The organism is Streptomyces sp. NPDC026417 (genome assembly GCF_055567695.1).
Map to the genome: position 1 here is coordinate 75947 of NZ_JBVHPY010000010.1, position 57671 is coordinate 133617.

The 57671-nt window shown below is 72.1% G+C and carries 51 protein-coding genes and 1 riboswitch (2 of these 52 running past the window's edge); of the genes, 32 read left to right on the forward strand and 19 right to left on the reverse strand.

What is annotated here, in order from left to right:
- The 5 genes from ACZ4NT_RS17750 to thiO all read right to left on the reverse strand — a co-directional run.
- A protein-coding gene (locus ACZ4NT_RS17750; protein ID WP_467726191.1) for a deoxyribonuclease IV crosses the window boundary here: on the reverse strand, positions 1-488 show its 5' portion. 397 nt of this gene lie to the left of the window's left edge; 488 of the gene's 885 nt are visible here — the first part of the coding sequence; it begins with the start codon at positions 486-488; the stop codon falls past the left edge of the window.
- 90 nt (positions 489-578) lie between these two features.
- A complete protein-coding gene (pknB, locus tag ACZ4NT_RS17755) occupies positions 579-2504 on the reverse strand; it encodes a Stk1 family PASTA domain-containing Ser/Thr kinase (protein WP_467726193.1) in 1926 nt (641 codons plus the stop codon).
- Between the two features lie 136 nt (positions 2505-2640).
- Complete coding sequence (locus tag ACZ4NT_RS17760) at positions 2641-3435, reverse strand: thiazole synthase (RefSeq protein WP_467726195.1); 795 nt, start codon at positions 3433-3435, stop codon at positions 2641-2643.
- A gap of 3 nt (positions 3436-3438) precedes the next feature.
- The gene (gene thiS, locus ACZ4NT_RS17765; RefSeq protein ID WP_121403499.1) at positions 3439-3639 is read right to left on the reverse strand and encodes a sulfur carrier protein ThiS; all 201 of its coding nucleotides are present in this window, start codon (positions 3637-3639) and stop codon (positions 3439-3441) included.
- Positions 3636-4832 (reverse strand): glycine oxidase ThiO, encoded by a 1197-nt coding sequence (gene thiO, locus ACZ4NT_RS17770; protein ID WP_121404772.1) that lies wholly within the window; start codon positions 4830-4832, stop codon positions 3636-3638. Before thiO ends, thiS begins: the two co-directional genes overlap by 4 nt.
- Positions 4830-4942: riboswitch (TPP riboswitch) on the reverse strand. (Overlaps the previous gene by 3 nt.)
- Before the next feature lie 51 nt (positions 4943-4993).
- On the opposite strand from thiO, the gene ACZ4NT_RS17775 reads away from it, so the two are divergent.
- The 6 genes from ACZ4NT_RS17775 to ACZ4NT_RS17800 all read left to right on the forward strand — a co-directional run bounded on the left by ACZ4NT_RS17775 (position 4994) and on the right by ACZ4NT_RS17800 (position 9828).
- Positions 4994-5344 (forward strand): avidin-fold protein, encoded by a 351-nt coding sequence (locus tag ACZ4NT_RS17775; protein ID WP_121403500.1) that lies wholly within the window; start codon positions 4994-4996, stop codon positions 5342-5344.
- A 95-nt stretch (positions 5345-5439) separates the two neighbouring features.
- Complete coding sequence (locus tag ACZ4NT_RS17780) at positions 5440-6603, forward strand: NAD(P)/FAD-dependent oxidoreductase (RefSeq protein ID WP_467726359.1); 1164 nt, start codon at positions 5440-5442, stop codon at positions 6601-6603.
- Between the two features lie 89 nt (positions 6604-6692).
- Positions 6693-7064 carry an Rv2175c family DNA-binding protein gene (locus tag ACZ4NT_RS17785; RefSeq protein WP_121403502.1) on the forward strand — a complete coding sequence of 124 codons (372 nt, stop codon included), beginning with the start codon at positions 6693-6695 and terminating at the stop codon, positions 7062-7064.
- A gap of 89 nt (positions 7065-7153) precedes the next feature.
- Positions 7154-7828, forward strand: a complete 675-nt coding sequence (thiE, locus tag ACZ4NT_RS17790; protein WP_121403503.1) for a thiamine phosphate synthase — start codon at positions 7154-7156, stop codon at positions 7826-7828.
- Between the two features lie 108 nt (positions 7829-7936).
- Positions 7937-8860, forward strand: coding sequence for a methylenetetrahydrofolate reductase [NAD(P)H] (gene metF / locus ACZ4NT_RS17795; RefSeq protein WP_121403504.1), 924 nt, complete (start codon positions 7937-7939; stop codon positions 8858-8860).
- A 56-nt stretch (positions 8861-8916) separates the two neighbouring features.
- Positions 8917-9828 carry an SCO2102 family sporulation regulator gene (locus tag ACZ4NT_RS17800; protein ID WP_467726199.1) on the forward strand — a complete coding sequence of 304 codons (912 nt, stop codon included), beginning with the start codon at positions 8917-8919 and terminating at the stop codon, positions 9826-9828.
- A 36-nt stretch (positions 9829-9864) separates the two neighbouring features.
- Here ACZ4NT_RS17800 and ACZ4NT_RS17805 read toward each other — a convergent pair whose 3' ends face one another.
- The 5 genes from ACZ4NT_RS17805 to ACZ4NT_RS17825 all read right to left on the reverse strand — a co-directional run bounded on the left by ACZ4NT_RS17805 (position 9865) and on the right by ACZ4NT_RS17825 (position 15998).
- The gene (locus ACZ4NT_RS17805; protein WP_467726201.1) at positions 9865-11379 is read right to left on the reverse strand and encodes a phytoene desaturase family protein; all 1515 of its coding nucleotides are present in this window, start codon (positions 11377-11379) and stop codon (positions 9865-9867) included.
- A gap of 44 nt (positions 11380-11423) precedes the next feature.
- Positions 11424-12038: a DUF4126 domain-containing protein gene (locus ACZ4NT_RS17810; protein WP_467726202.1), complete on the reverse strand. Its 615-nt coding sequence runs from the start codon at positions 12036-12038 to the stop codon at positions 11424-11426.
- A gap of 351 nt (positions 12039-12389) precedes the next feature.
- Complete coding sequence (locus ACZ4NT_RS17815) at positions 12390-13028, reverse strand: TetR/AcrR family transcriptional regulator (protein WP_121404773.1); 639 nt, start codon at positions 13026-13028, stop codon at positions 12390-12392.
- 23 nt (positions 13029-13051) lie between these two features.
- On the reverse strand, positions 13052-15136 hold the full coding sequence (locus ACZ4NT_RS17820) for a YhgE/Pip domain-containing protein (RefSeq protein ID WP_121403508.1): 2085 nt from the start codon (positions 15134-15136) through the stop codon (positions 13052-13054).
- On the reverse strand, positions 15108-15998 hold the full coding sequence (locus tag ACZ4NT_RS17825; RefSeq protein WP_467726205.1) for an ATP-binding cassette domain-containing protein: 891 nt from the start codon (positions 15996-15998) through the stop codon (positions 15108-15110). Before ACZ4NT_RS17825 ends, ACZ4NT_RS17820 begins: the two co-directional genes overlap by 29 nt.
- Positions 15999-16183: 185 nt before the next feature.
- Between ACZ4NT_RS17825 and ACZ4NT_RS17830 the strand changes: the two genes are divergently transcribed.
- From ACZ4NT_RS17830 to ACZ4NT_RS17840, 3 genes are all read left to right on the forward strand, one after another.
- On the forward strand, positions 16184-16723 hold the full coding sequence (locus ACZ4NT_RS17830; protein ID WP_121403510.1) for an SAV_6107 family HEPN domain-containing protein: 540 nt from the start codon (positions 16184-16186) through the stop codon (positions 16721-16723).
- A gap of 243 nt (positions 16724-16966) precedes the next feature.
- Positions 16967-17737 (forward strand): methyltransferase, encoded by a 771-nt coding sequence (locus ACZ4NT_RS17835; RefSeq protein ID WP_121403511.1) that lies wholly within the window; start codon positions 16967-16969, stop codon positions 17735-17737.
- Positions 17738-18012: 275 nt separating this feature from the next.
- Complete coding sequence (locus tag ACZ4NT_RS17840) at positions 18013-18405, forward strand: DUF3040 domain-containing protein (RefSeq protein ID WP_121403512.1); 393 nt, start codon at positions 18013-18015, stop codon at positions 18403-18405.
- 322 nt (positions 18406-18727) lie between these two features.
- Here the strand turns inward: ACZ4NT_RS17840 and ACZ4NT_RS17845 are convergent, their stop codons facing one another.
- From ACZ4NT_RS17845 to ACZ4NT_RS17860, 4 genes are all read right to left on the reverse strand, one after another.
- Positions 18728-21118 (reverse strand): transglutaminase TgpA family protein, encoded by a 2391-nt coding sequence (locus ACZ4NT_RS17845; protein WP_467726208.1) that lies wholly within the window; start codon positions 21116-21118, stop codon positions 18728-18730.
- On the reverse strand, positions 21115-22473 hold the full coding sequence (locus ACZ4NT_RS17850; protein WP_121403514.1) for a DUF58 domain-containing protein: 1359 nt from the start codon (positions 22471-22473) through the stop codon (positions 21115-21117). Before ACZ4NT_RS17850 ends, ACZ4NT_RS17845 begins: the two co-directional genes overlap by 4 nt.
- Complete coding sequence (locus ACZ4NT_RS17855) at positions 22473-23510, reverse strand: AAA family ATPase (protein ID WP_121403515.1); 1038 nt, start codon at positions 23508-23510, stop codon at positions 22473-22475. Before ACZ4NT_RS17855 ends, ACZ4NT_RS17850 begins: the two co-directional genes overlap by 1 nt.
- Before the next feature lie 239 nt (positions 23511-23749).
- The gene (locus ACZ4NT_RS17860; RefSeq protein ID WP_121403516.1) at positions 23750-24298 is read right to left on the reverse strand and encodes a beta-class carbonic anhydrase; all 549 of its coding nucleotides are present in this window, start codon (positions 24296-24298) and stop codon (positions 23750-23752) included.
- Between the two features lie 423 nt (positions 24299-24721).
- Here ACZ4NT_RS17860 and rsmH point away from each other — a divergent pair, with 423 nt between their 5' ends.
- The 16 genes from rsmH to ACZ4NT_RS17940 all read left to right on the forward strand — a co-directional run bounded on the left by rsmH (position 24722) and on the right by ACZ4NT_RS17940 (position 42421).
- Positions 24722-25678, forward strand: a complete 957-nt coding sequence (gene rsmH, locus ACZ4NT_RS17865) for a 16S rRNA (cytosine(1402)-N(4))-methyltransferase RsmH (RefSeq protein ID WP_121403517.1) — start codon at positions 24722-24724, stop codon at positions 25676-25678.
- Between the two features lie 79 nt (positions 25679-25757).
- Complete coding sequence (ftsL, locus tag ACZ4NT_RS17870) at positions 25758-26285, forward strand: cell division protein FtsL (protein ID WP_121403518.1); 528 nt, start codon at positions 25758-25760, stop codon at positions 26283-26285.
- A 5-nt stretch (positions 26286-26290) separates the two neighbouring features.
- Positions 26291-28243, forward strand: a complete 1953-nt coding sequence (locus ACZ4NT_RS17875) for a peptidoglycan D,D-transpeptidase FtsI family protein (RefSeq protein ID WP_467726212.1) — start codon at positions 26291-26293, stop codon at positions 28241-28243.
- Positions 28244-28442: 199 nt separating this feature from the next.
- Complete coding sequence (locus tag ACZ4NT_RS17880; RefSeq protein WP_121403520.1) at positions 28443-29963, forward strand: UDP-N-acetylmuramoyl-L-alanyl-D-glutamate--2,6-diaminopimelate ligase; 1521 nt, start codon at positions 28443-28445, stop codon at positions 29961-29963.
- Between the two features lie 4 nt (positions 29964-29967).
- On the forward strand, positions 29968-31374 hold the full coding sequence (locus tag ACZ4NT_RS17885; RefSeq protein WP_467726215.1) for a UDP-N-acetylmuramoyl-tripeptide--D-alanyl-D-alanine ligase: 1407 nt from the start codon (positions 29968-29970) through the stop codon (positions 31372-31374).
- Positions 31371-32444, forward strand: coding sequence for a phospho-N-acetylmuramoyl-pentapeptide-transferase (mraY, locus tag ACZ4NT_RS17890; RefSeq protein ID WP_121403522.1), 1074 nt, complete (start codon positions 31371-31373; stop codon positions 32442-32444). The genes ACZ4NT_RS17885 and mraY overlap by 4 nt, the downstream gene beginning before the upstream one ends.
- A complete protein-coding gene (murD, locus tag ACZ4NT_RS17895; RefSeq protein WP_467726218.1) occupies positions 32426-33844 on the forward strand; it encodes a UDP-N-acetylmuramoyl-L-alanine--D-glutamate ligase in 1419 nt (472 codons plus the stop codon). Before mraY ends, murD begins: the two co-directional genes overlap by 19 nt.
- Before the next feature lie 67 nt (positions 33845-33911).
- Positions 33912-35264, forward strand: coding sequence for a putative lipid II flippase FtsW (ftsW, locus tag ACZ4NT_RS17900; RefSeq protein WP_121403524.1), 1353 nt, complete (start codon positions 33912-33914; stop codon positions 35262-35264).
- Positions 35265-35270: 6 nt separating this feature from the next.
- Positions 35271-36365, forward strand: a complete 1095-nt coding sequence (gene murG, locus ACZ4NT_RS17905) for an undecaprenyldiphospho-muramoylpentapeptide beta-N-acetylglucosaminyltransferase (protein ID WP_121403525.1) — start codon at positions 35271-35273, stop codon at positions 36363-36365.
- A gap of 16 nt (positions 36366-36381) precedes the next feature.
- Positions 36382-37176, forward strand: a complete 795-nt coding sequence (locus tag ACZ4NT_RS17910; protein WP_467726221.1) for a cell division protein FtsQ/DivIB — start codon at positions 36382-36384, stop codon at positions 37174-37176.
- 275 nt (positions 37177-37451) lie between these two features.
- Positions 37452-38645 (forward strand): cell division protein FtsZ, encoded by a 1194-nt coding sequence (ftsZ, locus tag ACZ4NT_RS17915; protein WP_121403527.1) that lies wholly within the window; start codon positions 37452-37454, stop codon positions 38643-38645.
- Positions 38646-38671: 26 nt separating this feature from the next.
- Positions 38672-39379, forward strand: a complete 708-nt coding sequence (pgeF, locus tag ACZ4NT_RS17920) for a peptidoglycan editing factor PgeF (RefSeq protein ID WP_467726361.1) — start codon at positions 38672-38674, stop codon at positions 39377-39379.
- Between the two features lie 6 nt (positions 39380-39385).
- Positions 39386-40105 carry a YggS family pyridoxal phosphate-dependent enzyme gene (locus ACZ4NT_RS17925; protein ID WP_121403528.1) on the forward strand — a complete coding sequence of 240 codons (720 nt, stop codon included), beginning with the start codon at positions 39386-39388 and terminating at the stop codon, positions 40103-40105.
- A gap of 130 nt (positions 40106-40235) precedes the next feature.
- Positions 40236-40877 (forward strand): cell division protein SepF, encoded by a 642-nt coding sequence (locus tag ACZ4NT_RS17930; protein WP_467726224.1) that lies wholly within the window; start codon positions 40236-40238, stop codon positions 40875-40877.
- A gap of 49 nt (positions 40878-40926) precedes the next feature.
- Positions 40927-41217: a YggT family protein gene (locus tag ACZ4NT_RS17935; RefSeq protein ID WP_121403530.1), complete on the forward strand. Its 291-nt coding sequence runs from the start codon at positions 40927-40929 to the stop codon at positions 41215-41217.
- Positions 41218-41269: 52 nt separating this feature from the next.
- Positions 41270-42421, forward strand: a complete 1152-nt coding sequence (locus ACZ4NT_RS17940; RefSeq protein WP_121403531.1) for a DivIVA domain-containing protein — start codon at positions 41270-41272, stop codon at positions 42419-42421.
- Between the two features lie 338 nt (positions 42422-42759).
- Here ACZ4NT_RS17940 and ileS read toward each other — a convergent pair whose 3' ends face one another.
- Positions 42760-45906 carry an isoleucine--tRNA ligase gene (gene ileS / locus ACZ4NT_RS17945; RefSeq protein ID WP_467726226.1) on the reverse strand — a complete coding sequence of 1049 codons (3147 nt, stop codon included), beginning with the start codon at positions 45904-45906 and terminating at the stop codon, positions 42760-42762.
- Positions 45907-46516: 610 nt separating this feature from the next.
- Between ileS and ACZ4NT_RS17950 the strand changes: the two genes are divergently transcribed.
- The 6 genes from ACZ4NT_RS17950 to ACZ4NT_RS17975 all read left to right on the forward strand — a co-directional run bounded on the left by ACZ4NT_RS17950 (position 46517) and on the right by ACZ4NT_RS17975 (position 52660).
- On the forward strand, positions 46517-47590 hold the full coding sequence (locus tag ACZ4NT_RS17950) for a TraR/DksA C4-type zinc finger protein (protein WP_121403533.1): 1074 nt from the start codon (positions 46517-46519) through the stop codon (positions 47588-47590).
- A 387-nt stretch (positions 47591-47977) separates the two neighbouring features.
- On the forward strand, positions 47978-48604 hold the full coding sequence (gene lspA / locus ACZ4NT_RS17955; RefSeq protein WP_121403534.1) for a signal peptidase II: 627 nt from the start codon (positions 47978-47980) through the stop codon (positions 48602-48604).
- 95 nt (positions 48605-48699) lie between these two features.
- Complete coding sequence (locus tag ACZ4NT_RS17960; RefSeq protein WP_121403535.1) at positions 48700-49644, forward strand: RluA family pseudouridine synthase; 945 nt, start codon at positions 48700-48702, stop codon at positions 49642-49644.
- Positions 49641-50108 carry a GNAT family N-acetyltransferase gene (locus ACZ4NT_RS17965; RefSeq protein ID WP_467726229.1) on the forward strand — a complete coding sequence of 156 codons (468 nt, stop codon included), beginning with the start codon at positions 49641-49643 and terminating at the stop codon, positions 50106-50108. The genes ACZ4NT_RS17960 and ACZ4NT_RS17965 overlap by 4 nt, the downstream gene beginning before the upstream one ends.
- 157 nt (positions 50109-50265) lie before the next feature.
- On the forward strand, positions 50266-51852 hold the full coding sequence (locus ACZ4NT_RS17970) for a Na+/H+ antiporter (protein WP_121403537.1): 1587 nt from the start codon (positions 50266-50268) through the stop codon (positions 51850-51852).
- Positions 51853-51922: 70 nt separating this feature from the next.
- Positions 51923-52660, forward strand: a complete 738-nt coding sequence (locus ACZ4NT_RS17975) for an SDR family oxidoreductase (protein ID WP_121403538.1) — start codon at positions 51923-51925, stop codon at positions 52658-52660.
- A gap of 92 nt (positions 52661-52752) precedes the next feature.
- On the opposite strand, the gene ACZ4NT_RS17980 is transcribed toward ACZ4NT_RS17975, so the two are convergent.
- Positions 52753-53865, reverse strand: coding sequence for a mechanosensitive ion channel domain-containing protein (locus ACZ4NT_RS17980; protein WP_121403539.1), 1113 nt, complete (start codon positions 53863-53865; stop codon positions 52753-52755).
- 105 nt (positions 53866-53970) lie between these two features.
- On the opposite strand from ACZ4NT_RS17980, the gene ACZ4NT_RS17985 reads away from it, so the two are divergent.
- Complete coding sequence (locus tag ACZ4NT_RS17985) at positions 53971-54540, forward strand: dienelactone hydrolase family protein (protein WP_121403540.1); 570 nt, start codon at positions 53971-53973, stop codon at positions 54538-54540.
- Between the two features lie 13 nt (positions 54541-54553).
- Here ACZ4NT_RS17985 and ACZ4NT_RS17990 read toward each other — a convergent pair whose 3' ends face one another.
- From ACZ4NT_RS17990 to ACZ4NT_RS18000, 3 genes are all read right to left on the reverse strand, one after another.
- Positions 54554-55540 carry a zinc metalloprotease gene (locus ACZ4NT_RS17990; RefSeq protein WP_121403541.1) on the reverse strand — a complete coding sequence of 329 codons (987 nt, stop codon included), beginning with the start codon at positions 55538-55540 and terminating at the stop codon, positions 54554-54556.
- Positions 55541-55856: 316 nt separating this feature from the next.
- Positions 55857-57539 carry an alkaline phosphatase D family protein gene (locus tag ACZ4NT_RS17995; protein ID WP_467726232.1) on the reverse strand — a complete coding sequence of 561 codons (1683 nt, stop codon included), beginning with the start codon at positions 57537-57539 and terminating at the stop codon, positions 55857-55859.
- Positions 57540-57619: 80 nt separating this feature from the next.
- On the reverse strand, positions 57620-57671 hold the end of the coding sequence (locus tag ACZ4NT_RS18000) for a thioredoxin domain-containing protein (protein WP_121403543.1). It continues 785 nt past the right edge of the window; the window shows 52 of its 837 coding nt (coding positions 786-837); the start codon falls outside the window, past its right edge; the stop codon is at positions 57620-57622.

Consider the following 57671-nt stretch of genomic DNA (forward strand, 5'->3'; position numbering starts at 1 on the left):
GAGCAGAGGGAGAAGCCCTGGCCCGCCGTCGACTCCAGGAGCAGGTAGGGGTCGTCGTCGTGGGTCAGCTCGTCGAGCAGCGGCAGCATCCGCTCGCGCACCTGGGCCAGGGCCGTGGCGCGCTCCCGTCCGCCGGTGGCGCTCCCGGTGTGCACGACCACGCCGAGCGCGCCGATCTCCCGGGCCCTGCGGAGCGAGTGACGCAGCGACAGCACCGACTTCTCGACGGTCGCCTCGGTGTGCGAACCGAAGTTGATCAGGTACGGGGCGTGCACATAGGCGGGAATCGACTCGGCGGCGCACGCGGTGCGGAAGGCCTCGTCCTGCTTCGGGTTGCCGACGGGCGTCGCCCAGCCACGCGGGTTGGCGACGAAGACCTGGACGGCCTCGGCGCCGATCTCGCGGGCGTAGGTCAGACCGACGGTGTCGAGGCCCCCGGCCACCGGGACATGGCCGCCGACGGGGTTGCGGAGCTGCTTGCTGGTCACGCCCTTCAGGGTGTCATGCGCTGCCGGATGCTCCGGAGGCGGATGTCCCCCTGCCGGGCCGGCCGCCCCCGCGGAGGCCGCCGGCACCGCTCAGCGGATCTCGATGGTGATCGTCGACCCCTTCGGGGCCTTGTCCCCGCCGTCCACCGACTGGCTCTTGACCGTGTCCCCGAAGAGCCCGAGCAGCCCCCGGTCCTTGTCGACCTCGAACCCGGCGTCCTCCAGCTCCTGCGTCGCGTCGTCCACGTCGTCCCCCACGACGTCCGGGACCTCGATCATCTCCGGGCCCTTGGAGAGGGTCAGCGTCACGGTGTCGCCCTCGGCGAGCTGCTTCTCGTCGCCGGCCGGCTTCTGCTCGACGACCTCGCCCTTGTCGTAGTCCGACGACGTCACCCGCTCCGGGGCGACCTTGACCTTCAGGCCCGCGTCCTCCAGCTCCTCGGTGGCGTCCTCGACCGACGAACCCGTGACGTCGGGCACGTCGATCGCGCGGCCCCTGCTCACCGTGATCGCGATGGCCGACCCGGCGTGCCGCTCGGTCCCTGCCTCCGGGTCCGTCCCGATCACGGAGCCCCGGTCGACGTCCTCGCTGAAGTCGCGGGTGACCATCCCGGCCGCCAGGCCCGCCGACTTCAGCCGGTCCCTGGCGCTCTGCAGCGTCTCGCCCTCCAGATCGGGCACCTTCACCATCTCGGGGCCCTTGGAGAGGGTGAGCGTCACCGAATCGTTCTCCCGGATGCGCTCGCCGACCCCGGGGTCGACCGCGCTGACCGTGCCGCGCTTGACGGTGTCGCTGAAGTCCCGCCTGACCTCCTTGACGTCGAGGCCGGCCGCTTCGAGCCGGTCCCTCGCCTGGGCCTCGGTCTTCTCCAGCACCGGCGGGACCTTGGTGAACTGGCCGGAGTTGATGTACCAGACGCCGGCGCCGACGCCGAACACCAGCAGCACGGCCGCGACGATCGCGAGCATTCCGCGCCGGGGCCGCGCCCCGGCGGGCCGCGGCGGGACCGGCGGGCTCTCGAAGCGGCTGGTCCGGTTCAGCCGGGCGTCGTCCTCGTTCACCGGCAGCGGCCGCTGCCCGGACAGGGAGCGCGGGATCACGCTCGTGCGGTCCTCGGCGCCGTCGTGCCCCGTGGCCACGGCCTTCGGCGGTACGGCGTCCAGCTGTTCGGCGCTCAGGCCGCCCCGCGCCTCCAGCACCTCCGCGAGGAGCGCCACCGCGTCGTACGGCCGCACCTCGGGATTGCGGGCGGTCGCCGAGGCGACCAGGCCGTCGAGCGCGAAGGGCAGCCCCGGCACGGCGGCCGACGGCGGCGGCACATCCGCGTGCAGATGCTGGTAGAGCACCTGCGCGGGGGAGTCGCCGGAGTGCGGCTTGTCACCGCAGAGCATCTCGTACAGGACGACACCGCACGCGTACACGTCGACGCGGGGGTCGGCCGTGCCGTGCTCTATCTGCTCCGGGGCGAGGTACGAGACGGTGCCGAGGACCGATCCGGTGGTGTTCGTCACCGTGTCCACGGCCCGGACGAGACCGAAGTCCGCCACCTTGACCCGGCCGTCGTCCCCTATGAGGACGTTCTCCGGCTTCATGTCGCGGTGCACGAACCCCGCGCGGTGCGCGGCGCCGAGCGCGGCGAGCACCGGCTCCAGGATGTCGAGCGCGGCCCGCGGCTGCAGCGCCCAGCGCTCGCGCAGCACGTCGCGCAGGGTGCAGCCGGCCACGTACTCCATGGCCAGGTAGACGTACGACCCGTCGGTCCCCTGGTCGAAGACCTGCACCACGTTCGGGTGGGCGAGCCGGGCCACCGACTTGGCCTCCCGGATGAACCGCTCGACGAACGAGGCGTCGGCGGCCAGCGTCGGGTGCATCACCTTGAGCGCGAGCACACGGTCCAGGCGGGTGTCCAGGGCCCGGTAGACCGTGGCCATCCCGCCGACCGCGATCCGCGCGTCGACGCGGTAGCGGCCGTCGAGCACCTGCCCGACAAGCGGGTCCTGAAGGGTCGTATCCACGCAGGTGAGTCTACGAGCCGCCACTGTCACGCCCACCCGGTCCGCTGGTTCCGGGGGCGGAATGCAGCAGACCTGTGACTGTTGTGTGCCTTTGCGGACGCCGCCGCCGTACCGGGGTACGGCCTGCGGGCCCGTCCTAGAAAGCGGGGCGCTCGGGGTCCAGACGCGCCAGCCCCTCGGCGGGCGAGGAGGCCTCCGCGAAGTGCCGGCGCGGGATGCGGCCCGCCCGGTACGCCAGGCGTCCCGCCTCCACCGCGTGCCGCATGGCGTCGGCCATCAGCACCGGCTCCCGGGCCCGGGTCACGGCCGAGGCGAGCATCACCCCCGCGCAGCCCAGCTCCATGGCGAGCGCGGCGTCCGAGGCCGTGCCGGCGCCGGCGTCCAGGATGACCGGCACGTGCGCGTGTTCCACGATCAGCTGGAAGTTGTGCGGGTTGCGGATCCCGAGGCCGGAACCGATGGGCGAGCCCAGCGGCATGATCGCGGCGCAGCCGGCGTCCTGGAGCCTGCGCGCCAGGACCGGGTCGTCGTTCGTGTACGGCAGCACGGTGAAGCCGTCGTCCACGAGCGTCTCCGCGGCGTCGAGCAGCTCGATCGGATCGGGCAGCAGGGTGCGCTCGTCGGCGATGACCTCCAGTTTGACCAGGTCGGTGCCGAGGGCCTCGCGGGCGAGACGGGCGGTCAGGACGGCCTCGCCCGCCGTGAAGCAGCCCGCCGTGTTCGGCAGGACGCGGATGCCGAGCCGGCCGAGCACGGACAGCACCGAACCGTGCGCCTCGGGGCTCACCCGGCGCATCGCGACCGTCGTCAGCTCCGTGCCGGAGGCCACCAGCGAACGCTCCAGCACGTCCAGGCTGGGCGCGCCGCCGGTGCCCATGATCAGGCGGGACGAGTAGGTCGTACCGCCGAGGACGAAGGGATCGTCGGCCATGGGTCAGCCTCCTTGGACGGCGGTGAGGACTTCGACGCGGTCGCCCTCGGCGAGGTCCGTGCCGGACCACTGCGCGCGCGGGACGACGGTCTCGTTCAGGGCTGCGGCGACCCCCGAGGGGGCCGCGGTGAGGGTGGCGACGAGCGCGTCGAGCGCGGTGCCCGCGGCGATCCGCCGCGGCTCGCCGTTGACGTAGATGTTCATGCGGGCTGCTCCGTGCGGGCCGGGCTGAAGCGCTTGGGGGTGAAGGGGCGTGCCTCGTCCGGGAGTTCACCGGTGGCGAGGACGTGCGCCATCGCGTCGCCGGTGACCGGCGTGAGCAGGACGCCGTTGCGGTAGTGGCCGGTGGCCAGCAGGAGGCCGTCCAGTCCGGTCGGGCCGAGCAGCGGCGCGTTGTCCGGTGAGCCCGGACGCAGTCCCGCGCGCGTCTCGGTCAGCGGCAGCTCGGTGATGCCGGGGACCAGCTCGTGGGCGTCGCGCAGCAGCTCGTACACGCCGCCCGCGGTGACCGTGGTGTCCCAGCCCAGCTCCTCGCTGGTGGCGCCCACCACCAGCTCCCCGTTCTCGCGCGGCACCAGGTAGACCTGGCTGCCGCGCACGACGGCGCGCACGGTCCGGCTCAGGAACGGCGCGTACCGCTTCGGCACGGTCAGCCGCAGCACCTGCCCCTTCACGGGGCGCACCGGCGGCAGCAGGTCGTCGGGCACCCCCGCCAGCCGTCCGCTGAGGCTGCCCGCGGCGAGCACCACCTGGCCGGCCGCGAGTCCGGTGCCGTCGGCGGTGCGCACACCGGCGGCCCGGCCCCGTTCGACGGTCAGGCGCTCGGCCCAGGTGCGGTGCAGGACCACTCCGGCGCGCTCGCAGGCCACGACCAGGGCGGCGGCGAGCCGGCGCGGATCGATCTGGTGGTCGCCGTCCACCCGCAGCCCGCCGCGCACACCGGGTGCGAGCATCGGCTCCAGACGGCGGCAGTCACGGCCGCTGAGCCACTCCGACTCCAGGCCCGACTGCTGTTGCAGGGCGTGCAGTTCGCGCAGATGGGCGCGGTCGTCGGAGTCGAGCGCGACGGCGAGCGTGCCGCACCGGCGGTAGCCGAGGCCGAGGCCGGACGCCTCGGTCAGCTCGGCCACGAAGTCCGGATAGCGGCGCGCGGAGGCCAGATTGAGGCCCAGCAGGGTCTGCTCGCCGTAGTGCAGCTCGGTGACGGCGGCCAGCATGCCGGCGGCCACCTGCGCGGCGCCGCCGCCCGGCTCGGGGTCCACGACCGCGGCCGTCAGCCCCCGCTGCGCCGCCCGCCAGGCGGTCACCAGACCGATGATGCCGCCGCCCACGACCAGGACGTCCGACGGGCCCGTGGATCCCCGCGCGGTGGGCGCGGCGTGCGATGTACGCGACATGGGCGTCCAGCCCCTCCCTTCGCCGGCATGACCCGGATCAGGTTCGTACGGTCGGAGGCCGTCCAGCCTCCCTCTCAGCCCGGTGCGTCCGGGCTCCCGCGTGTGCTTTACGTTGGCCACCCTAGCCCGTCGTCCCGCACCCCAGTAGAGGAGCTCCCCGCATGGCCCGCTCGCTCGACGGCCTCGTCCTCGCCCCGGTCGCCGACCAGGCGCCGGGCCAGGTCGGCACCCGCACCCGCTTCGCCTACCACGAGCGGAACGGCGAGATCTGGGCCGAGTACGCGGGCGGCGATGTCGTACGAGGTCATCTGGTGGGTAGGCGTGAAGGTGACCGCCTCGACTTCCGGTACGTGCAGCTGAAGCACGACGGGACGACCTCCTCGGGGCACTGCGTGTCCTCGGTCGTCGAGCTGGCCGACGGACGGGTACGGCTGGAGGAGAGCTGGCAGTGGGAGTCTCAGGAGGGCAGTGGGACGAGCGTGGTGGAGGAGATCACCCAGCACGCCCCCTGACTGACGAGCCGTCAGGTGTCTATGGTGATCAGGTGAACGAGCGGACGCGGGCTGAGGAGCGCACGGCGGGGCGGGTCGTCGTCGTGGGCGCGGGCATGGCCGGGGTGCAGACCGCGGTCGCCCTGCGGGAACAGGGCTTCACCGGCACGGTGACCCTGATCGGCGCGGAGCAGCACCAGCCGTACGACAGGCCGCCGCTGTCCAAGGCGGTGCTGCTCGGCAAGGCCGAGGGCTCCGCCTTCGACCTCGACTTCGAGGCGCTCGGCATCGGACTGCGCCTCGGCTGCGAGGTGTTCGGCGTGCGCCCCGAGGACCACGAGCTGGACACCGCCGACGGTCCCGTGCCGTACGACGTCCTGGTCCTCGCGACCGGGGCGGAACCGATCCGCCTGCCGGGCACCGAGGGCGTGCCCGGAGTCCATCTGCTGCGCACCCTGGACGACGCCGAGCGGCTGCGCCCGGTGCTCGCGGAGCAGCACGACATCGTGGTGGTCGGAGCCGGCTGGATCGGCGCCGAGTTCGCGACCGCCGCCCGCGAGGCCGGCTGCGCGGTGACCGTGGTCGAGGCCGCCGACCGGCCGCTGGCCGGGGCCCTGCCGCCCGAGGTGGCCGCCCCCATGGCGTCCTGGTACGCCGACAGCGGCGCCGCGCTGCGCACCCACGCGCGCGTCGAGCGCGTCGAGCCCGGCGCCGTGGTCCTGGACGACGGCTCGCGGGTGCCCGCGGGCGCGGTCGTCGTGGGCATCGGGGCCCGCCCCGCGACCGGCTGGCTCGGCGGCTCCGGCATCGAGCTCGGCGCCCACGGCGAGATCGTGGCCGACGCGCACCTGCGCACCTCCGCGCCCGACGTCTACGCGGTCGGCGACTGCGCCTCCTTCCCGTCCGGGCGGTACGAGGGCCGCCTGCTGGTCCACCACTGGGACAACGCCCTCCAGGGCCCGCGCACGGTGGCGGCGAACATCATCGGCGAGGCCCCCGCGGCCTACGACCCGGTGCCCTACTTCTGGTCCGAGCAGTTCGGCCGCTTCGTCCAGTACGTCGGCCACCACGCGTCCGCCGACACGACCCTGTGGCGCGGCGACCCCTCGGGTGCCGCCTGGACGGTCTGCTGGCTGCGCGAGGGCCGCCTGGTCGCCCTGCTCGCGGTGGGCCGTCCCCGGGACCTGGCCCAGGGGCGCAAGCTCATCGAGGCGGGTACGCCGATGGACGCGGACGCGCTGACCGACCCCTCAAGACCGCTGAAGGCGGCGGCCGCGTAGGCGGTCCGGGCCCGGTTCACCCCGGTCCGGCTCCCCGGGTCGGGCGGGCTCGGCTTCCGACTGTCGGTCCCAGATGGCAGGCTTGTCCCGTGACCGAGATTGACGCAAAGATCGATGCTCTCGTCCCCGCCTGGCTCACCCTCCCCGACATCGCCGAAATGCTCGGCGTCGAGGTGACCCGCGTCCGGCAGCTGGTCAAGGACGGCCAGCTCATCGCCGTACGCCGTGGTGAGAACCGCGCGCTGCACGTCCCCGCCGCTTTCATCGACGGGGCCGAGCAGAAGGTCGTCAAGGGCCTGTCCGGCACCCTGACGCTCCTGCGGGACGACGGCTTCACCGACGAAGAGATGCTGGAGTGGCTCTTCACCCCCGACTCGACCCTGCCCGGGACCCCCGCGCAGGCTCTGAGCGAGAATCGCGGCACGGAGGTGAAGCGCCGCGCCCAGGCGCTCGCCGTCTGATCCGATCGATTTCCGGTGTACGGACCACGGCGCGCCGGCCCGCCGGCCGCCGTGGTCCGTGCGCCACCGACCACGGGGGGACCTGAACGATGCCCGAGACCGGTGCCGGCGCCCGCGCCCGGCTCGCCGACGCGCGCCTCTACCTGTGCACGGACGCCCGCAAGCGCCAGGGCGACCTCGCCGAGTTCCTCGACGCGGTCCTGGCGGGCGGTGTCGACCTCGTGCAGCTGCGCGACAAGAGCCTGGAGGCGGCGGAGGAGCTCGCGTACCTGGAGGTGTTCGCCGAGGCGTGCCTGCGGCACGGCGCGCTGCTCTCGGTGAACGACCGGGCGGACGTGGCCCACGCGATCCGCGCCGCGCACCCGGCCGCCGCCGCGATCCTCCACCTCGGCCAGGGCGACCTGCCGGTCCCCGCGGCCCGCGCGATCCTCGGCGACGACGTCCTGATCGGACGCTCCACGCACTCGGCGGCCGAGGCCGAGGCCGCGGCCGTCCAGGAGGGCGTCGACTACTTCTGTACGGGCCCCTGCTGGCCCACCCCCACCAAGCCCGGCCGTCACGCGCCCGGCCTGGACCTGGTCCGGCACACCGCCTCGCTCGGCACCGACCGCCCCTGGTTCGCCATCGGCGGCATCGACCGGGGCAACGTGGACCAGGTCCTGGAGGCGGGCGCCCGCAGGATCGTCGTGGTCCGGGCGATCACCGAGGCCGACGACCCCGGAGCGGCCGCGGGCGACTTCGCGAAGCGGCTGCGCGGCGTGTAGGAGCCGCGCGTGACGCTCGGTGTCCGAGGGGTGGACAAGAAGTCGACAAATCGGTCAAATCTCATCGGTTCGGTTGGGGGAGAGGCCTCCCCTGGCTAACCTGCGAACATGGCCCTCGGATCTGCTTCCACCAGGACTGATCGCGCACGCACCGTGCGCGACATGCTCGCGACCGGCAAGAAGACGTACTCGTTCGAGTTCTCCGCGCCGAAGACCCCCAAGGGCGAGCGGAACCTGTGGAACGCACTCCGCCGGGTCGAGGCCGTCGCGCCCGACTTCGTCTCCGTGACGTACGGCGCCGGCGGTTCCACCCGCGCGGGCACGGTCAGGGAGACCGAGCAGATCGTCGCCGACACCACCCTCACCCCGGTCGCCCACCTCACCGCCGTGAACCACTCCGTCGCGGAGCTGCGGAACATCATCGGGCAGTACGCGGACGCCGGGATCCGGAACATGCTCGCGGTCCGCGGCGACCCGCCCGGCGACCCGATGGGCGACTGGGTGCAGCACCCCCAGGGTCTGGCCTACGCGGCCGATCTGGTCCGGCTGATCAAGGAGTCCGGCGACTTCTGCGTGGGCGTCGCGGCCTTCCCCGAGATGCACCCGCGGTCCACCGAGTGGGACCAGGACGTCGCGCACTTCGTCGACAAGTGCCGGGCCGGCGCCGACTACGCGATCACGCAGATGTTCTTCCGGCCCGAGTCGTACCTGCGGCTGCGCGACCTGGTCTCGGCGGCCGGCTGCGGCACCCCGGTGATCCCCGAGGTGATGCCGGTGACGAGTGTGAAGATGCTGGAAAGGCTGCCGAAGCTCAGCAACGCCGCGATCCCGGCCGAGCTGAAAGAGCGGATCCTCACAGCCAAAGACGATCCGGCGGCTGTACGCTCCATTGGAATCGAGTTCGCCACCGAGTTCTGCGCGCGACTGCTGGCCGAGGGAGTTCCCGGGCTGCACTTCATCACGCTCAACAACTCCACGGCGACACTGGAGATCTACGAGAATCTGGGCCTGCACCACCCACAGCGGGCCTAGACCGGCCGCGCCGGTTTACGACACACTGCGTAGCGGTTACTGGGAGAGGGGCGTACATGGGCTGGACGGTCCTCTACATCGCGTTCGGGATGGTCGCGCTGTGGCTGCTCGGCGAGGTGCTGCTGCAGTACAAGGCGCGGCTGCGCTGGCGGTTGCTCGCCTTCGGCGGCTTCCTCTGCGTCGTCCTCGGCGTTCTGATCCCCTCCGTGGTGGTCATCGGTCTCGGCGCCGCCGCCTTCGCGGTCGGCCAGACGTACGTCACGCTGTCCTTCCGCCGCGGCTTCTCCACCGGCTGGGCCATAGGCGGCCGCCCGGGCGCGAGCAAGCGGCGCCGCGGTGAGCCGGACCGCCAGGACCCGATGCCGGAGGTCGCCGACCTCGAAGCGTCCGAGGGAAGGGCGTACGCGCCCGACGACGACTATGACCCCGACGACGTGTTCGCGCCCGGCCGGCCCGCCGACGCCCCCGCCCGGGCCGCCGAGGCCACCGCGGTCTACGAGCCGCAGCCGCTGCCCGACGACACGGGCTCCTACGGCGTCTACGACGAGAACGCGTACGCCGCCGCGGCCAACCCGTCCTACGGCACCACCGACCAGTCCCAGAACCAGCAGGCCTACGCCTACGACGGCTACGCGGGATACGACCAGCAGCAGTACGGCTACGACAACGGCCAGCAGCAGTACGCGGCCTACTCCGACCCGTACATCGGCACGCAGACCTACGGCAGCGCCTCGTACGACACCGCCTACAACGGCCAGCAGTCGTACGGGCAGCAGGGTTACGACCAGTCCCAGTACGCCGGGAACCACGGCGGCGAGACCCCGGGCGGCGGTGTCTGGGTGCCGCAGCAGCGCAACGTCGACGACCCCTACGGCGGCGAGCTCCCGCCCGAGCAGTCCTACCCCTACCAGGGCGACGGCAACGGGAACGGCACCGGCACCGGCTACGGCGAGCAGTACCGGTACTGATCCCGGACGGGACGGCGGCCCGCGTCCCACGTCACCTCACTGCGAACCCCGGAAGTCCGGCCCCTCCACGACCAGACCCGCCACCAGGGCACCGGACATCCCCGCGTGCGGCAGCCCGCCGCCGGGATGCGCCCAGCCACCCACCGCGAACAGGCCCGGCAGCGCCGTGCCGTTCGACGGGTGCAGCAGCCGGCCGTCCGCCGCCGCGAGCGCCGGGCCCGGCACCGCCCCACCGGCCGCGCCCGTCGCCTCCGCGATGTCCACCGGGGCGTACGCCTCGTACCGGAGGAGACGTCCGCGGAGTCCCGGCACAGCACGCTCCGCGACGGCGAGCAGGCGCTCCACGTCCGCCTCGGACACCTCCAGGCCGGGCGGCACGGTCGCGGTCAGGGTCACCGCCTCGTGCTCCGCATCAGGCACCGCCGCCGGATCGTCCGGGCGCAGCACCGTCACGGTGGGGGCCGCCGCGAGCCCCGGGCGCTCGCCGAAGAGGCGGTTCAGCTCGCCGTCGCGGTCCGCCGCGTGCACCACCGTCCGGTGGGCCGCGCCCTCGGGCCGTCCGCCCCGCAGGGACAGCAGCACGCTCAGCCGGCTCGGCGCACTCCGCTGCGGCGGGACGACGCCGTCGCCGCCCCGCGGTGCCGTCCCCGGGGTGAGGGCGTCCAGCACGCCGGGTGCGACGCCCGCCACCACGAGGTCGGCCTCCGCGACCGTCCCCGCCCCCCGTGACGCGTCGCCCGCGAGCTCCACGCCCGCGGCCCGCCCGTCCTTCTCGACGATCCGCACCACCTCGGCACCGAAGACGAACTCCACCCTGCGCGCCAGGCACCGCTCGTACACCGCGCGGGCCAGTTCCCGGATGCCGCCCCGCACGTACCAGGTGCCGAAGGCGTGCTCCATGTACGGCAGCACGGCCGCGCTCGCCGGCGCGGTGCGGGGGTCCAGCCCGTACGCGAGGGCGTGGCTCTCCAGCAGGGCCGCGAGGCGCGGGTCGCGCAGCTCCCAGGCGCCGACCTCGGCCAGCGTGCCGGCCCGACGGGTGCGCAGCAGGCGCTTGTGCGGCACCGCGGGATAGGGCTCGCGCTCGGCGAGCACCGGCCAGTTCGGCCACAGCGGCTCCTCCAGGAGGGGCCGCCGGGCCCGGTCCCATGCCTCGCGCGCCCGCACCAGGAAGTCGCCCCACCGCGCGCCCGCGCCCGCTCCGAGGGCTTCGTCCAGGGCGCTCAGGGTGCCCGCGCGGGAGGCGTTCGGCAGGGCGACCTCGGTGCCGTCCGCGAAGAGGTGCCGCGACGAGGGGTCCACCTGGACCAGCTCGACGCACTGCTCCAGCGGCTCCTTGCCGGTCTTGACGAACAGGTCGCGGTAGACCGCGGGCAGCGTCAGCAGGCCGGGCCCCAGATCGAAGGAGAAGCCGTCGCGCTCGAGACGGCGCACCGCTCCGCCGTACGTCGCCGTGCGCTCGTACACCACCACCCGGTGGCCCGCGACGGCCAGCCGGGCGGCGGCCGCCATCGCGCCCATCCCGGCGCCGATCACCGCAATCCGTGCCATGCCAGGGACTTTATCGGCCACCGCCGACGGTCCGGCGCCCGCGGTCAGCCGGGCGGGCTCCCACCCCGTGCCACGAGCGCCCGCTCCTCTCGGCGCTGCGCCCTGCGGCGCAGGAAGCGGCGGATGCGCGAGGCGAGGAACCAGACCACCAGCAGTCCGGTGAGCAGCAGGACGCCCGCGACGACCGCCGCGGCCACCGGATGGAACATCGCGAAGGTGAGGACCGCCGCGACGCCGAGATCCTCGGCCGTGCTCAGGACGATGTTGCTGAACGGCTCCGGCGAGGTGTTGACGGCCATCCGGGTCCCGGCCTTGACCACGTGGCTCGCGAGCGCCGTCGAACCCCCGATGGCACCCGCCGCGAGGTCGGGCAGCGAACCGCTCTGTCCGGCGAGCAGGGCCCCGACGACCGCGCCCGACAGGGGCCGGACCACGGTGTGCACCGAGTCCCACACCGAGTCGAGGTAGGGGATCTTGTCGGCGACCGCCTCGCAGAGGAAGAGCACCGCGGCCGCGATGAGCACGTCCGGACGCTGCAGGGCCTCGGGCACGTCGTCGCTCAGGCCGGTCGCGCCGAAGACGCCGAGGAGCAGCACCACCGCGTACGCGTTGATGCCGCTGGCCCAGCCGCTGGTGAAGACCAGGGGGAGTACGGACACGGACGCGATCGTAGCCAGTCCGCGCCGCCGCGTCGTGGGCCCGGGTGCCCACGACTGAGTAGCGGTACTCAGGGGGTGGGATGAGTAGCCGAGCGGATGGGCCCGACCTGCGCGGACGACAGAGTGGAGGCACGGAAAGGGGCTCGGCTCCGGCACCGCCGACACGGGGCGGCGGAACGGTGCGGCGCCCCCGACCGCTCCTTCCGCCGGCCTGTCGGCGGGAGTGAGGCACGGGGGACCCGCCGGGCAGCCGCCCGGGGCCCGAGGGGGCACGGGGGAGTACGGGAAGCGCCGGTTCGAGTTGGCCCGCGGGGGACGCGGCCACATCGGACCGGCGCTTCTCCCGGTCGCTCAGCCCGCCTGGCGGCCGCCGCTCACGCGCCCCTGGAGCAGCCGCGACAGCGCCGAGTGGACGTCGTCCAGCGACCGCTCCGGCTGGAACGCCTGCCAGTCCAGGGCGGCCACCAGGACCATGCCGACCAGTGCGGCGGCCGTCAGCGGGATGTCGATCTCGTCGCTGAGCTCGCCGTTGGCGACACCGTCCCGCAGGACGTCCTCGACCACCGCCACCGCCTGCTGCCTGACCACCATCAGGGTGGACTGCCAGGCCCGGTTGGTCCGCCACAGCTCCGCCACGTACAGCTGGGTGAACGCGGGATAGCGGTCGATGAAGACGAGCCCGGCGCGGATCATCGCGTCCAGCGCGTCGACCTTGCCGCCGCCGTCCCGGGCCGTCCGTTCGGCGGCCTCCCTGAGGGAGGCCGTGAGCAGTCCGACGCCGTGCCGCAGCAGCTCCTCGAACAGGACGGACTTGCTCGCGAAGTTGTAGTAGACCGTGCCCTTCGCGACTCCGGCACGTTCGGCGATCTCGTCCACGGTGGTGGCGGAGAAACCCTGTTCGGCGATGAGGGTGACGGCCGCCTCGTAGAGCTTCTGCCGGGTCGCCTCGCGACGGCTGCTCCCGGCCCCCGTGGCACTGGTGCTTTCCATGGCCTTGATTGTCACAGGAACGGTCACAGGGTCAGCTCCGGGTGCAGCCGGTCGAGGGTCCACACCTGTTTGCGGCGTGCGGAGACGGCGGTGAGGGCGAGGGAGCCGGCGGTGAAGGCCACCAGGACGGCGCACGCCTGCCAGACGGGGCCGAGGCCGCCGCCCGTGATGAGCCGGCGCAGGGCGTCCACGACGTGGCTCATCGGCAGGAACGGGTGGATCGCGTTGAAGAACCCGGGACTGGTCTGCACGGGGTACGTGCCGCCCGCCGAGGTCAGCTGGAGCATCAGCAGGGCGAGCACGAGGATGCGGCCCGCTGCTCCGAAGCGCGCGTTCAGCCACTGCACGATCGCCGCGAAGCAGGCGCTCACCAGGAACAGGAAGCCCACGGTCCCGGCGGCCCGGGCCATGTCCAGGCCGACCAGCCAGTGGAGCACCGACATCAGGGCGGCGGTCTGCAGCACGCCCAGGGCGGCCACCGGCAGCCAGCCCGCCAGGGCGATCCGCCAGGCGGAGGCGCCGGCCGCGAGAGCCCGCCGGTTGAGCGGTGGGATGAGCATGTACGCCACCATCGCGCCCACCCACAGGGACAGCGGGATGAAGTACGGGGCGAATCCGGTGCCGTAGTTGGGCGCCTTGTGCAGGTCCCGCGAGGCGAGCTGCACCGGGTCGGACATCACCTGGGTGCGCTGGTCGCGGTCGTTCTCGTCGTAGTCCGGGATCTTGCCCGCGCCGTCGTGCAGTCCGCCGGCGAGCTTCCCGGAGCCGTCGACGAGCTTGTACATGCCCCCGTTGAGGTCGACCGCTCCGGTCCGGAGCTTGCCCACGCCCTTGTCGAGGTCGGCCGCGCCGGTCTTCGCCGTGCCGAGTCCCGTGTGCAGTGTCCGGGCGCCCTTCGCGACCTTCTTGGCCCCGCTGTTCAGCTGGTTGACCTTGCCGACGGCGTTGTCGAGGTCCTCGGAGAGGTGCGGTGAGCGCTCGGCGAGACTCCGGGCCTGCTTCTCCAGGGTGGCCAGGTTCTTGTCGAGTTCGTCGAGGTCGCCGTCCTGGTCGGTGACGAGCGTGTCGACGTCGTCGGCGACCTTCGCCACGTCCGCGGCGGCCTGCTTGGCCTTCTTGAGTTCCGGGCACGCGGTGTCGGGCAGCACCGCGTTCTCGCAGCGCGCCGTGTAGATGCGGTCGAGTGCGTCGGAGGCCGTGTGCGCGCCCTTGGCGGCGGTCGGCGCCGTCTTCACCAGGGTGTCGAGGTTGTGCCGGATCGCGGACGCCGAGTCGGCGACCAGCCGGGCCGTGTCGCCGATCGTCTTCTCGTTGTCCTTCAGGAACGGCCGTACGTCGTCGGCGATGCCGTTGACCTTGTCGGCGAGGGCCTGGGTGCCGTCGGCGACCCGCTGCGAGCCGTCCTCCAGGTCGCCCGCGCCCTTGTTGAGCTTCTTGAGGCCGCCGGCCAGCTTCCCGCTGCCCGCCTTGGCGTCCTTCAGGCCGTCCGCGAGGTCCTTGGAGCCCTTCTTCGCCTTGCCGATCCCGCCCTTGAGCCTGTCGGCCCCCTTGGCGGCCTTCACGGTCTCCCCGTGGATGTCGGAGAAGGAGATGAAGATCCGGTCGAGGAACGAGCGCGAGGCCTTGGTGGACGCCGCCGTGCGCACCTCGCTGAACACCGTCCGGGAGATCTGCCCGACGATGTAGTTGTTGGCGTCGTTCGTGCGCACCTGGAGCGCGCCCGTCTCGGGGGAGTCGCCGGAGCTGGACGCGATCCGCTTGCTGAAGTCCTTCGGCATGGTGAGCGACAGGTAGTACGTACCGTCCTCGACGCCCCTGCGGGCCTCCGCCGCGCTCACCTCGTGCCACTCGAAGGTGTCGCTCTCGTGCAGGCCCTTGGTGATGTCGTCTCCGGCGTCGATCCTCCGGCCGGCGGCGGTCGCCCCCCGGTCGTCGTTCACGAGGGCCACCGGTATCCGGTCCAGTCGCCCGTAGGGGTCCCAGAACGAATACAGGTAGAGGGCGCCGTAGAGCAGGGGCAGGAGCAGCAGGGCGGCCAGGGCCGCACGCGGCAGCCTGCCCCTGCCGAACCGCCGGAGCTCAAGCGCGGCCAGTTTCGGGGAGCGCATCCGCCGTCTCCTTTTCGTCGTCGTCGCCGTTCGCGTCCGCGGTCCCGGTTGCGTCCGGGTCGGCGGGGTCCTGAGGCGCGTCCGGGGCCGCGGCTTCGTCCCGGCCGTCGGGGTCCAGCGGCGCGTCCGCGGCGGCTTCCCCGGGTCCGGGGCGGGTGGACACGACGACGGCTCCCTCGGGAGCCTCGCTGCACACCGCCACGACCGTGGTGCCGGATTCGGTCAGCGACCTCAGCAGGGCCCAGACCTCGGTCCGTTCGGCGTCCGACAGCTTGAGGTCGGTGTCGTCGACCGCCAGCAGGCGCGGTTCGCCGATCAGGGCCAGGGCCACGGAGAGCCGCAGGGCCTCCAGCCGTTCCAGGTCGCGTACGGCGGTCCGGGCGCCCTTGGGAAGCGCGGCGACGTCGAGTCCGGCGGTGGTCAGGGCCCGGTCGACGCGCCGCCGTGCCTCGGCCAGCCGCTCGGCCCGCGGTCGCAGGAGCCCGCGCAGGGTGTCGCGCAGCGGGCCCGTGAACCGGCGCTGCAGCAGGGCCCGTTCGAGGAGGTGCTCCCCGACGGTCAGGGCGGGTTCGAGATCGGTGACACCGGGTACGTGGGCCAGTGCGCTGATGCCCCGCACCGCGGACATGTGCTGCGGCAGACCGTGGGAGCCGACGGTGGCCCGCCCCTCGGCGGGCTTCATCCGGCCGGTGAGCGCGAGCAGCAGGCAGGTCCGGCCGGAGCCCGAGGGTCCCTCGATCGCGATCAGCGTGCCCGGTCCGGCATCGATGTCCACCCCCCGGAACGCCCAGCCGCGCGGCCCCTTGAGGCCGAACCCCTCCGCACGCACGGCGACCGCGGCGGCTGTTTCCGGCTCGCCCATGTCCCCCCTCGCTCCCCTGTCGTGGGGCCCCAGGGACCCCCATTTTTGAACTGACTGGTCAGTGCAAAAACTATCTCGAACCTTCGATCGAAGCAAAAGGCCAGGTCAGAACGGATTGTCAGTGCCATACCTCACGATGGGCACATACGGCCACAGTGCCGTCACACGACGACAGGAGGTTCGTCATGGCCAGTTCTTCCGCAGCCGCCGCCCACCGGCGCCGCGCCCCCGGCCCTGCCCCCTCACTGACCGGTCCGGCGAGCGACGTGCACCCCGTCCTGCGCCGGACCGGTGCCCCGCCCGCCGCCCTCGACCTGCTCGCCCAGGCCCGCGCCGGACTCGAGGAGGCCACCACCCTCGAGACGCCCAACGAGCGCTACGCCACGGCGCACCTGGCCGCCCTGCGCACCGCCGCGGCCGTGCTGGCCGCCAGGGGTCGCCCGGAGAACACCCCCCGGCGCCGGGCACGCATCCGCAGTGCCTGGGAGGTCCTCCCCGAGATCGCGCCCGAACTGGCCGAGTGGAGCGCGCTGTTCGCCTCCGGCGCCGGGCGCCGCGCCCGCGCCGAAGCCGGCATCCAAGGGGCGGCCGCCCCGCGCGACGCCGACGACCTGATACGCGACGTGGCGATGTTCCTGCGTCTCGTCGAGCGGATGCTGGTGCTCCAGCCGGTCCTGCCGCAGCCCCGGCAGGACGCGGACCGCGAGGTCCCGGACGCGGGATGACCGCCGGCACCGGCCGCCGGCGGTCCCGATCCGCCCGCACCGGGACCGAGGTCCGGCGCGGGTTCCCGGCGGGGCCCGGGGCTCGGAGCGGCCCGCGCTCCGCCGAAGATCCACCGCGTGAGACGGGGGGCCGGGGACGGCGGCCGAGGCAATAGGGTGGGAGGCGCATGCAGCCTCCCAGCGGGAGGCGTCCCGATCGCTCCGCCCGACAGCAGGCGGTGCCGCGCCGAGGAGTCAACTGCCGTGTCGGACCCGATGCGCCCCCGCGCTTCTCTCCGTACCGCCGTGGTCTGGGAGGTCCTGCAGGACGCCCTCGACCGCCGCGTGAAGGCCACGGGGCGGGAATCGCTCGACGTCCTCGACACCGGAGGCGGCAGCGGCAACTTCGCGGTGCCGGTGGCCCGACTCGGCCACCGCGTCACGGTCGTCGACCCCAGCCCGAACGCGCTCTTCGCACTGGAGCGCCGCGCCGCCGAGGCAGGCGTCGCCGACCGTGTGCAGGGCGTCCAGGGCGACGCCCACGGCCTTTTCGACGTCGTCGAGCGCGGTGGCTACGACGCGGTGCTCTGCCACGGCGTGCTGGAGTACGTGGACGACCCGGCCGAAGGCGTGCGCAACGTGGTGGACGCGCTGCGACCCGAGGGCGTCCTCAGCCTGCTCGCCGCCGGCCTGGGCGGAGCGGTGCTCGCGCGGGCGCTGGCCGGCCACTTCAAGGAGGCCAGGCAGGCGCTCGACGACCCGAACGGACGCTGGGGCGAGGGTGACCCCGTACCGCACCGCTTCACCGCCGAGCAGCTCACCGGGCTCGTCGAGGGGGCGGGCCTGCGGGTCGGTGCCGTGCACGGCGTCCGGGTCTTCGCCGACCTGGTCCCCGGCGTCCTCGTGGACACCGAACCGGGCGCGCTGGAGGCGCTGCTGAAGCTGGAGGCCGCGGCGGCCGAGTTCGCCGCCTTCCACTCCGTGGCGACGCAGCTCCACGTGCTGGGCGAGTCACGAGGTGCCGACGGGGCGTGAGCCGCCTCCCGTGACGCGCCGCTGATCAGGGCCGGGGCGGCAGATGGAGTACGCCACAGGCCCCCCGATCGGACGCTCTGCGCCGTATGATCGAGGGAGACCACCCGGCATGACGGGTCGGCCGCTGGGGAATGCACGCTTCAGCGGACCGGACCGCCGTGGCGGGTTCCGGTTGGCCAATTGGCGTAGAGGGGCGGGTTTCACGGGGGCGATTCCCTGCCTATCCTGAAGGGGACCCCCAGTCGCCCCGGCGACTGCACGATGAGGAGGACTCCGTGCCGCTCTCGGAGCACGAGCAGCGAATGCTCGAGCAGATGGAGCGAGCGCTGTACGCCGAAGATCCCAAGTTCGCGACAGCGCTTGAGGGAAGCGGGCTGCGTACGTACACCCGGCGACGGGTCTACCAGGCGGTCGCGGGCTTCCTGGTGGGTATCGCGCTCCTCATGGCCGGAATGGTCGCGCAGCAGATCTGGATCAGCGTGGTGGGGTTCCTCGTCATGCTGGGCTGCGCGGTGCTCGCCGTCACCGGTTGGCGCAAGGCCCCCAAGCCGGGTGAACAGCCGGCCGCCGGTGCGCCTGGTGCCCGCCGTCAGTCGCGACAGCGCCGCTCCATGATGGACCGCATCGAACAACGCTGGCAGCGCCGCCGGGACGAGCAGGGCCACTAGCCCGCCCGCCACGGCCACAGACATCGGTCAAGGGGGTGACCCGCCCGGACGGGCGGGTCACCCCCTTGAGCATGCCCTCACCCGGTCCCGCCCGTCCGGGCCGAGTCCAGGCCGACCGTGCCGGCGTCCGCCCACGGCCCTCCGGGACTTCCCGCGACCCCGCTCCCGCATCCCGGCATCGGCAGCCCTCCGGGACCTGCGCCGCCGCGCCCTGACCGGCGGCTCACCGGGACGTGTCTCCCCAGGCACCCGGACCGGCGGCTCACCGGGACGAACGACGGCCCCTCACCCGACCGCGGGTGAGGGGCCGTCGTTTCGTGGGTCAGCCGTTCTGGCCCGACGGGCGCCGCAGCAGGGCCGCGCGCCGGGCGGAGAGCCCCGACCGCACCGCCGCCCAGCGGGCCGACGCGGCCCAGACCACCCGGACGGCCGAGCGCGGTGCCAGCAGGGCGCGCAGCCGCGTGGGACGGCTCACCGACGCGTGGAGGGCGTCCGCGACACGTCGGGCGTCGTCCGCGGTCCCCGCCGCCGGACGGGGACGCGGCGCGTAGAGGACCTGCTCCACGGTGGAGGCCAGCCGGTGCAGCGCCGCCTCCGCGTCCGCGCCGAGATGCCCGAGCCGGGTGATCCGTGCGGCGGCCTTCCGCGGCGTCAGCGACTCGTCCGGCGCGATGCCGTGGTCCCAGGCCGTGTCCGTCACTTCCTGCCAGGCGGCGAGGGCGTGCGCCGCCAGGCCCTCCTCGGTACGTCCGTGCGCGCCCAGCCGCAGCGCCCGCAATCGCATCCGCCACAACATCGGCAGGAGCGGCACCGCCAGTACCGCGAGTCCGGCCAGCAGGAGCACCGGCAGCAGCCACCAGGGGCGGCCGTCGTCATCGGAGCCGATCGCCGCCTGGGCGGACTCGCTCGGGCAGGCCTCCAGCTTCTTCTGCTGGACCGAGCAGCTCTCGCCGGCCGAGGGCGCGGCGGAGGGGGCCGTGGACGCCGACTGCGACGGCCGCGGTACCGCAGGGACCGAGCTGCCCGGGGTGTCCTCCTGCGTGTACTCGGGCACCGTGCCCCGGTTGGGAGTGGGCTCGAAACGGGTCCAGCCCACGCCCTCGAAGTACAGCTCGGGCCAGGCGTGGGCGTCCCGCAGTCCCACCGACATCGAACCGTCGGCCTGCGGGGAGCCGGGCGTGAAGCCCACCGCCACCCGGGCCGGGATGCCCAGTGTGCGGGCCATCGAGGCCATCGCGAAGGAGAAGTGCACGCAGAAGCCCTGCTTGTCCCGCAGGAAGCGGGCGATCGCCGCGGAGCCGCTGCCGACCTGCACCTGGGTGTCGTACGTGAACCCGCCGTCGACCGCGAAGTAGTCCTGGAGCTCGACCGCCCGCTCGTAGTCGTTCGTCGCGCCCTCGGTCACCTCCAGGGCGGTCTGGGCCACCTCGGGCGGCAGCGACTCGGGGACCTTGGTGAACTCGCGCTGCAGCGCCGGCGGCGGCTGCGGGGCCGAGGCCAGCTGTTCCGCGGTCGGCTGCACCACCAGACTCGACACCTCGTACTGCGCGCCACGCGTGTTCTGGCCGTGGTCGCCGACCAGGGTGCGGCCCAGGGGCTCGTAGCGCCAGTTGCCGTCGATCTCCACCCGGCTGGCGGGATAGGGCATCGGCAGCCAGTCCTGCGCATACCACTCGGCCGCCGAGATCCGTGTCCGGATCTCGCTCCGGCGGATCTCGGGACCCAGGCCGATGGGCGTCGGGAACGTGTCCGGCACCTCCTGGATCCGGCGCTGGGCCGGCTTCCAGGCCGTGCCGTCGAACTCGTCCAGCGAGACGATCCGCAGGTACAGGTCCTGGGTGTCCCGGGTGCTGGTCCGGTACGACAGGACCTGGCGGTCCTCGTTCACGTTCAGGCTGTCGCGGAGCGAGACCAGGGGGTTGACCGCGGAGATGGTGCCGCCGCCTCCGGGGCCCGCGCCGACGCCGGTCCCCGCGCCGTCCAGCAGGCCGCCGTCCAGCGCGGGCAGCCCGAGCGGCACCACCAGCGCGATGCCCAGCGCCACCGCGCCGATGCGCCGGCCGGTGCGGATCGGGGCGACCGCGCCGCCTCCGCTGTCCGGGCCGGGGGCGCGGGGCCCGCCGCCGAAGACACGGCCCCACTGGGAGAGCCGGTCCCGGCCCTCCGCCAGCAGCAGCATCAGATAGCCGCAGGCCGCGAGCAGGAACCACAGCCACGCGGCGCCGCCGTCCGACAGCCCCGCCGCGACCGAGTACAGCGCGAGCAGCGGCAGTCCGGCCGGCGCGGCGCTGCGGAACGTCACCGCGAGCGCGTCCACCGCGAGACCGATCACCAGGACCCCGCCGACCAGCATCAGCCGGATGCCGTCCGACAGGGGCGCCGGGATCGCGTACCGGCTCACGTCGTCCGTGCCCGCCTGGAGCAGCGTCCCCAGCCGGTGGAAGACCTCGGGCCCCGGGACCAGGCCCGCGACGGCCTGCTCGCGCGCGAAGGCCAGGGTCAGCAGCAGCAGTGTCACCAGCGCCTGCAGCGCCACCGTCAGCGCGCGGGCCAGCGGCACCCGCCGGGCCAGCGCGCCCACCCCCGACTGGATCGCCAGCAGGAGTGCCGCCTGCAGGATCCAGGTCGCGGGGTCGACGAGCGGGAGCAGGGCGCAGGCCGCCGCCAGCGTCGCCGCGGCGGCGCACAATGCCAGTTTCGTGCGTCCGCTCATGAGCCGCTCCTCGCCGTGCTCCCCGTGACCGCGGCGCTCGTGCGCTGCCGGTCCGCCTGCTGCCACAGGTCGGCGAAGGCCGCCCCCCGGGGCACCTTCACGGCGGTCCAGCCCGCCTCGTGCAGCATGCGCAGCCGGTCCTCGCTCCGGTCCGCCGGGCCCGGCACGTCGCCCGGCTCCCGCACCCACCCGTCGCTCTCCAGCAGGAAGGCGACGGCGCCGCCACTGCGCTGGCGCATCTTGGCGAGCACCGTCGCCTGCTCCTCGTCCAGGTCGCCGAGGAACGCGATCAGCAGGCCCTCGCTCCCGCCGCGCAGCACGTCGTAGGCGCGCGACAGACCCGCGCCGTCCGAGTGGTCCACCACGGCGAGCGTGTCCATCATCAGGCCCGCGGCGTCGGCCGACTCCTGGCTGGCGCCCGCGAACCCGTCGGCGCCCTCGCCGGGCACCGAGCTTCCGGTGTCCGTCAACAGCCGCACCGAGAAGCCCCGTTCGAGCATGTGGACCAGCGTGGACGCCGCCCCCGACACGGCCCATTCGAAGGCTGAGTCGGGGCCCGCGCCCGCGAAGGCGATGCCCCGGGTGTCCAGCAGGACCGTGCAGCGGGCGCGCTGCGGCTGCTCCTCGCGGCGCACCATCAGCTCGCCGTAGCGCGCGGTGAGCCGCCAGTGGACCCGGCGCAGATCGTCGCCGTGCCGGTAGCCGCGCGGTATCACGTCGTCCTCGCCGGCCAGCGCGAGCGACCGCTGCCGCCCGTCGCCGTACCCCTTCGCCTCGCCGCTCAGCCGCACCGGCGGCAGCGGCTCCACGCGCGGGATGACCGTCAGGGTGTCGTACGTCGAGAAGGAGCGGGTCAGCTCGCACATCCCGAACGGGTCGGTGAGGCGCAGCTGGAGGGGGCCCAGTGGATAGCGGCCGCGCAGGTCCGAGCGCACGCGGTAGGACACCTCGCGGTGGCCGCCCGCCTCCATCCGGTCCAGCACGAACCGGGGCCGGGGTCCGAGCACGTACGGCACCCGGTCCTGGAGCATCAGCAGGCCCGTGGGCAGCCGTGAGACGTTGTCCATCCGCAGGTGGACGCGGGCCTCGGAGCCGGCCGGCACGCGCGCGGGGGAGAGCCGGCGGCTGCCCGCCACCCGGTACCGGGTGCGGTAGAGCACCGTCGCGCACACCAGCGGCAGCACGGCCAGCAGCAGGCCCACCCGCAGCAGGTCGCTCTGACCCAGCACGTACGCGCAGACGGCGGCCGCCACTCCGGCGGCCAGGAAGGAACGCCCGCGCGTGGTGAGTCCGGCGAGCGCCGTGCGCAGCCCGCCCCCCGGCTCCTCCGCGTGCCCCGTCCCCCCGGACGTCATCACAGCCTCCGCGGCGGCTGCTGGTCGAACGCGGGCGCGCCGCGGCCCATCGTGAATCCGTTCGGCGGCTGGGCAGGCGAGGGTACGGGCGTGCGCTGCAGGATCTCCTGGACGACCTGCTCGGCCGTGCGGCGGTTCAGCTGCGCCTGGGCCGTGGGCAGCAGGCGGTGGGCCAGGACCGCTACCGCGAGCGCCTGGATGTCGTCCGGCAGCGCGTAGTCCCGGCCGCTGAGGGCGGCGGCGGCCTTCGCGGCGCGCAGCAGGTGCAGCGTGGCGCGCGGCGAGGCGCCGAGTCTGAGGTCCGGGTGGGTGCGGGTGGCCGCCACCAGGTCCACCGCGTACCTGCGGACCGGGTCCGCGACGTGGACGGTGCGGACGGCGTCGATCAGCTTCACGATGTCGTGCGCGTGCGCCACGGGCTGGAGGTCGTCGAGCGGGGAGATGCCGCCGTGGACGTCCAGCATCTGCAGCTCGGCCTCCGCGCTGGGATAGCCGATGGAGACCCGGGCCATGAAGCGGTCGCGCTGGGCCTCGGGCAGCGGGTAGGTGCCCTCCATCTCGACCGGGTTCTGCGTGGCCACCACCATGAAGGGGCTCGGCAGTTCGTAGGTCTGGCCGTCGATGGTGACCTGGCGCTCCTCCATGGACTCCAGGAGCGCCGACTGCGTCTTCGGGGAGGCGCGGTTGATCTCGTCGCCGATCACGATCTGCGCGAAGATCGCCCCCGGCTTGAACTCGAAGTCCCGGCGCTGCTGGTCCCAGATGGACACACCCGTGATGTCCGAGGGCAGCAGGTCGGGCGTGAACTGAATACGCCGCACCGAGCAGTCGATGGACCGCGCCAGTGCCTTGGCCAGCATCGTCTTGCCGACGCCGGGGACATCCTCGATCAGAAGGTGTCCCTCGGCGAGCAGCACGGTCAGCGAAAGCCGTACGACCTCAGGCTTGCCCTCGATCACTCCTTCCACCGAACTGCGGACTCGCTCCGCAGTGGCGGTCAGATCCGTGAGGCTCGCTCGATCGTCATAGGTCGTCACCCGGCCCTCCTCGGCCCTTTCACGGGCCGACGCTGCGATGCGGACCGGCCCACCCCGAAACACGGACACCACGCGCGAAAAGTTCCGCGTGACGCCACACCCGCATTCTTGTTGCCGTTACCGGTTCGTGTCACTCGACTGTGGACAACTGGCCGTGCTATGTCACGTCTTACGGCCTTTTGGGCACGAGAACTCGCTCTTTTTCCGCGCGGTGAGCGCCGGCCGGGGGCCGGGGCCCGCTAGGCGGGGTCGATCTCGCGCAGCAGACCCGTCTTCACGTCGAAGACGAAGCCGCGCACGTCGTCCGCGTGGAGCAGGAACGGCGAGGTGCGCACGCGCTGCATGGACTGCCGCACGTCCTGGTCGACGTCACGGAAGGCCTCCACGGCCCAGGCGGGGCGCTGGCCGACCTCCATCTCCAGGTCGTGGCGGAACTCCTCGGTGAGCGACTCCAGGCCGCAGCCGGTGTGGTGGATGAGCACGACGCTGCGCGTGCCGAGCGCCCGCTGGCTGATCGTGAGGGAGCGGATCACGTCGTCGGTGACGACACCGCCGGCGTTGCGGATCGTGTGGCAGTCGCCGAGTTCCAGCCCCAGCGCGGCGTGCAGGTCGAGCCGGGCGTCCATGCAGGCGACCACGGCGACCTGGAGAACGGGGCGGGCGTCCATGCCGGGGTCGCTGAAAGCGGCGGCGTACTGCTGGTTCGCGGCGACGAGCCGGTCGGTGACGGAGCCATCGGCGGCTATGGCGTCTTCGGGCTCGGTGGGCACGGATGCAGAAGTCGTCATACCCATGACGTTACTGGTCACCGTGGACGCAGTCCTGCTGTGGATGAGGACAAAGAACGCCATCGCGGCTTGTTGTGAGGTAATCCACACGGGCGGTGCCGGGGCGCCCGAACGGGTGATGGGGACGGGTTCACCGCTTCGGCTGGAGCACGGCCCGCGACGCGCATGCCGGTTGATTGACCGCGAGACACCGTGGACTAAAGTGACGCGAAGCGGGAGGCGAGGTTCTCCCTGCTGCATTTTCACCCGGAGGACCCGGTGACACCCGGGCTCTCCCCGCGTGCGCGGCGCGCACGTACGGCTCGGCCTCCTCCCGCTCCCGGTCGGCTGACGCCACTCACCGGGCGCCGGCAGACCTCCCCTTCCAGGAGCGGGCGGGGACCCGGCGGTGCGTACGGGCCGTGCCGGATCTGAGAGGGCCCCTTGAGCCAGAGTCGACATGTCCCGGTGATGCTCCAGCGGTGCCTGGACATGTTGGCGCCCGCGCTGGAGCGGCCGGGAGCCGTCGTCGTCGACTGCACGCTCGGTCTCGGCGGCCACAGCGAAGCCCTGCTGACCCGGTTCCCCGAGGCCCGGCTCGTCGCCCTCGACCGGGACAAGGAGGCACTGCGCCTCTCCGGGGAGCGGCTCGCGCCCTTCGGCGACCGGGCCACCCTCGTGCACGCGGTGTACGACGAACTCCCCGACGTGCTCGACCGCCTGGGCCTGCCCCGCGTCCAGGGCGTGCTGTTCGACCTCGGCGTGTCCTCCATGCAGCTCGACGAGGCGGACCGCGGGTTCGCGTACGCGCAGGACGCCCCGCTCGACATGCGCATGGACCAGACGACCGGCATCAGCGCCGCCGAGGTGCTCAACACCTACCCGCCGGGCGAACTGGTGCGGATCCTGCGGGCGTACGGCGAGGAGAAGCAGGCCAAGCGGATCGTGTCCGCGGTCGTGCGCGAACGCGACAAGGAGCCCTTCAGCAACAGCGCGCGGCTCGTCGAGCTCATCCGCGACGCGCTGCCGCAGGCCGCCAAGCGCACCGGCGGCAACCCCGCCAAGCGCACGTTCCAGGCCCTGCGCATCGAGGTCAACGGCGAACTGACCGTGCTGGAGCGGGCGATCCCCGCCGCCGTGCGGGCACTCGGCGTGGACGGCCGGATCGCGGTGCTCTCGTACCACTCCCTGGAGGACCGGCTGGTCAAGCAGGTGTTCGCGGCCGGCGCCGCCTCCACCGCGCCGCCCGGCCTGCCCGTCGTACCCGAGCGCTACCAGCCCCGGCTCAAGCTCCTCACCCGCGGTGCCGAACTTCCCACCGAGGAAGAGATCGCCGAGAACCGGCGCGCCGCTCCCGCACGACTGCGCGGGGCCCAGCGCATCCGGGAGGACGCCGAGTGAGGCGTACCAAGGGGGCCGCGTGAGCCGTACGAAGGGGAGGCGCGAGTGAGTCGGACACCCACACGCACCGGGAGGGGCCGTGCGTAGGAAACCCCAGCTCAAGGGGCGTGCCGCCCGGCTCGCGCGGTTGCTGCCCACCGGTACGGGCCAGGCCGCCCGCACCCCCTTCGTCCTGCTGGTCGTGCTGCTGCTCGGCGGTGGCCTGATCGGGCTCCTGGTGCTGAACTCCGCGCTCAGCGAAGGGTCGTTCCGGCTCGACGACCTCCAGAAGGAGACCAAGAGCCTCACGGACGAGGAGCAGGAGCTCCAGCGGGACGTGGACTCCTACTCGGCCCCCGACGCACTCCAGCGGCGCGCCCGCGAGCTGGGCATGGTCCCCGGCGGCGACCCGGCCTTCCTCGACCCCGACGGCACCGTCAAGGGCGTCCCCGGACCGGCCGCCGAGCGGTCCTCGCTCCGCGACCCCGTGGTGCTGCCGCCCGAGGCCATCGCCCCCGCCCCGGAACCGGTGCCGGCCCCCGCGCCGCCTCCGGCCGCGGCCCCCACCGCGCCGCCGCCCACCATCCCCGCCCCGTCCGCAGAGCCCTTCACATACCCCGGCAGGTGACGGAAGTGTCCGACAGGGAACCGCCGCGCCGCCGCGTGCCAGGACCGGCCCGGCCCGCACGTCCCGCAGACCGGCGGCGTCCGGGCCCCGGTGCCCGCCCCGTGCGCCGGCCGGGCGCCACAGGGCCCGGCGGCCCGCGCGTCATCCGGCTCGGCAGCCCGCGCCCCCGTCTGCGCATGGTCAGCCTGGCGCTGACCCTGGTGATGATCGCCTTCGTCGTGCGGCTGCTGCAGGTGCAGGCCGTGGACGCGAGCGCGTACGCCGCGAAGGCCGAGCAGAACCGGTACGTCGGACGCACGCTGGCCGCCGAGCGCGGCGGCATCACCGACCGCAACGGTGTGGAACTCGCGACCAGCGTGGACGCGTACGACATCACCGCCGACCCCACCATGTTCACGCCCGAGACCGCCAGGACGACGGACGCGCCGGAGCAGGCCGCGGCGCTCCTCGCCCCGATCCTGGGCCAGGACATGGACACCGTGGCCAAAAAGCTCCGGACCAGGAACACGCGCTACACGCTGCTGGCGCACCGCCGGACGCCGCAGGTCTGGAAGCAGATCAAGGATCTGAAGACCACGCTGGCGGCGAAGGCGGAGACCGACGAGAGCACGGTCAACGTCCTGGCCGGCGTCCTCGCGGTCCCCGCCAGCAAGCGCGTGTACCCGAACGGCGAACTCGCCGCCGGGATACTGGGCTGGGTCAACGCCGACGGCAAGGGCGGCGGCGGAGTGGAGCAGCAGCTGAACGAGGAGCTCTCCGGCAAGGACGGCAAGATCCGCTACGCGCAGTCCGGCGGGCGCCAGGTGCCGACCGCGGGGTCCACCGAGACGCCCGCCGTGGCCGGTTCCGACGTGGAGCTGACCATCGACCGGGACATCCAGTGGGCGGCGCAGAACGCCATCTCCGAGCAGGTGAAGAAGTCCGGGGCGGACCGCGGTTACGTGATGGTGCAGGACACCCGGACCGGGGAGATCCTGGCCATGGCCAACTCGCCCGGCTTCGACCCGAACGACCTCTCGCAGGCCAGCTCGGCGGCGCTCGGCAACGCGGCCCTCCAGGACGCGTACGAGCCCGGCTCCACCGCCAAGGTCATGTCGATGGCCGCCGTACTGGAGGAGAACGTCGCCACCCCGGCGACGCACGTGGTCGTGCCGAACCGGCTGCACCGCGGCGACCGGCTCTTCCAGGACGACATCGACCACCCGACCTGGAACCTCACTCTCAACGGCGTCCTCGCCAAGTCCAGCAACATCGGCACCATCCTGGCCACCGGCCAGCTCGGCAAGACGCAGAAGCAGGCCAACCGGGTCCTCTACTCCTACCTGCGCAAGTTCGGCATCGGACGCCCCACGGGACTCGACTTCCCCGGGGAGACGAAGGGCATCCTCGCGCCCGCCGACAAGTGGTCCACCTCGCAGCAGTACACGATCCCTTTCGGCCAGGGTGTGTCGATCAACGCGATGCAGGCGGCCTCCGTCTACTCGACGATCGCCAACGGCGGCGTCCGGGTCGAACCGACGCTCGTACGCGGTGCCAAGGGGCCCGACGGGCGCTTCACGCCCGCTCCGAAGCCCAAGAAGACAAGGGTCGTGAGCGAGAAGACGGCGACGTCGCTCGCCCGGATGCTGGAGTCCGTGGTGGACGACGAGGAGGGCACCGGCACCAAGGCGCGCATCCCGGGCTACCGGGTGGCGGGCAAGACCGGTACGGCCAACCGCGTGGATCCGGCCACCGGCAAGTACCACGGCTACACCTCGTCGTTCGCCGGGTTCGCACCCGCGGACAAGCCGCGGATCACCGTCTACTGCGCCATCCAGAACGCGACCAGGGGCAGCTACTTCGGCGGCCAGATCTGCGGGCCCATCTACAAGCAGGTCATGGAGTTCGCCCTGAAGACGCTCCAGGTCCCGCCCACCGGTGCCGGGCCCGCCAGGCTGCCCGTCGCCTTCACGCCCTGACCAACGGCTCCCCGCCCCGACCGGACGTCCCGCTCCACCCGGCACACCGACCAGGAACCAGCTCGTGACAACGATCACTCCCGACCACGGGAACCATGGCCCGCCGCGCCCCTCGCTTCGCTCCGGCGGGGGTGCGCCCGGTACGCTCACCGCCGTGCCACACGCTGATCAGTCCCAAACCCCTCAGAAGGGCGTTCCTGTGACATATCCGGGGCCGCCGCGACCGGTTCGGAACTCCGCCACACCCCTCGCGGAGCTCGCCGATCAGCTCGGCGTCACCGTCCCGGCTCCGGCCGCGGACATCACCGGCATCACCCACGACTCCCGTGCCGTGCGCCCGGGGGACCTGTACGCCGCACTGCCCGGCGCCCGGATGCACGGTGCCGACTTCGTGACGCAGGCGGCCGGTCTCGGTGCCGCCGCCGTGCTGACCGACCCGACGGGCGCCGAGCGCGCCGCCGCCACCGGTCTGCCGGTGCTCGTCGTCGACGAGCCGCGCCGCCGGATGGGCGAGCTGGCGGCCACGATCTACGGCCACCCCGGCCGCGACCTGCTGCAGATCGGCATCACCGGCACCTCGGGCAAGACCACCACGGCGTATCTCGTCGAGGGCGGCCTGAAGACCGTCCGCTCCACCGGGCTGATCGGCACGGTCGAGATGCGCATCGGCGACGAGCGCATCAAGTCGGAGCGCACGACCCCCGAGGCCACCGACCTCCAGGCCCTGTTCGCGGTCATGCGCGAGCGCGGTGTCGAGGCGGTCGCCATGGAGGTGTCCAGTCACGCGCTGGTCCTCGGCCGGGTCGACGGCTGCGTCTTCGACATCGCCGTCTTCAACAACCTCAGCCCGGAGCACATGGAGTTCCACTCCGGCATGGAGGACTACTTCCAGGCGAAGGCGCAGCTGTTCACGCCCGAGCGCAGCAGGCTCGGAGTGGTCAACTTCGACGACGAGTACGGGCGCCGCCTGATCAAGGAGGCCACCGTCCCCGTCGTCACCTTCTCCGCCGAGGGCCACCCCGACGCCGACTGGCGGGCCGAGGACGTCGAAATCGGCCCCCTCGACTCGACGTTCGTCGTGACCGGCCCCGAGGGGGAGCGGATCACGGCGAGGTCGCCGCTGGCCGGCCCCTTCAACGTGGCGAACACGCTCGCCGCGATCGTCTCCCTCGCCGTCGCCGGGATCGACCCGCAGCGCGCCGCCGACGGTGTCGCCGCGGTGCCGGGCGTGCCCGGCCGCCTGGAGCGCGTGGACGAGGGCCAGCCGTATCTCGCGGTCGTCGACTACGCCCACAAGACGGACGCCGTCGAGTCGGTCCTGCGCGCGCTGCGCAAGGTCACCGAAGGCAGCCTGCACATCGTGCTCGGCTGCGGCGGCGACCGCGACAAGACCAAGCGGATGCCGATGGGCGCCGCCGCGGCCCGGCTGGCCGACACCGCCGTGCTCACCTCCGACAACCCCCGCTCCGAGGACCCGCTGGCGATCCTCGCCACGATGCTCGCGGGCGCCGCCGAGGTGCCGGCGCACCAGCGCGGAGAGGTCGCGGTCTTCGAGGACCGGGCCGCCGCCATCGCCGCCGCCGTCGCCCGTGCCCGGCCCGGGGACACCGTGCTGGTCGCCGGCAAGGGCCACGAGCAGGGCCAGGACATCGCCGGAGTGGTCCGTCCCTTCGACGACCGCCAGGTGCTTCGCGAAGCTATCCAGAAGACCCAGGGATGAACTTGTGATCGCCCTCTCTCTCGCCGAGATCGCAGCAGTCGTCGGCGGGCAGACGTACGACATACCGGATCCGGCGGTACAGGTCACCGGACCCGTCGTCAGGGACTCCCGTGAAGTGGAGTCCGGCAGCCTCTTCGTCGCCTTCGTCGGCGAGCGCGTGGACGGCCACGACTACGCGCGGGCGGTCGTGGACGCCGGTGCGGTCGCCGTACTGGCCTCCCGGCCCGTCGGGGTGCCCGCGATCGTCGTGGAGGACGTCCAGGCGGCCCTCGGCGCCCTCGCACGCCACGTCGTGGAACGGCTCGGCGCGACCCTGGTGGCGCTCACCGGCTCCGCGGGCAAGACCAGCACCAAGGACCTCATCGCCCAGGTGCTCCGGAGCAAGGCGCCGACCATCTTCACGCCCGGCTCGTTCAACAACGAGATCGGGCTGCCGCTGACCGCCCTCAGCGCCACCGAGGAAACCCGTTTCCTGGTACTGGAGATGGGCGCCCGCGGGATCGGCCACATCCGCTACCTCACCGGCCTGACCCCGCCGAAGGTCGGTCTCGTCCTGAACGTCGGGACCGCCCACATCGGCGAGTTCGGCGGCCGGGAGCAGATCGCCCAGGCCAAGGGCGAGTTGGTGGAGAGCCTGCCCGAGGACGGCGCCGCGATCCTGAACGCCGACGATCCCCTCGTCCGCGCCATGGCGTCCCGGACGAAAGCCCGCGTGATCCTCTTCGGAGAGTCCGACGAAGCGGACGTACGTGCCGAGAACGTCCACCTCACGGAGGGCGGACAGCCCGCCTTCAGCCTTCGCACACCCTCCGGGTGCAGCGATGTGACCATGCGCCTGTACGGTGAGCACCACGTGTCGAACGCGCTCGCCGCGGCCGCCGTCGCCCATGAGCTGGGCATGTCCGCAGACGAGATCGCCCGTGCGCTCTCCGAGGCGGGCTCCCTCTCCCGCTGGCGGATGGAGGTCACCGAGCGCCCGGACGGCGTGACGGTCGTCAACGACGCCTACAACGCGAACCCCGAGTCCATGCGAGCCGCCCTGCGCGCGCTCGTGGCGATGGGCAAGGGGCGGCGGACCTGGGCGGTGCTCGGTCAGATGGCCGAGCTCGGGGACGAGGCGCTCGCCGAGCACGACGCGGTCGGACGGCTCGCCGTCCGGCTCAACGTCAGCAAGCTCGTCGCGGTCGGGGGCAGGGAAGCGTCCTGGCTCCAACTGGGCGCATATAACGAGGGTTCGTGGGGTGAGGAGTCGGTGCACGTGTCCGACGCACAGGCGGCTGTCGACCTGTTGCGCAGCGAGCTGCGCCCAGGGGACGTCGTACTCGTGAAGGCGTCCCGGTCGGTCGGGCTGGAACGGGTGGCGCTGGCGCTGCTCGAGCCCGGTGCCGAGGGTGAGGTTTCCGCCCGATGATGAAGCAGATCCTGTTCGCGGGAGTCATTGGCCTTTTCCTGACCCTGGTCGGCACTCCGCTGCTGATCAAGCTCCTGGCCCGCAAGGGCTACGGCCAGTACATCCGCGACGACGGCCCGCGCGAGCACCACAGCAAGCGCGGTACGCCGACCATGGGTGGTATCGCCTTCATCCTGGCGACGATCATCGCGTACTTCCTGTCCAAGGTGATCACGGGATACACACCGACCTTCTCCGGTCTGCTGGTGCTCGGGCTGATGGCGGGCATGGGCCTGGTCGGCTTCCTGGACGACTACATCAAGATCGTCAAGCGGCGGTCGCTCGGTCTGCGGGCCAAGGCCAAGATGGCCGGACAGCTGATCGTCGGCGTCTCCTTCGCGGTGCTCTCGCTCCAGTTCGCGGACAACCGCAACAACACCCCGGCCTCCACGAAGCTCTCCTTCGTGCAGGACTTCGGCTGGTCCATCGGACCGGTGCTGTTCGTGGTCTGGGCCCTGTTCATGATTCTCGCGATGTCGAACGGCGTGAACCTGACGGACGGTCTGGACGGCCTAGCCACCGGCGCCTCCGTCATGGTCTTCGGCGCCTACACCTTCATCGGCGTCTGGCAGTTCCAGGAGTCCTGCGCCAACGCGCAGACCCTCACCAACCCGGGCGCCTGCTACGAGGTGCGCGATCCACTCGACCTCGCCGTGGTGGCCGCCGCCCTGATGGGCGCCTGCTTCGGCTTCCTGTGGTGGAACACCTCGCCCGCCAAGATCTTCATGGGCGACACCGGCTCCCTCGCCCTCGGCGGCGCCCTCGCCGGCCTCGCCATCTGCTCCCGCACGGAGTTCCTGCTGGCGCTGCTCGGCGGCCTGTTCGTCCTCATCACCATGTCGGTGGTCATCCAGGTCGGCTCCTTCCGCCTCACCGGCAAGCGGGTCTTCCGCATGGCGCCACTCCAGCACCACTTCGAACTCAAGGGCTGGTCCGAGGTCCTGGTGGTGGTCCGCTTCTGGATCATCCAGGGCATGTGCGTGATCGTCGGCCTCGGCCTCTTCTACGCGGGATGGGCAGCCAAGAAGTGACCGACTGGCAGGGGAAGAACGTCACCGTCGCCGGGCTCGGCGTCTCCGGCATCCCGGCGGCCCGCGTCCTGCACGGCCTCGGAGCCGTCGTCACGGTCGTCAACGACGGCGACGACGAGCGGTCCCGGGCCCAGGCCGCGGAGCTGCGGGCGCTGGGCGTGACCGTGCGCCTCGGCGACGGGGACACCCTGCCCGACGGCACCGAACTCGTCGTCACCGCGCCCGGCTGGAAGCCCGGCAAGCCGCTGTTCGCGGCGGCCGCCGAGGCGGGCGTCCCGGTGTGGGGCGACGTCGAGCTGGCCTGGCGCCTGCGCGGCCCGGACGCGGCGCCCTGGCTCGCGGTCACCGGCACCAACGGCAAGACCACGACCGTGCAGATGCTCGCCGAGATCCTCCGGGCGGCCGGGCTGCGGACCGCCGCCGTCGGCAACATCGGGGTCTCGCTGCTGGACGCGGTCCTCGGCGACGAGCCGTACGACGTGCTCGCCGTCGAACTCTCCAGCTACCAGCTGCACTGGGCGCCCTCGCTGCGCGCCCACTCCGCCGCCGTCCTCAACCTGGCCCCCGACCACCTCGACTGGCACGGCTCCATGGAGGCGTACGCCGCCGACAAGGGCCGTATCTACGAAGGCAATCGCGTCGCCTGCGTGTACAACGTGGCCGACCCGGCCACCGAGGACCTGGTGCGCGAGGCGGACGTCGAGGAGGGCTGCCGCGCCGTCGGGTTCACGCTCGGCACCCCGGGGCCGTCCCAACTCGGCGTCGTGGAAGGCATCCTGGTCGACCGCGCCTTCGTCGAGGACCGGCAGAAGAACGCCCAGGAACTGGCACAGGTCTCCGACGTCGACCCGCCGGCCCCGCACAACATCGCCAACGCCCTTGCGGCGGCGGCCCTCGCGCGTGCCTACGGGGTGCCCGCGGCGGCCGTGCGCGACGGGCTGCGGGCCTTCCGGCCGGACGCCCACCGCATCGCGCACGTCGCCGACGTGGACGGTGTCGCCTACGTCGACGACTCCAAGGCCACCAACACCCATGCGACGGAAGCCTCGTTGGCCTCCTACGAGTCGATCGTGTGGATCGCGGGCGGACTCGCCAAGGGAGCCACCTTCGACGAGCTGGTCGCCAAGTCGGCGAAGCGGCTCCGGGGCGCCGTCCTCATCGGCGCCGACCGCGCCCTCATCCGGGAAGCGCTGGCGCGACACGCGCCGGAAGTACCGGTCGTCGACCTGGACCGGACGGACACTGGGGCGATGCTCGCGGCTGTCCAGGAGGCGAAACGGCTCGCCGAGCCCGGGGACACGGTACTGCTGGCCCCGGCCTGTGCCTCGATGGACATGTTCGCCAACTACAACAAGCGCGGTGACGCGTTCGCGGAGGCGGTTCGCGAACTCGGCGCCTGACCCGGCCGCCTGCCGGGCGACCTTGGGAGGGACGGACGCGTGACACCGTTGTGGTCCGGAGACGCCGATGCCCAGTAGCCGTACCGGCCGACCCCCCGTGCAGCGGGCCCCCCGGCGCCCCGCGGCCCCGCGCTCCCCGGGCGAGAACCCGCTGCGCGGCTTCGTCGTACGCGCCCGCCGCGCCTGGGACCGGCCGCTCACCGCGTACTACCTGATCTTCGGCAGCAGTCTGCTGATCACCGTGCTCGGTCTGGTGATGGTCTACTCGGCCTCCATGATCAAGGCGCTCCAGCTGTCCCTGCCGGGGTCGTACTTCTTCCGCAAGCAGTTCCTGGCGGCCGCGATCGGCACCGTGCTGCTGCTGGTCGCGTCGCGGATGCCCGTCAAGCTGCACCGGGCGCTGGCCTACCCGATACTGGCCGGTTCCGTCTTCCTGATGGTCCTGGTGCAGGTGCCGGGGATAGGGATGGCGGTCAACGGCAACCAGAACTGGATCTCCATCGGCGGGCCCTTCCAGTTGCAGCCCAGCGAGTTCGGCAAGCTCGCCCTCGTGCTGTGGGGCGCCGACCTGCTGGCCCGCAAGGAGGACCGGCGGCTGCTGACCCAGTGGAAGCACATGCTGGTGCCGCTCGTACCGGTGGCCTTCATGCTGCTCGGGCTGATCATGCTCGGCGGCGACATGGGGACGGCGATCATCCTCACCGCGATCCTGTTCGGCCTGCTGTGGCTCGCCGGTGCCCCCACACGGCTCTTCGCGGGCGTTCTGGCCGTCGCGGCGACCATCGGGGTCGTCCTCATCAAGACCAGCCCCAACCGCATGTCACGGCTCGCCTGCATCGGCGCGACGGATCCGGGCCCGAACGACCAGTGCTGGCAGGCCGTGCACGGCATCTACGCCCTCGCGTCCGGCGGGCTGTTCGGTTCGGGCCTCGGTGCGAGTGTGGAGAAATGGGGTCAACTGCCCGAAGCGCACACCGACTTCATCTTCGCCATCACCGGGGAGGAACTGGGCCTGTCAGGGACGCTGTCGGTACTCGCCCTCTTCGCGGCTCTAGGCTATGCGGGTATCCGCGTGGCCGGACGCACGGAGGACCCCTTCGTCAGGTATGCCGCGGGAGGCGTGACCACCTGGATCACGGCGCAGGCCGTGATCAACATCGGTGCGGTGCTCGGCCTGCTGCCGATCGCCGGAGTCCCGCTCCCGCTGTTCTCCTACGGGGGTTCCGCCCTGCTGCCGACCATGTTCGCCATCGGGCTGCTGATCGCCTTCGCACGCGACGAGCCCGCTGCGCGGGCTGCGCTTGCCATGCGGCAACCCCGCTTTGGTAGAAAGCGTGCTGCGGTCAGAGGCTCTTCAGAGCCTCGCAGATGGAACACGATGCGACGGCGCGCCTCGGCGCGTTCGTCCGGAGAGCGGTGAATTTCGGTGCATGTCGTACTCGCCGGCGGGGGGACCGCCGGCCACATCGAGCCCGCGCTCGCCCTCGCGGACGCCCTGCGCAGGCAGGACCCGACCGTGGGAATCACGGCCCTGGGCACGGAGCGCGGACTTGAGACCCGACTGGTGCCCGAGCGGGGCTACGATCTCGCGCTGATCCCCGCCGTGCCGCTGCCACGCAAGCCCACGCCCGAGCTGATCACCGTCCCCGGGCGGCTGCGCGGCACGATCAAGGCCGCCGAGCAGATCCTGGAACGCACCAAGGCGGACGCCGTCGTCGGGTTCGGCGGCTACGTCGCGCTCCCCGGCTACCTCGCCGCCAAGCGCCTCGGGGTGCCGATCGTCATCCACGAGGCCAACGCCCGCCCGGGCCTGGCCAACAAGATCGGCTCCCGTTATGCCGCCCAGGTCGCCGTCTCGACGCCGGACAGCAAGCTGCGCGGCGCCCGCTACATCGGCATCCCGCTGCGCCGTTCCATCGCCACGCTGGACCGCGCCGCCGTGCGCCCCGAGGCCCGGGCCGCCTTCGGCCTCGACCCCGCCCTGCCCACCCTGCTCGTCTCCGGTGGCTCGCAGGGCGCCCGGCGCCTCAACGAGGTCGTCCAGCAGGTCGCTCCGTACCTCCAGCAGGCCGGCATCCAGATCCTGCACGCGGTCGGGCCCAAGAACGAACTGCCGCAGGTCCACCAGATGCCGGGGATGCCCCCGTACATCCCGGTACCGTACGTGGACCGGATGGACCTCGCGTACGCGGCGGCCGACATGATGCTCTGCCGCGCGGGGGCGATGACCGTCGCCGAACTCTCCGCCGTCGGGCTCCCGGCCGCCTACGTCCCGCTGCCCATCGGCAACGGCGAACAGCGGCTCAACGCCCAGCCGGTGGTCAAGGCGGGCGGCGGACTGCTGGTCGACGACGCGGAACTGACGCCCGAGTGGATCCAGGCGAACGTGCTGCCCGTGCTGGCCGACCCGCACCGGCTGTTCGAGATGTCCCGTGCCGCCAGCGAGTTCGGCCGCCGGGACGCCGACGATCTGCTCGTCGGCATGGTGTACGAGGCGATTGCGTCGCGCCACCGCGCGTGACAGAAGGCAGGGGAGCGTGGCCGGACCGACGACCGCCGAACGCGGCGAACGGCAGAAGACCGAGTCCGGCCCGCCCCGGCCGCCCCGCATCGGGCGGCTGCCCCGCCCTCGTACGTTCATCATCCTTTTGCTCGCCCTGGTGTTGACCGGGGCCGCCTCCGTCTGGGTTCTCTACGGCTCCCACTGGCTCCGCGTCGAGAAGGTGTCCGTCTCCGGGATGCGGGTCCTGACCGAGCAACAGGTGCGCGAGGCGGCCGATGTGCCGGTCGGTTCGCCCCTCGTCTCGGTCGACACCGGCGCCATCGAGGCCCGACTGCGGCGGAAATTGCCCCGAATCGACTCGGTCGACGTCGTTCGCTCCTGGCCCCGGGGAATCGGCCTGAAAGTGACCGAGCGCACTGCGGTCCTGATTGTCAAAAGCCCCGAAAAAGGGGGCAAGTATGTCGAAGTGGACGCGAAGGGCGTGCGATTCGCCACGGTTTCACGCCCCCCGAAGGGGGTTCCCGCACTGGAATTGACCGTCTCCCACTCCGCCGGACTGCGCCGCTTCGGCACCGGCCGGCTGGTGCGCGAGGCCGTGCGGGTGGCCGGCGACATTCCGGCCGCGGTCGCCCGCGACACCCGGACCGTCAAGGTCCGTTCGTACGACTCCATCTCGCTGGAGTTGAGCGGCGGCCGCACCGTCACCTGGGGGAGTGGCGAGAAGGGCCGCGCGAAGGCGCGTACGCTCACCGCTCTCATGAAAGCAGCTCCCAAGGCCCGGGACTTCGACGTGAGCGTGCCCACCGCCCCTGCGTCAGCGGGGAGTTGACGCACATCCGCGCAGGCCAGCACCCTGGTTGGGCAGCGCTACGCCTGATCACATAGGGTGAAAAGAAAAACGGGAGGTTCGGCGTGTTCGTTGAACGTGCGCCACTTGTCGACTTAGTGTCCTGTTCGGAAGAGTCCAAGGAACAGACACACTGGTAACCCTAAACTTCAGCGTTAGGGTTCGGGTCGGCGTTCGGACCGTCCCATTCGGCATCAGTCGTCGGATCGCGAGACAGCGAGGCGGCGACACGTAACTCGAGGCGAGAGGCCTTCGACGTGGCAGCACCGCAGAACTACCTCGCAGTCATCAAAGTCATCGGTGTCGGCGGCGGTGGTGTCAATGCCATCAACCGGATGATCGAGGTCGGTCTCAAGGGCGTCGAGTTCATCGCCATCAACACCGACGCGCAAGCTCTGTTGATGAGCGACGCCGACGTCAAACTCGACGTGGGCCGTGAACTCACCCGCGGACTCGGCGCAGGAGCCAACCCGGCCGTCGGCCGCAAGGCGGCCGAGGACCACCGCGAGGAGATCGAGGAGGTCCTCAAGGGGGCCGACATGGTCTTCGTCACCGCCGGCGAAGGCGGCGGCACCGGCACCGGCGGCGCACCTGTCGTCGCCAACATCGCCCGCTCGCTCGGCGCCCTCACCATCGGCGTGGTCACGCGCCCCTTCACCTTCGAAGGACGGCGCCGCGCCAACCAGGCCGAGGACGGCATCGCGGAACTCCGCGAAGAGGTCGACACCCTCATCGTCATCCCCAACGACCGGCTGCTGTCCATCTCGGACCGCCAGGTCTCGGTCCTCGACGCGTTCAAGTCGGCGGACCAGGTCCTGCTGTCGGGTGTCCAGGGCATCACCGACCTCATCACCACCCCCGGTCTGATCAACCTCGACTTCGCCGACGTCAAGTCCGTGATGTCCGAGGCGGGTTCGGCCCTCATGGGCATCGGCTCGGCCCGCGGCGACGACCGCGCGGTGGCGGCGGCGGAGATGGCGATCTCCTCGCCGCTCCTCGAGGCCTCCATCGACGGCGCCCGCGGCGTCCTGCTCTCCATCTCCGGCGGCTCCGACCTCGGCCTGTTCGAGATCAACGAGGCCGCCCAGCTGGTGAGCGAGGCGGCACACCCCGAGGCGAACATCATCTTCGGCGCGGTCATCGACGACGCGCTCGGCGACGAGGTGCGGGTCACCGTCATCGCCGCCGGCTTCGACGGCGGTCAGCCGCCGTCCAAGCGGGACACCGTGCTCGGGTCCTCCTCGGCCAAGCGTGAGGAGCCCACCCCGGTACGGACCTCCGACAGCCGCCCGACCTTCGGCTCGCTCGGCAGCGTCACGCCGAAGGAGGCGCCGGTGGAGCCGGCTCCGGAGCCCGCGGGCGAACTGCCCGTCTCCCCGCCGGTCCCGCCGTCCCGCTCCTACTCGGACAGCGCGGCCGAAGAGCTGGACGTGCCGGACTTCCTGAAGTGATAGGACCGCGCTCCGAAACGAGCACACTGAGCGGCGCGCACTTCGCCTTCACCGACCGGTGGGGCGGAGTGAGCGCCGTTCCGTACGAGGAGCTCAACCTCGGCGGCGCGGTCGGCGACGACCCCGACGCCGTACGGACCAACCGCGAACTGGCCGCCAAGTCCCTCGGGCTCGACCCCGCCCGGGTCGTCTGGATGAACCAGGTGCACAAAGCGGACGTGGCGGTGGTGGACGAGCCGTGGGGGGACCGGCCCGTCCCCGAGGTCGACGCGCTCGTCACTGCACGCCGCGGCCTCGCCCTCGCCGTGCTCACCGCGGACTGCACTCCGGTGCTGCTCGCCGACCCCGTCGCCGGGGTCGCCGGCGCCGCGCACGCCGGACGGCCCGGCATGGTCGCCGGGGTCGTCCCGGCCGTCGTCGCGGCGATGGTGGAGCGGGGCGCCGACCCCGCCCGGATCGTGGCCCGCACCGGGCCCGCGGTGTGCGGGCGGTGCTACGAAGTGCCGGACGCCATGCGTGCCGACGTCGCCGCGATCGAGCCCGCCGCGTACGCCGAGACGAGCTGGGGCACCCCGGCGGTCGACGTGACCGCGGGTGTGCACGCGCAGCTTGAGCGGCTCGGGGTGCGGGACCGGGAGATGTCGCCGGTGTGCACGATCGAGTCGCACGACCACTTCTCGTACCGACGGGACCGCACGACCGGGCGGCTCGCGAGCTATGTCTGGTTGGACTGATGGGACATGACGGACCGTAAGGATCAACTCGCCGGAAATCTGGCGGAAGTGGAAGAGCGCATCACCGCGGCGTGCACGGCCGCGGGGCGCAAGCGCGAAGAGGTGACCCTGATCGTGGTCACCAAGACCTACCCCGCGAGCGACGTGCGGATCCTGTCGGAACTCGGTGTCCGGCACGTCGCCGAGAACCGGGACCAGGACGCGGCGCCCAAGGCCGCGGAGTGCGCGGATCTGCCCCTCTTGTGGCACTTCGTCGGTCAGTTGCAGACCAACAAGGTCCGTTCCGTTGTCGGTTATGCCGATGTCGTGCAGTCCGTCGATCGTCCCAAGCTCGTCACAGCTCTGTCGAAGGAGGCGGTCCGGGCGGGGCGGGAGCTGGGCTGCCTCCTCCAGGTCGCGCTCGACGCCGAGGAGAGCGGCCGGGGCGAGCGCGGTGGCGTGGGAGCCGGTGGCATCGAGGAGTTGGGGGACCTCGTCGCGAACGCTCCCGGGCTCCGGCTGGACGGGCTGATGACCGTCGCCCCGCTCACCGGGCCGTACGCGGGGCGCCAACGGGCGGCATTCGACCGGCTGATGGATTTGTCGACTGCCCTGCGCAGCGCTCATCCGGCTGCGAACATGGTCTCGGCAGGGATGAGTGCGGATCTCGAACAGGCCGTCGCAGCCGGAGCGACACATGTACGCGTCGGCACTGCGGTACTCGGCGTCCGCCCCGGGCTCGGGTAACGTCGCCAAGAAGTCGGACCACAGCAGAAAATATGGTCATTACCGCCGATCGGCGGGCAAAACGACCTCGTGGATCGCGGGCACTTGGCAAGTCGTCAGCCGATCCACCACAGAGCGGAGGACTCAGAGCATGGCCGGCGCGATGCGCAAGATGGCGGTCTACCTCGGCCTCGTGGAGGACGATGGGTACGACGGCAGGGGATTCGACCCCGACGACGACTTCGAGCCCGAGCTCGACCCGGAGCCCGAGCGGGACCGCAGGCGGCACGAGCCGTCTCACCAGTCGCACCAGGCACATCAGCCCCAAAGGGACGAACCGGTGCGAGTGGTGCAGCCGCCGGTTCAGCGCGACCCAGTACCCCATTCCGCTTCGCTTCCCGCGGAATCCGGGCGTCCGGCGCGAATCGCCCCCGTGGCGTCCATCACACAAGAACGTCAGAGCATGGAGAAGAACGCACCGGTGATCATGCCCAAGGTCGTGTCCGAGCGGGAGCCCTACCGGATCACCACGCTGCACCCGCGGACCTACAACGAGGCCCGTACCATCGGGGAACACTTCCGCGAGGGCACCCCGGTGATCATGAATCTGACTGAGATGGATGACACAGACGCGAAGCGACTTGTCGACTTTGCGGCCGGTTTGGTGTTTGGTCTTCACGGCAGCATCGAGCGGGTGACGCAGAAGGTGTTCCTGTTGTCGCCTGCTAACGTCGATGTCACGGCGGAGGACAAGGCCCGCATCGCAGAGGGCGGGTTCTTCAACCAGAGCTGAGACGCAGGACCGGACATGGCACGGAACAGGGGAGAGGGACGCACGGATCATGGGCGTGGTTTTGGAGATTCTCTACGTCGCGCTGATGTGTTTCCTCATCGTGCTGATCTTCCGGCTGGTCATGGACTACGTCTTCCAGTTCGCCCGCTCATGGCAACCCGGCAAGGCGATGGTGGTCGTTCTGGAGGCCACCTACACTGTCACCGATCCACCGCTCAAGCTGCTGAGGCGGTTCATCCCGCCACTGCGTCTCGGGGGCGTGGCACTTGACCTGTCCTTCTTCGTACTGATGATCATCGTCTACATCTTGATCACTCTCGTGGGCAATCTCGCGAGGTGACTGTGGACGATACGGTCTTGCCGACTGCCGATGACTACGTTGAGGTGAAGAGATGCCGTTGACCCCCGAGGACGTGCGGAACAAGCAGTTCACGACCGTCCGCCTCCGAGAAGGCTATGACGAGGACGAGGTCGATGCCTTCCTCGACGAGGTCGAAGCCGAACTGACGCGGTTGCTCCGCGAGAACGAGGACCTGCGCGCCAAACTGGCGGCGGCCACGCGCGCGGCTGCGCAGAACCAGCAGCAGGGCATGCGCAAGCCGCCCGAGCAGCAGGATCAGCAGCACCAGCAGCACCAGCAGCAGGGGCCGCCGCAGGGCATGCGCGGTCCGGGTGCTCCCGTGCCCGCCGGCATATCGGGCCCGCCGCAGCAGCAGATGGGTGGCCCCATGGGTGGCCCGCCCCAGCTGCCGAGCGGTGCGCCGCAGCTGCCCGCAGGCCCCAGCGGCCAGGGCGGTCCGCAGGGTCCCGGCCCGATGGGCCAGGGTCCGATGGGCCAGGGTCCCGGTCAGATGCAGGGACAGATGCAGCAGCACATGGGCGGCCCGATGGGCGGTCCCATGGGCGGTCACGGTCCGCAGATGCCGCAGCCCGGTCAGGGCCCCGGCGGCGACAGCGCCGCCCGTGTCCTCTCGCTGGCCCAGCAGACCGCCGACCAGGCGATCGCCGAGGCCCGTTCCGAGGCCAACAAGATCGTCGGTGAGGCCCGCAGCCGCGCCGAGGGTCTGGAGCGCGACGCCCGTGCCAAGGCCGACGCGCTGGAGCGGGACGCGCAGGAGAAGCACCGCGTCGCGATGGGCTCCCTGGAGTCCGCCCGCGCCACGCTGGAGCGGAAGGTCGAGGACCTGCGCGGCTTCGAGCGCGAGTACCGTACGCGCCTGAAGTCCTACCTGGAGTCGCAGCTGCGTCAGCTGGAGACCCAGGCCGACGACTCGCTGGCTCCGCCGCGCAGTCCGGCCGCCGCTTCGCTGCCGTCGTCCTCCGCGCCCTCCATGGCGCCGGCCGGTGCGAGCGCCCCGGGCTACGGCGGCAACCAGGGCATGGGCGGCAACCCGTCCCAGGCCGGTCCGTCCTACGGCGGTCAGCAGCAGATGTCGCCGGCGATGACGCAGCCGATGGCGCCGGTGCGGCCCCAGGGGCCGTCGCCGATGCAGCAGGCTCCCTCGCCGATGCGTGGCTTCCTGATCGACGAGGACGACAACTGACGGCCTCGAGTACGCCTTAGGCGTCGGCAGCGTCAAGGGCGGGGCCCCCGGGAATCCGGGGGCCCCGCCCTTTTGGCGTGCCTGTGGGGGCGTGGGGTGTTCGTGCCGTGGGGACGGCGAAGGCCCGGGGCCACCGTGGATTCGGTGGACCCGGGCCTTTCGCGTGTCCGGGGCGGGGGTGGGCGTCAGGGGTTCTCGCCCCCTCCGCCCCCTCCGCCCCTTCCCGTCCCGTTCCCGGGGGCTGCGCCCCCGGACCCCCTTCGCGCTTGCGCGCTCGTCCTCGAACGCCGGACGGGCTGGAGTGGCCGCGGGCTCGTCCTCAGGCGCCGGACGGGCCTCTAGTCGGCCTTGCGGAGGTGGAAGGTGAGGGTCAGGGGGTCGTCCTTGAAGGCGGGGCCGTAGGTGGCGTCCGGCTCGTCCTGGGCAAAGTCCGTGGCGAGGACCTCGTCGGCGATGAGGCCGGCGTGCTCGGACAGGGCCGCGGCGACGGCGGGATCCGTCGCCGTCCAGCGCAGGGCGATGCGGTCGGCCACGTCGAGGCCGCTGTTCTTGCGGGCCTCCTGGATCAGGCGGATCGCGTCACGGGCGAGGCCGGCCCGGCGCAGCTCCTCGGTGATCTCCAGGTCGAGGGCGACCGTGGCGCCGGAGTCGGAGGCGACGGACCAGCCCTCGCGCGGGGTCTCCGTGATGATCACCTCGTCCGGGGCCAGGGTGACCGTCTCGCCCTCGACCTCGACCGAGGCGGTGCCCTCGCGCAGAGCGAGGGACAGGGCGGCCGCGTCGGCGTTGGCGACGGCCTTGGCGACCGCCTGGACGCCCTTGCCGAAGCGCTTGCCCAGGGCGCGGAAGTTCGCCTTGGCCGTGGTGTCGACCAGGGAACCGCCCACCTCGGAGAGCGAGGCGAGCGAGCTGACGTTGAGCTCTTCCGTGATCTGCGCGTGCAGCTCCGGGTCGAGGGACTCGAAACCGGTCGCGGCGACCAGCGCGCGGGACAGCGGCTGGCGGGTCTTGACGCCCGACTCCGCGCGCGTGGCGCGGCCCAACTCCACCAGGCGGCGGACCAGCACCATCTGCTTCGACAGCTCCGGGTCGATGACGGACAGGTCCGCCTCCGGCCACGACGACAGGTGCACCGACTCCGGGGCGTCCGGGGTGACCGGGACGACCAGGTCCTGCCAGACCCGCTCGGTGATGAACGGCGTCAGCGGGGCCATCAGCCGCGTGACGGTCTCGACGACCTCGTGCAGCGTGCGCAGGGCCGCCTTGTCGCCCTGCCAGAAGCGACGGCGCGAGCGGCGCACGTACCAGTTGGACAGGTCGTCGACGAACGCCGACAGGAGCTTTCCGGCGCGCTGGGTGTCGTACGACTCCAGGGACTGCGTCACCTGGTCGGTGAGCGCGTGCAGCTCGGAGAGCAGCCAGCGGTCGAGGACCGGCCGGTCGGCCGGGGCCGGGTCGGCCGCGCTCGGGGCCCAGCCCGAGGTGCGGGCGTACAGGGCCTGGAAGGCGACCGTGTTCCAGTACGTCAGGAGCGTCTTGCGGACGACCTCCTGGATCGTGCCGTGGCCCACCCGGCGGGCGGCCCACGGGGAGCCGCCGGCCGCCATGAACCAGCGCACCGCGTCCGCGCCGTGCTGGTCCATGAGCGGGATCGGCTGCAGGATGTTGCCCAGGTGCTTGGACATCTTGCGGCCGTCCTCGGCGAGGATGTGACCGAGGCAGACCACGTTCTCGTACGAGGACTTGTCGAAGACCAGCGTGCCGACCGCCATCAGCGTGTAGAACCAGCCGCGCGTCTGGTCGATGGCCTCGCTGATGAACTGCGCCGGGTAGCGGCTCTCGAACAGTTCCTTGTTCTTGTACGGGTAGCCCCACTGCGCGAACGGCATCGAGCCCGAGTCGTACCAGGCGTCGATGACCTCGGGGACGCGGGTCGCGGTCCGGCCGCAGCCGTCCTGGGGGCAGGGGAAGGTCACCGCGTCGATGTACGGGCGGTGCGGGTCGAGGTCCGACTGGTCGGTGCCCGTCAGCTCGGACAGCTCCGCGCGGGAGCCGACGCAGGTGAGGTGGCCCTCCTCGCACGTCCACAGCGGCAGCGGGGTGCCCCAGTAGCGGCTGCGGGACAGCGCCCAGTCGATGTTGTTGTTCAGCCAGTCGCCGAAGCGGCCGTGCTTGACCGACTCGGGGAACCAGTTGGTCTTCTCGTTCTCCTGGAGGAGGCGGTCCTTGATCGCCGTGGTGCGGATGTACCAGGACGGCTGCGCGTAGTACAGCAGCGCGGTGTGGCAGCGCCAGCAGTGCGGATAGCTGTGCTCGTACGGGATGTGCCGGAAGAGCAGGCCGCGCTCGTCGAGGTCCTCGGTGAGCTTCTCGTCCGCCTTCTTGAAGAAGACGCCGCCCACGAGGGGGACGTCCTCCTCGAAGGTGCCGTCGGGGCGCACCGGGTTCACCACCGGGAGACCGTAGGCACGGCAGACCTTGAGGTCGTCCTCACCGAAGGCGGGGGACTGGTGGACCAGACCCGTGCCGTCCTCGGTGGTCACGTACTCGGCGTTGACCACGTAGTGGGCCTCGGCCGGGAACTCGACGAGTTCGAAGGGACGTTGGTAGGTCCAGCGCTCCATCTCGGCGCCGGTGAAGGTCTCGCCGGTGGTCTCCCAGCCCTCGCCGAGCGCCTTCTCGACGAGCGGCTGCGCGACGACGACCTGCTCCTCGCCGTTCGTCGCGACGACGTACGTCACGTCGGGGTGCGCGGCGACCGCGGTGTTGGAGACCAGCGTCCACGGGGTGGTCGTCCACACCAGGAGCGCGGCGCGGCCGGCGAGCGGACCGGAGGTGAGGGGGAAACGGACGTACACGGACGGGTCGACGACCGTCTCGTAGCCCTGCGCCAGCTCGTGGTCGGAGAGGCCCGTGCCGCAGCGCGGGCACCAGGGGGCGACGCGATGGTCCTGGACCAGCAGACCCTTGTTGAAGATCTCCTTGAGCGACCACCAGACGGACTCCACGTACTCGGGGTCCATCGTGCGGTACGCGTCGTCGAGGTCGACCCAGTAGCCCATGCGGGTCGTCAGCTCGGTGAAGGCGTCGGTGTGGCGGGTCACGGACTCGCGGCAGCGGGCGTTGAACTCGGCGATGCCGTACGCCTCGATGTCCTTCTTGCCGTTGAAGCCGAGCTCCTTCTCCACCGCGAGCTCGACCGGCAGGCCGTGGCAGTCCCAGCCGGCCTTGCGGCCCACGTGGTAGCCCCGCATGGTGCGGAAGCGCGGGAACACGTCCTTGAAGACGCGCGCCTCGATGTGGTGGGCGCCCGGCATGCCGTTGGCGGTGGGCGGGCCCTCGTAGAACACCCACTCCGGGCGGCCCTCGGACTGCTCGAGGCTCTTGGCGAAGATCTTCTGCTCGCGCCAGAAATCGAGCACGGCGTGCTCGAGGGCGGGCAGGTCGACCTGGGCGGGCACCTGGCGGTACGTCGGCGCTGTCATCAGCGAGCTTCCTCCAACGGACTTTCTGCCTTCCGTCGGAGGGACGAGAGCTCTGTTGCCGTAGCTACGGACGCCGTGTGCGGCGCGCTCCCGCGGTACCACCCTCCTTGGCCCTCCGGCGCGCGGTGTGCACCGGTGAGCCCCCTCATTGGGGTCGCGATGCCGGGTCTACTTGCCCCGTGCGGGGCGTTCTTCCGGCGGCTCCGGGGTGATCTTCACGTCGCGCTGGCCCCCGGGCTTCCACCGTCCCCGGGTCGCTCCTGGCCGCCTTCGGCGCTACTCGTCCCCATCCACGCTTTTCGCTCCGCCCAGTGTACGGCGCCGCGGCGCCGGCGGCCGACCGGTTTTGCGGCGCCCGGGGCCGGGCCCCGTCGGTCCCGCTCCGGCCCGCGCGCTGACCCGAATGGCGCGGCCTCCGTGTCCGGATCCCGGGACGCCGGCATCGGCGGATTACCCGGCGGGGAGCTGGGCACAACGCTTGCAGGCCGGCCGTGCGGCACCCGTGCGGCGGGCGAATCGCTGGCGAGCCCCGTTGCCGCGGGCCTGAAGTCGATTTATCGTCCCAGCACGATTCGCGAGCAAGATCACAATATGTGAAGGGGCCGCGGCCATGGTGGCGAAAAAGACCGCCGTACAGCAGTCGGCGTCCGGCAGATCCACGGGTACGGCGTCCGCGGCCAAGGACGTGGAGGGCAGGAAGCACGCGCAGGGAGCGCCGGCGGCGAGCGGCGCCAAGAGCACCGCGGCGAAGACGTCCGCCGGGAAGGCTTCCTCGGCGAAGGCCAACGGGGCACGGTCGTCCGCCGCGAAGACCGCGGGAACTGCGAAGACCTCCACTGCGGGGGCTTCCACCGCGAAGACGTCCGCCGCGAAGACGTCCGCCGCGAAGACGTCGGCCGCGAAGACGTCGGCCGGGAAGGCGACGGCCGTGAAGACGTCGGCGAAGAAGGCTCCCGCGAAGAAGGCTCCCGCGAAGAAGAGCGGCGGAGGGAGGACCGCGGCGCACCGGGCCCTGCCGGACACCCCGGACACCCCGGACGCCGCGGGGAAGGCGGCGGAGAGGGCCGCTGGGGAGAGCGGCACCACCAGGAGGACGGGCGCGAGGAGCGCGGCCGGCAAGAGCACGAGCAGGGTCGACAAGGCGGCCGCTTCCGCGGCCGAGGACGCGGCCGACGCCGCGAAGAAGACGGGAGCCACGACGGTGGTTGCGAAGAAGACCCCTGGCACGGCCACGGCGACGAAGAATGCCGGCGCGGTCCCCAAGGCCCGGCCCGCCGCCGCGGAGCCCGGTGAGCTCGCGGTGCGCCCCGGTGAGGACCCCTGGACTCCGGAGGAGGTCGAGGAGGCGCGCGCGGAGCTGTCGTCCGAGGCGACGAGGCTGGGCGCCGAGATCACCGCCTCCGAGGAGGCGCTGGCCGGACTGATGCGGGACTCCGGCGACGGGGCGGGTGACGACGAGGCCGACACCGGCACCAAGAACATCACGCGGGAGCACGAGATGTCCCTCGCGGCCAACGCGCGCGAGATGCTCGACCAGACCGAGCGCGCCCTGCTCCGGCTGGAGGCGGGCACGTACGGCCTGTGCGAGAACTGCGGCAACGCCATCGGCAAGGCGCGGATGCAGGCCTTCCCGCGCGCCACGCTGTGCGTCGAGTGCAAGCAGAAGCAGGAACGGCGCTACTGACCGGGCGGCCCTCGGGTCCGGCACCGCTCCCGGAGCGGGTCGGGGCCCGCGAGGGGCCGCTCCGGCCCGTCCGCGCACGGGTCCGCGTGGTCCCGCTCCGGCCGGTCCGCCCAGGGGCCGCTGGGGCCGCTCGGGCCGGTCCGTGCACGGGTCCGCGTGGGCCCGCTCCTGACCGGGTGCGGGTCGGCGCCGGACCGGCTCCGGCCGGTTCCGTAGCGCGCCGGCCGGTTCGGGATCGGTCTCCGGCCGGTTCCGGATCGATTGCGGTCGGTCGCGGCCCGTCGCGGATCGGCTTCCGCCCGGTCCGGGAGCCCTCCTGAGCACGTGGCCAGGAAGGCTCGTGCCGTACTCTCGTCCTCAGTCAGGCACCTAGGTTGAGGGACTCACGTGGCAGAGGCGGAGCGCATCATCGGTACGCCGGAAACCCCAGACGCGTCGGGGGCCGAGCCGGAGCAGTCCGACGGGCACACGGCGTCGGGCGAGCGGTCCGGTTCCGACGGGGCCGCGGACGGTCCCGCGCGACCCCGGGGCGGGCGGCGGATCGCCGTCCTGTTCACGGTCGCCGCCCTGGCGTACGCCCTGGACCTCGGCAGCAAGATGCTGGTGGTCGCCAAGCTGGAGCACCACGCGCCGATCGAGATCCTCGGGGACTGGCTCAAGTTCGAGGCGATCCGCAACGCGGGCGCCGCCTTCGGCTTCGGCGAGGCCTTCACTATCATCTTCACGGTGATCGCGGCGGCCGTGATCGTGGTGATCGCCCGTCTCGCGCGCAAGCTCTACAGCCTGCCCTGGGCGATCGCGCTCGGCCTGCTGCTGGGCGGCGCGCTGGGCAACCTCACCGACCGGATCTTCCGCTCGCCCGGCGTCTTCGAGGGCGCCGTCGTCGACTTCATCGCGCCCAAGCACTTCGCGGTCTTCAACCTGGCCGACTCGGCGATCGTCTGCGGCGGCATCCTGATCGTGCTGCTGTCCTTCCGCGGGCTGGACCCGGACGGGACCGTCCACCGGGACTGAACGGAGCGGTCCGCGGGCGTCGGAGAGGGTGCCGACGGGCACTGGCGTTCGGGTTCTGGTCAGGTGGTGTCGGACCCGTCCGGCATACTCGACGGGTGAGCACGATTCCCGAGATCCGTACCCTGCCCGTGCCGGACGGCCTGGAGGGCGAGCGTGTCGACGCCGCCATCTCCCGCATGTTCGGCTTCTCCCGTACGAAGGCGGCCGAGCTGGCCGCGGCAGGCAAGGTGCTCGTCGACGGCACGGCGGTCGGCAAGTCCGAACGGGTGCACGGCGGCGCCTGGCTCGAGGTGGAGATGCCCCAGGCGCCCGCCCCCGTGCAGATCGTCGCCGAGCCCGTCGAGGGCATGGAGATCGTCCACGACGACGACGACGTGCTCGTGATCGTCAAGCCCGTCGGCGTGGCCGCCCACCCGAGCCCCGGCTGGTCGGGGCCGACCGTGATCGGCGGCCTCGCCGCCGCCGGATACCGGATCTCGACCTCCGGCGCCGCCGAGCGCCAGGGCATCGTGCACCGCCTCGACGTGGGCACGTCGGGCCTGATGGTCGTCGCCAAGTCGGAGTACGCGTACACGTCGCTCAAGCGCCAGTTCAAGGAGCGCACGGTCGACAAGCGCTACCACACGCTGGTCCAGGGCCACCCGGACCCGACCAGCGGCACCATCGACGCCCCGATCGGTCGGCACCCGAACCACGACTACAAGTGGGCGGTCACCGCCGAGGGCAAGCCCTCGGTCACGCACTACGACCTGGTCGAGGCGTTCCGTGCGGCGTCCCTGCTCGACGTCAAGCTGGAGACCGGCCGCACCCACCAGATCCGCGTGCACATGGCCGCCCACCGCCACCCCTGCGTCGGCGACCTGACGTACGGCGCCGACCCGACGCTCGCCAAGCGGCTGGGCCTGACCCGCCAGTGGCTGCACGCCGTGCGCCTCGGCTTCGAGCACCCCGGCGACGGGCAGTGGGTGGAGTTCGGGAGCGAGTACCCGCAGGACCTCCAGCAGGCGCTGGACAAGGTGCGGGAGGAGAGCTACGCGTGAGCGCCCCTTATGTGCTGCGTGTCGCGGAGGGCGCGGGCGACCGTGAGGCGTGCTTCGCGGTCCGCAAGGAGGTCTTCGTCGTCGAGCAGCAGGTCCCCCAGGACATCGAGTACGACGCGTACGACGCCGACGCCCTGCACGTCCTGGCGGTGCGCGAGGACGGCGTCCCGCTCGGCACCGGACGGCTCCTGTACGGCGAGGCGGCCGCCGCCAAGACGGGGGGCGACCCGGCGGTCGGCTCCCTGGGCCGGCTCGCGGTCACCCGGGAGGCCCGAGGCCTCGGCGTGGGCGCGGCGCTGGTCCGCGCCATCGAGGACGCGGCCCGCGCGCGGGGCCTGGCCGCGGTGGACCTGCACGCGCAGACCCACGCGCTGGGCTTCTACGAGCGGCTGGGCTACGTCGCGTACGGGCCGGAGTTCCCCGACGCCGGGATCCCGCACCGGTCGATGCGCCGCTCCCTGTAGCGCGGCGCCGGTCCCGCCCTCCCCGTGACCCGCGCGGCGGGCGCCGGGTGCGGTGTGACCCTCCACGCAGCCCGCCGTCACGGCGGAAGGAATCGGCGCATGGCACGCTGGACGTCTGGCCTTTCTTGATCGTCTAGTCCGTCGGAGCGCTGAGACCGTGGATCAGCTGGCACTGTTGTTCGTGCTGTTGCTCGGGGCCGTGGTGAGCGTCCCCGTCGGTGAACGATTCGGGCTGCCCGCGCCGGTCCTGATGACCCTCCTCGGGATCGCGCTGGCCCTGCCGGACTTCGTGCCGAACGTGGACATTCCGCCGGACCTGATCCTTCCCGCCCTGCTGCCGCCGCTGCTCTACGCCGCGGTGCGGCGCACCTCCTGGCGGCAGTTCGCGGCCAACAAGCGGCCGATCTTCCTGCTGGCCGTGGCGCTGGTGTTCGTCACGACGGTGGTGGTGGCCGTGGTCGCCGGCGCGATCGTGCCGGGACTGCCGGTCGCCGCCGCCGTGGCGCTCGGCGCGCTGGTCGCCCCGCCCGACCCGGTGGCGGCCACCGCGGTCGCCGGACAGCTCGGGCTGCCCCGCCGGCTGGTGTCGATCCTGGAGGGCGAGGGCCTGTTCAACGACGTGACCGCCATCGTGCTCTACCACGTGGCCATCGCCGCCGCGGTCAGCGGATCGTTCTCCCTGCCCGGCGCCGCCCTCGACCTCGTGCTGTCCGCGGTGGTCGCGATCGTCGTCGGCGTGGCCCTCGGCTGGGGCGCGAACAAGCTCATGGACCTCCTCGGCGACCCCACCCTGCAGATCGGGCTGACGCTGCTGGTCCCCTACGCCTCCTACGTGCTGGCGGAGGAACTGCACGGGTCCGGGGTGCTCGCCGTGCTGACCACCGCGCTGTTCCTGGCCGAGTACTCCACCGACGCGGACGACGTGATGACCAGGCTGGCCGGACACACCGTCTGGGACGTGGTGGACACCCTGGTCACCGGGGTCGCGTTCGGGCTCATCGGGCTGGAGCTGCACAACGCCGTGCGGACGGCGGAGGGGCGCTGGAGCGAGATGCTCGGCTGGGCCGGGACCATCGTCGTGGTGGTCGTCCTCGTGCGGCTGATGTGGCTGCTGCCGGCGACCTGGCTGACCAAGCGGCTGCACGCGAAGCGGGACTACGACGAGGAGATCCCGACCTCGTGGCGAGAGACCGTGGTGATGTGGTGGTCGGGGATGCGGGGAGTGGCCTCGGTGGCCCTGGCGCTGGCGATCCCGCTGGAGATGGACGACGGGTCGCCGTTCCCGAACCGGGACGAGATCATCTTCATCGCCTTCGGGGTCATCATGGCGACGCTCGTGCTGCAGGGACTCACCCTGCCGTGGCTGGTGAGGAAGCTCGGCGTGCGGCCCGACACCGACAGCGAGAAGGCGTTCGAGAAGACCCTGGCCGTCCGTGCCGCCAAAGCGGCGAAACGCCGGCTGAAGGAGATCGAGGAGGTTGAGGAGCTGCCGGAGGAGCTGTCCGAGCAGCTGCTGCGCCGGGCCTTCGACATCGGCCTGCGGATCAGTCCCGAACTGGGCGACGACGAGCGGCGCGAGGCCCTGGAGCAGCGGGCCAGGCGCCTGAAGAAGGTCCGCCGGATCCAGGGCGAGATGATGAGCGCCGCCCGGCACGAGGTGCTGTCCGCGCGCAGCGAGCCGGGGGCCGACCCGGAGATCGTGGACCGGGTGCTGCGCCATCTGGACGTGCGCAGCCTGCGCTGAGCACGCGGCCGGCGCCCGGCGGGCCGTTGCGCTCCCCGTGAGCCCCCAACGGCCTTTGTACGATCGGCGCATGGCACGCAACGTAGTGATCAGCGGTGGGGGTACGGGGATCGGGCTCGCGGCGGCGCAGGCGTTCGCGGCCGACGGGGACCGCGTGCTGCTGCTCGGCCGGCGGGGCGACGTGCTGGCGCGGGCCGAGGTGCCCGGGGCGCTCACCTTCGCGGCGGACCTCACCGACCCGGACGACGTGCGGGAGGCCGCCGCGTTCGTGGCGTCCGAGCTCGGCACCGTGGACGTCCTGGTGCACAGCGCCGGGGGCGACGGCGGGCGGCGTCCGGTGGCCGACGAGGACCCGCTCGAAGCGGTCGCGCGCACCTGGACCCTCAACTTCCGGCTCAACACCCTGACCGCGGCGCTGCTCACGGAGGCCCTGCGGGACCGGCTCGCCTCGCCCGGCGGCCGGGTGCTGTTCCTGAGCTCCATCGCCGCCTACCGGGGGTCGGGCAGCGCCGCGTACGCCGCCTCCAAGGCGGCGCTGCATCCGTACGCGTTCCACCTGGCGCGGGAGCTGGGGCCGCGCGGCGTCACGGTGAACGTGGTGGCGCCCGGCTATGTCGAGGACACCGAGTTCTTCGGCGCCGGCATCGGGGCGGAGCGGCGGGAGCGGCTCGTCGGCGAGACGTCGAACGGCCGGGCCGGTACGCCGGGGGACGTCGCGGCGACACTGCACTGGCTGGCGTCCCCGGGTGCCGGGCACGTCACCGCCCAGGTGATCCAGGTCAACGGAGGGGCGGAGCGCGGCCACTGAGCCGGGCCGGGCCGGGGCGGACGCGGAGCGGGGCCGGCGGCCACGTCACGTGGGTCCGCCGGGCCCCGCTCGCCGGGCCTCGTGTCCGGAGGTCAGCCGCGGCCGGTGCGCGGCGTCTCGTAGGTCCGCTTCGGTGCCCCGTCGAAGGGCGACCGTCCGTTCCTCCTGCCCGGCACCAGCACCGCGTCGGCCGTGTTGACCCGGGGCAGGGCGTGGGGGTGTTCCGCGGTCAGCCAGCGGACCATCTGCTCGCGCACCGTGACCCGCACCGTCCAGATGTCGTCCGCGTCCTTCGCGGTCACCAGGGCGCGGATCTGCACGGTGGTGGGCGTGGTGTCCGTGACGGCGAGGCCCCAGTCGCGGCCGTCCCAGGCGGGGCACTCGCGCAGGATGTCCCGGAGCTTCTCCCGCATCTCAGGCACCGGAGCGGTGTGGTCGAGGTGGAAGTAGACGATGCCGGTCATCTGGGCGCTGCCGCGCGACCAGTTCTCGAAGGGCTTCGACGTGAAGTACGACACGGGCATCGTGATCCGCCGCTCGTCCCACGTCCGTACGGTCAGGAACGTGAGCGTGATCTCGTCGACCACGCCCCACTCGCCGTCCACCACGACGGTGTCACCGAGCCGGACCATGTCGCCGAAGGCGATCTGCAGGCCCGCGAAGAGGTTGCTCAGGGTGGACTGGGCGGCGACACCGGCGACGATGCCGAGGATGCCGGCCGAGGCCAGCAGGGAGGCGCCGGCCGCCCGCATCGCCGGGAAGGTCAGCAGCATCGCGGCGACCGCCACCACGCCGACGATCGCGGTGACCACCCGCTGGATCAGCGACACCTGGGTGCGCACCCGGCGGACCCGGGCGGGATCGCGGTGGGCGGTGGCGTAGCGCGAGTACGAGGTCTCGACGACCGCCGCCGCGATGCGCACCACCAGCCAGGCGGCCGATCCGATCAGGACCAGGGTCAGGGTGCGACCTATGCCCACGCGGTGGTCCCTGAGCAGCTCGACCTGGTCGTAGGACCCTCTGAGCAGGGCCGAACAGAGGACGAGCTGGAAGGGGACCCGGCCGCGGCGCAGCAGGCCCCACATCGGGGTCTCGTGGTGCCGGGCGTCGGTTCGTCGCAACAACTGGTCGACGGCCCAGCCGACGACCAGAGTGAGGACGACCGAGCCGCCGACGACGATCAGCGGACGCAGTACGTTCTCCATGCCTGCGCGCCTAACCGGCCCGGGCGCACTTGAACCTGTGATCTCCGTCCGATCCTGGGTACCGGCCGGGCCGTCACTGTGGGTGCGGGCTGGCACCATGGCCTCATGAACATCATGCTCTTTCACTCGACCTACGGGCTGCGCCCCGCGGTGCGTGCGGCGGCGGAGCGGCTGCGCGCGGCGGGACACGAGGTGTGGACGCCCGATCTCTTCGAGGGCCGCACCTTCGAGACCGTCGAGGAGGGCATGGCCTTCAAGGACGGGATCGGCAAGGACGAGCTGCTCCGGCGCGCGATCCTGGCCGCCGCGCCCTACTCGGAGCGGGGCCTGGTGTACGCGGGCTTCTCCTTCGGCGCCTCCGTCGCCCAGACGCTGGCCCTCGGCGACGACAAGGCCCGCGGGCTGCTGCTCCTGCACGGCACCTCGGACATCGCGGAGAGCGCCTCGGTCGACGAGCTGCCGGTGCAGCTGCACGTCGCCGAGCCCGACGCGTTCGAGACGGACGACTGGCTGAGCGCCTGGTACCTGCAGATGCAGCGGGCGGGCGCCGAGGTGGAGATCTACCGCTACGCCGGAGCCGGCCACCTCTACACCGACCCCGGCCTGCCGGACCACGACGCCGAGGCGGCCGAGGCCACCTGGAAGGTGGCGCTCGGCTTCCTCGACTCGCTCTGAGGCGTCGGAGTGCTCAGCCGGCGGCCCGGTAGGCGGCCCAGCTCTGCTGCATGCGCGTCACCTGGCCCGCGGTGAACTGGTACATGCACGCGTCGTACGTGTAGTCCATGAAGTTGTGGATCGGGTCGACGCCCGTCTTGTTGGTGCAGGTGTCACGCCCGGTCGGGCACTCGAAGGCGGCGCTCTTCTCGGCCGGGGTGTCGGTGACGTAGTCGCCGTTGCCGTTGCAGCCGCCCTGGAAGGTGTGGTAGAGCCCCATCCAGTGGCCGACCTCGTGGGTGGCGGTGTCGCCCTCGTCGTAGTTCGTCGCCGAGCCGCCGGGCAGCGAGGCGTCGAGGACGACCACGCCGTCCATGGACGGGCTGGACTTGTAGGAGCTGGGGAAGGTGGCCCAGCCGAGCAGTCCGCCGCCGAGGTTGGCGGTGTAGATGTTGAGGGCGTTCGCGCCGCCCTTGCGGAGGGCGGACTTCATCGCCTTCTCCGCGGTCGAACCCGAACTGAGGTTGTACCAGGAGGCGTTGTCCGTGTAGTCGGTGCCGGCCAGCGTGAACTGGTAGCCCGAGTCGGTGTTGCCGGTGCCCTGGCCCGCGTACGCCGCGTTCAGCACGCTCATCTGGCTGCTGATCTGGGCCGAGCTGAGGTTGCCGGCGGCGCCGCTGTGGATGACGTGGAAGTACACCGGGATGGTGGTGGACGCGGCGGCCGAGGACAGGCTCTGGCCGCTCGCCCGCAGCTTGTCGAGCTTCTTGTGCAGATCGGCGTCCATGGCCTGGGCCCGGGCCTCGGTGACCTCGTTCGGCTCGGCCGTGTGGGAGCCGGCCTTGGGGCGGGCCTCGCGGGCCAGGGAGCTCGCGTCGTCGGCGCAGTCGGTGGCCGGAGCCTTGGCCGCCGCGACGCCGGTCGGCGCGGAGAGGGGAGCGAGCATGAGGGTTCCGGCCACGACGGCCGTACCGAGAACACGTCTGCGCAGATGGGGGGATATTCGGACAAGCGCACGCATGCTGACTCCTAGCGGATGCGGTGGGGAGGGCCTTTTCTGGCCGCCGCCGGGAGATTACGTGGACATGATGAATGTTGAAGAGGATCGATCAGGCCCAATGAAACGTCAGGCAAACAAGGGCAATTGGGGGAAGAAATTCGGCCGCGTCCGAAGTTTGAGATGCCGACGTAACAGTCGCAGTAACTACGGCGGGTGGTGTGTCCGGATTACAACCGTGCTCGGCACCACCCGCCGTAGTGGCGTGATCTTCCGTTAACAAGCCGCGAGCGCCCTCTTGATGGCTGAAAACAGCCCCTCGCGCACGGCCGTCATCGGGTCAGCGCACCGGCGCGTACACCCGCTCGACCTTCTGCGTTCCGCTGCGCGTGCGGTACGAGCGGACCCAGGACGAGGTCGCGTCCGGGTCCGCGCGGTCGGAGAGCACGTAGTAGTCCATCTGCGCGTGGTCCGCGGTGATGTCCAGCACGCCGTAGCCGTGGCGGTCCGTGTCGACCCAGTGGACGTGCCGGTTGGCGGCGCGGATCAGCGGCGATGCCACCGCCGAGACGGTGCCCTCGGGGACCTTGACGATGTCGTCGAGGTTGTCCGAGCTGACCGAGGTGACGACGAACTCCGTCGCCGCCGAGGGCGACAGCGGATACGTGGCGGCGTTGACCGGCACGTCGTTGGCCCACGCCATGTGGATGTCGCCGGTCAGGAAGACGGTGTTGCGGATCGCGTGGGTGCGCAGATGGGCGAGGATCTCCCGGCGGTCGTCCGTGTAGCCGTCCCACTGGTCGGTGTTGAGGGCGATGCCCTCCTGCGGCAGGCCGAGCAGCTTGGCGAGCGGCTTCAGCAGATCGGCCGGGAGGGACCCCACCGCGAACGGCGAGATCATCACCGAGTTGCCGACCAGCCGCCAGGTGGTGTCCGAGTTCTGCAGCCCCGTCTTGAGCCAGTCGAGCTGCGCCCGGCCGGTGAGCGTACGGTCCGGGTCGTCCACCGAGCCGCTGCCCGTGGACGCCTGCTGCGAGCGGAAGCTGCGCAGGTCCAGCAGCGAGAGATCGGCCAGCTTGCCGAAGCGCAGCCGGCGGTAGGTGGTGCCCTCGATCGCCGGACGGACCGGCATCCACTCGAAGTACGCCTGCTTCGCGGCCCGCTGGCGGGCGGACCAGGCGCCCTCGGCGCCCTCGGTGTGGTTCACCGCGCCGCCGGACCACGCGTTGTCGGCGAACTCGTGGTCGTCCCAGATCGCCACGACCGGCGCCGTGTGGTGCAGCGCCTGCAGGTCCGGGTCGGTCTTGTAACGCCCGTGCCGGATGCGGTAGTCGGCGAGGGTGAGGATCTCGTGGGCCGGAGCGTGCGGCCGGACGACCTTGCCGCGCGCCGCGTACTCGCCGGACCCGTACTCGTAGATGTAGTCGCCCAGATGCAGCCAGGCGTCCAGGTCGCCCCGCCCGGCCAGATGCCGGTACGGCGAGAACCAGCCCGCCTCCCAGTTGGCGCAGGAGACCACGCCGAAGCGCAGTCCGCTCACGGCGGCGTCGGGCGCCGGTGCGGTGCGGGTGCGGGCGGCGGGCGACTCGGTGCCGCCGCAGGAGAAGCGGAACCAGTAGTCGGTGGCCGGGCGCAGGCCGCGGATGTCCGCCTTGACGGTGTGGTCGGCGGCGGCCGACGCGGTGGTGGAGCCCTTGGCGACGACGGTGCCGAACGCCCTGTCCTCGGCGACGGTCCAGGACACCTCGACGTCCGGGCCGAGCCCCGATCCCGGTATCGCCTCGGACGTGGGTGTCACCCGGGTCCACAGCAGGATCCCGTCGGGCAGCGGGTCGCCGGAGGCGACACCGTGCAGGAACGCCGGGGTCTCGGCGGCGGCCCGGGCCGGCACCGCGGCGGCGAGCGGGACGCCGAGGACGGCGGTGGCGGCCGCGGCCTTGACGACCGTACGGCGGCGGGGGGCGCCGAACTCGGCGGCGCCCATGGTGTCTTGCGGCTCGGTGGATCTGTATCGACTGGTCACGGGCAGTCAGATTACTGACCGGTACGAGGAAAGAGCGGGCGAACTGCCGAAAGTTCGCCCGCTCTTCGGTTGCCGGACCGTCAGGCCTTGAGCGCCTTGTCGATCGCCGTCCGGTACTCGGCCACGGTCATC

Bases quoted from the DNA above. Each gene is read 5' to 3' on its own strand.
- ACZ4NT_RS17760 (WP_467726195.1), bottom strand. From the start codon at position 3,435: ATGGCCGACGATCCCTTCGTCCTCGGCGGTACGACCTACTCGTCCCGC.
- thiS (WP_121403499.1), bottom strand. From the start codon at position 3,639: ATGAACATCTACGTCAACGGCGAGCCGCGGCGGATCGCCGCGGGCACC.
- thiO (WP_121404772.1), bottom strand. From the start codon at position 4,832: ATGTCGCGTACATCGCACGCCGCGCCCACCGCGCGGGGATCCACGGGC.
- ACZ4NT_RS17775 (WP_121403500.1), top strand. From the start codon at position 4,994: ATGGCCCGCTCGCTCGACGGCCTCGTCCTCGCCCCGGTCGCCGACCAG.
- ACZ4NT_RS17780 (WP_467726359.1), top strand. From the start codon at position 5,440: ATGGCCGGGGTGCAGACCGCGGTCGCCCTGCGGGAACAGGGCTTCACC.
- thiE (WP_121403503.1), top strand. From the start codon at position 7,154: ATGCCCGAGACCGGTGCCGGCGCCCGCGCCCGGCTCGCCGACGCGCGC.
- metF (WP_121403504.1), top strand. From the start codon at position 7,937: ATGGCCCTCGGATCTGCTTCCACCAGGACTGATCGCGCACGCACCGTG.
- ACZ4NT_RS17800 (WP_467726199.1), top strand. From the start codon at position 8,917: ATGGGCTGGACGGTCCTCTACATCGCGTTCGGGATGGTCGCGCTGTGG.
- ACZ4NT_RS17805 (WP_467726201.1), bottom strand. From the start codon at position 11,379: ATGGCACGGATTGCGGTGATCGGCGCCGGGATGGGCGCGATGGCGGCC.
- ACZ4NT_RS17815 (WP_121404773.1), bottom strand. From the start codon at position 13,028: ATGGAAAGCACCAGTGCCACGGGGGCCGGGAGCAGCCGTCGCGAGGCG.
- ACZ4NT_RS17820 (WP_121403508.1), bottom strand. From the start codon at position 15,136: ATGCGCTCCCCGAAACTGGCCGCGCTTGAGCTCCGGCGGTTCGGCAGG.
- ACZ4NT_RS17825 (WP_467726205.1), bottom strand. From the start codon at position 15,998: ATGGGCGAGCCGGAAACAGCCGCCGCGGTCGCCGTGCGTGCGGAGGGG.
- ACZ4NT_RS17830 (WP_121403510.1), top strand. From the start codon at position 16,184: ATGGCCAGTTCTTCCGCAGCCGCCGCCCACCGGCGCCGCGCCCCCGGC.
- ACZ4NT_RS17845 (WP_467726208.1), bottom strand. From the start codon at position 21,118: ATGAGCGGACGCACGAAACTGGCATTGTGCGCCGCCGCGGCGACGCTG.
- ACZ4NT_RS17850 (WP_121403514.1), bottom strand. From the start codon at position 22,473: ATGACGTCCGGGGGGACGGGGCACGCGGAGGAGCCGGGGGGCGGGCTG.
- ACZ4NT_RS17860 (WP_121403516.1), bottom strand. From the start codon at position 24,298: ATGACGACTTCTGCATCCGTGCCCACCGAGCCCGAAGACGCCATAGCC.
- mraY (WP_121403522.1), top strand. From the start codon at position 31,371: ATGATGAAGCAGATCCTGTTCGCGGGAGTCATTGGCCTTTTCCTGACC.
- murD (WP_467726218.1), top strand. From the start codon at position 32,426: ATGGGCAGCCAAGAAGTGACCGACTGGCAGGGGAAGAACGTCACCGTC.
- ftsW (WP_121403524.1), top strand. From the start codon at position 33,912: ATGCCCAGTAGCCGTACCGGCCGACCCCCCGTGCAGCGGGCCCCCCGG.
- ACZ4NT_RS17925 (WP_121403528.1), top strand. From the start codon at position 39,386: ATGACGGACCGTAAGGATCAACTCGCCGGAAATCTGGCGGAAGTGGAA.
- ACZ4NT_RS17930 (WP_467726224.1), top strand. From the start codon at position 40,236: ATGGCCGGCGCGATGCGCAAGATGGCGGTCTACCTCGGCCTCGTGGAG.
- ACZ4NT_RS17935 (WP_121403530.1), top strand. From the start codon at position 40,927: ATGGGCGTGGTTTTGGAGATTCTCTACGTCGCGCTGATGTGTTTCCTC.
- ACZ4NT_RS17940 (WP_121403531.1), top strand. From the start codon at position 41,270: ATGCCGTTGACCCCCGAGGACGTGCGGAACAAGCAGTTCACGACCGTC.
- ileS (WP_467726226.1), bottom strand. From the start codon at position 45,906: ATGACAGCGCCGACGTACCGCCAGGTGCCCGCCCAGGTCGACCTGCCC.
- ACZ4NT_RS17950 (WP_121403533.1), top strand. From the start codon at position 46,517: ATGGTGGCGAAAAAGACCGCCGTACAGCAGTCGGCGTCCGGCAGATCC.
- ACZ4NT_RS17975 (WP_121403538.1), top strand. From the start codon at position 51,923: ATGGCACGCAACGTAGTGATCAGCGGTGGGGGTACGGGGATCGGGCTC.
- ACZ4NT_RS17980 (WP_121403539.1), bottom strand. From the start codon at position 53,865: ATGGAGAACGTACTGCGTCCGCTGATCGTCGTCGGCGGCTCGGTCGTC.
- ACZ4NT_RS17985 (WP_121403540.1), top strand. From the start codon at position 53,971: ATGAACATCATGCTCTTTCACTCGACCTACGGGCTGCGCCCCGCGGTG.
- ACZ4NT_RS17990 (WP_121403541.1), bottom strand. From the start codon at position 55,540: ATGCGTGCGCTTGTCCGAATATCCCCCCATCTGCGCAGACGTGTTCTC.